Consider the following 55,511-nt stretch of genomic DNA (forward strand, 5'->3'; position numbering starts at 1 on the left):
GCGGCGAACGCGGTTGGCGACCTGGGCCACGTGCTGTACGACGCGGGCGCGAGTCTCATCAGCGGACTCATCGACGGAATCGAGTCCAAGGTGAGCTCCCTCAAGTCCACCCTTGGCGGCATCACCAAGCTCATTCCCAAGATCAAGGGCCCGGCGGAGGTGGATGCCCGGCTGCTGACCCCGAACGGGCAGCTGATCATGCAGAGCCTCATCGACGGGTTCCGCAGCGAGATGCCGAACGTGCGCGACGAGCTGACCCAGCTCACCCGGAACCTCCCCCGCTTCGCCAGTGCTGGCCTTCAGCTGGCCGGGGTCGCCGCCCCGGCCGCCCGCCCGGTGAATGTGCAGCTGTTCATCGGCGACGAGGAGTTCACCCCGCGCATGCGGGTGGTGGCCGACGGCCAGATCCAGCAGTACGCCCGCACCGCAGCCCAGGGGCTGAGGTTCTAGCGCGCGGCACAGACGGGGCCCCCACCCTCGCGGTGGGGGCCCTCGCGCGCGTTGACGCCCCTGCCCGGCCTACGCCTCGGGCGGGGGCGCCGTGACGAACGTGCCCTTGGCCGGCAGCGTGGCGACCAGGCCGCGGTCGCGCAGCTCCCGGACCGTGCGCCGAACGGTGCCGATGCTCACCTGGTAGATCTCCGTCATTGCGCGCTCGCCGGGCAGCGCGGCCCCGTCCGGCAGGGTGCCGGACCGGATGTCCGCCTCGATGCGGTCCGCCAGCTTCACGTACTCGTACTGCGGGAGCGCGCTCATACCCTCACGGTCCCGCTGCCTACTGCGGTCGGCATCGTGGGGACGCGTCCCGACGCAGGGGGACGCGGTGGGACGCAGTCGCGCTACGGTGGGAAGAGGAAACCCCCGCGACCGATGGCACGGTCCGGGGGTGTGGACGACGCGTGGAGGCGACGCCATGGCAGAGCGTACCGACCAGCAGCCGGTAGAGGCAGGGTCCATCTTCGGCTGGTGTCACTGGCACAAGGGCCCGTCCGAGACCGCGGTGCTGGTGCAGGTGATCGAGCAGGGGTCGGGGCCCGGGGGCAGCCTGTACGCGTGTGCCCCGTGCCGGGAGCAGCGCGGTCTCGCCCCGTACGGCGCCCCGCGGTGACGACCGCCCCGTCCCGCCCCGACGCGTCCGCCCCGGCGTGCCGGATCGGGGAGCATCGCGAGTGCCCGGGGCCGCACGTCGTGCGCCGGCCAGGCGCCCCGGAGTGGGAGCGCCCACTGGAGACCTACCGCTGCGGCTGCCTGTGTCACCGCCGCTGACCCCCGACACACCAGAGGGCCCCGCACGCAACCGCGTACGGGGCCCTCGCCGTTCCCCACCCTACTGCGAGGGTCTGACAGCAGGGGTAGATCGGCCGGTAGCCGACCCGGTAGTTCGGGGTAGCGCGGGTGGTAGATCCGCAGGTAGACGGGGGTGGTAGACCTCAGGCGGCCTGCTGCTCGCCCTCGGCCGGGGAAGGGGCCGGGAGGTCGTCGCGGTGGACCCCGGTGGCGACCTTCTTGCCGACCTTCACGGAGCGCCGTACGGGCACCCCGAGCCGGGGCAGGCGGGCCTTCAGATCGGACACCGTCCAGCCCTCCCCCTGGCCGTGCTTTTGGAGGTGGTCCAGGAGGGTGCTCAGGTGGACGCCGGGGCGGTCTCCGATGAGGTCGCGCACGAGGGCGTGCAGCTGCTCGCGCTGGGCGGCGGTGTCGGCGGCCGGGGCGTCGGTGGGGCCGTCGTCCTCGTCGTGGCCGAGGGCGCGGACGGCAGCCCACAGCCACAGCGGCACGACGGCCCAGAGAATGACGGGCCAGCGGCGGACTGCCCACCAGGCCCCGTACGCGGCGCCGCCGAGGATGACCATGCGGAGGATGCAGCCGAGGATCGCGGCGACGCCGTCGAGGTCATCTCGGCGGCCGGCGCGAATCCAGGCGGCGGCGCGGGTGGCGAGTTGGCGGACGAGGATGCGCTGTCCGGCGACGAGGGTGCGTGCGTGGCGCTGGGCCTTGGTGGGTTCGGTGGTCATCAGACGTGCCCCTCGATGGCGTTGCGGCCGGAGAGGCCCAAGCTGTTGACGAGGTCGGGAAGGCCGTCGAGCATCCCGGCGACGCCTGCGGTGACGCAGAGCACCATCCCGGCAAACACGAATGCGAGCAGTCGGCCCTTGTCCTCCTTGGAGGCGGCCTTGTAGGAGAAGAAGAGGACCACGAAGAGCAAGAAGACGACGGTGCCGCCTTCGGGTGTGAGCTGGCCCAGCGATGCGGTGGCCATGGGCGTGGCAGCGTCGGTGCCGGTCGTTCCGCTGATGACCTTGCCGCCTACGCCGCCTGCGGTTTGACGGGCGCATCCGGCGAGCCAGCCGCCGAGGCCACCGAAGCAGACTGTGGCGAGCGCTCCGTTGACGAAGCCCTGGATCATGCTCGCCAGGTCCTTCATTGCGCGGCCGCCGACCCACCATTTCCGCAGGTAGATGACCATGAAGGCGATCGCGAAGACGCAGGCGGCGAGGGTGGCGCCGGTGAGGGTGATCTTCATCGGTGGACTCCGGTGTACGCGGTGACGAGGTCGAAGGGGTCGAGGGCGCCCAGGACGCCGGCAGCGGCGACGACGATGACGCAGAGGCGCAGGACGGTGGCGCCGTGGCGGGCGGTGCGGGTGAGGGCCCAGGCGAGGGGGAGCAGGGCGAGGGCGTACCCGGTGGGGGCGCCCCACTCGGCCCGTGCCTCGCCGGTGGCGTAGGCCCAGGTCGCGGCGGCGCTGTAGCGGGTGCCAGGGAAGGGAAGAACGGTGAGGAGCAGGGCGCCGCTGATCTGCCACGGCCGGCCGAAGCAGTGCAGCCAGGCGGTGAGGCGCTGCCACCGGGTGGGCTCGGGCGCCGGCTCGTACGGCATGACGACGTGGACGTGGACCTGCGGGGGCAGCGGCGCGGGTGCGGCGGCCTGCACGGATACGGCGGGCGGGGCCGGTGGTGCGGGTGGTGCCGGGGGTGCGGGGGCCGGTGCGGGCTGCTCCCACCACGGGGGCAGCTCCCCCGGGCGGGGGCCGCGGTTCGGGAGCGGCGCCCCGGCGGGGATGATCCGCGTGGGCGTGATCGGGCGGTCGGTCATGGGGTGCCTCAGTGGAGGATGGCGACCGCGAGGGCCGCGATGGTGAGCACGAGGGCGACGGTTCCGCTGATGCGGGGGACGTCGTTGAGCGCCACGGCGCCGAGGCCCGCGAGGGCGACCAGGACGGAGACGGCGAAGAACACGCCGAACATCAGGTGGCGGCGAGGGCCGCGCGGCGTACGCGGCGCCCGTAGGCGTCGCTGGTTCCGAGCCGCTGACCGATGGCGGTTCCGGTCAGTTCCGGGTCCTCGGTGAGCCAGTCCCGGGCGTCGGCCACCTGCCGCTCGAAGGTGGTGTTGCCGCTGTCGGCGGACTCCAGATCGGCACCACCGGAACCGGGGTCCGGAACCGGCGGAACCGGGGCTGTGTCGACGGGTTCCGGTAGGGGCGCGGTCACGGCCAGCGCCTCTTCCCAGTGCTGGAACAGGTCCTGCTCAAGGCCGGTTCCGGCCGTGGTTCCGCCGGTTCCGGTGCCCAGTTCCGGCAGGGGCGACCACGGCCCGAGGACGGGCCCGGCCGGCGCGGTGTCGACGGGCTCCTGAACGCGCTCGACAGCGACCGGAACCGGGGCCGGTTCCGCCGGTTCCGCCAGGGCGGAGATCGGTTCCGCCTGCCCCTGCTGCGGGGCGTGGTGGCCCAGCTGGTGGACCCGCCACAGCACGAGCGGGGCGATCGAGGACACGGGCACGATGAGCCACGGCGTGACCGTGAGGACCCCGGCCGCGAGGAGGTGCGAAGCCGAGTTCACCGCGATGAGGGCGGCGACGACGACCAGGACGTCGCGCTTCGCTCGCAGGGCCCGTACGGCGTAGATGTCGAGCGCGGCCGGCACACCGGCGGCCACGAGTTCGCCGAATCCGCAGGCGCGGGCGAGGTCGTACTCCGCCGAGGCGAGGACGACGAGGACGGCACCGAGGGCGCCCCACAGGAGGTAGTCGCGCTTCACCGGGCCTCCCCGGCGTGGAGGGCGGACAGCTGGCGGGCGAGGCGGCGCAGCGTGCCCGCGTAGTCGACCAGCAGCCCGGCGAGCACGTCCAGTTCGGCGGGCGTGAGGCGGTTCGCGAGCGGCCCCAACTCCACGAGCACGCCGACGCTGCGGCGGCCGGACGGGGCGAACGGGTCCTGGACCGGGACGCTGTAGGCGAGTTCCAGGCCCTCGTACATGAGGGGGTGGGGGGTGCCGGTGTGGCCGGTGTCGCAGCGGAGTTCGGTCGGTTCGTCGGCGTGGCCGGCGCACCAGGCCGGTTCGGTCATGACGACCGGTCCGTGGTCGAGGGTCGGCACCGTCACGGTGCGCGGGGCGGTCATCGGCCGGCCTCCTTGTCGAGGGCGGCGACGAGGGCGCGGAGGCGGGCCTCCAGGCTGACGGCGGCGCGAAGCATCTCGTCGTGATCGTGGATGTTCGCTGCCGCCTTCTCGGCGAGCGTCGCCCGGGCAAGGCGAAGCGCGTTGGCGAGCGGCGGGACGTAGGGGCTGCCGTCCCGCTCGGCGTCGTAAAGCGCGGTGTACGAGGTACGGGCGGGCTCGGGTACGTTCTGCATGGGTCAGGACTCCTTGTACCGAAGGGGTTCGGATCAAGGCGTCGTCCCGGTGTGCAACCACCGGGCGGCGCCGTTCTGCGTTGGAAGCAGGACGGCGCGGCGGCGCGCGTGCAGCGCCGTTGCAATTGCCGTTGCGGTTCGCCACGGGTCGGGGGCGGTCAGGTAGAGTCGAAACCGTCTCCGACCTGCGCATACGACTAGCTACGACCGGCCGTGACCAATCGGTCAGCAAACTCGTAATGCGTAGGTCTCGGGTTCGAATCCCGAAGGCGGCTCCGTTGAACCCCAGGTCACTTTCGTGGCCTGGGGTTCTTGGTTTGGGGCGTCAGGGCGTCAGGTGGTGGGCGAGGCGGAGGGACAGGGCCACTGCCGTCAGGGTGGGTGGGGCGTAGCCGCCGGTGGGGAAGACGGAGCCGCCCGCGATGTACAGGTTGCTCACGCCGTGGACGCGGCTGTCGGCGTTCACGACGCCGTTCGACGGGGAGTGGGCCATGCGGGTGGTGCCCAGGTGGTGGGGGCCGCCCACCGTGTCCAGGGACCAGGCGTCGGGGCGCACGCGGACGTCGGTGGCGCCCAGGGCGAGCAGGAGGTCGCGGGCGGCGGACGTCGCGACGTCCACCGTGCGGCGGTCCGTGTCCGTCAGTTCCCAGTGGACGACCGGCTTGGGTACGCCGTAGCGGTCGCGGTCCTCGCCGAGGACGACGCGGCTGTCGCGGTTGGGGACCTGTTCGGTCACCGCGACCAGGGCGAGTTCGTCGCTGGTGGCGGGCACGCTGTGGGCGAGGGGCCGGGCCCGGCCCCGGTGCTCCACGGCGACCCGGTGCTGGGTGTGCAGGCCCACGTCCTCCAGGAACAGCTGGGCCCGTCCGACGCCGGCCGAGCGGCACGCCTCGTCCGACAGCATGAGCGCGCCGATGACGGACATGGGGGCGCCGTCGCGGGAGGTGCCGGCCGGCTCGCCGTCGAAGAAGGACATGTCGAGCGCCGCGGAGTCGCCGCGGAGGCGGAGGGCGTCGAGGTGGGGGTGTTCCATGAAGTACCGGCCCACGACGTCGTGGCCGTTGCCCAGGCCCTCCGGCCAGTGCCGGTTCGGCGACGCGAGGAGCAGGCGCGGGGTCTCGAAGCCTCCCGTCGCCAGGACGAAGGTGTCGCCGGTGACGCGGTACTCGCCCTGCGGGGAGGCCACGACCAGGTGGTCGACGGACGCGCCGTCCCGCGAGGTGACGATGCGCGTCACCGTCGCCCGGAGCAGCAGGTCCGTCGTGCCCGTGGTGAAGACGTCCGCGTGCCGGTGACCGAGCTGAAGGGGGCCGAGCGCCGGAAAGGCCCGGGATTCCAGCGGTGCACCCGCCGCTCGCGCCTCGTCCTGCCGCTTCCACTCGCGTACGTCCACCTTCTCGGGCACGGCGCAGAAGGCGAGTGCCTCGGTGTAGTACGGGTCGAGGTCGGCGCGGGACAGGCACCAGCCGGTCGCGTCGGTGAGTTCGGGCCGGGTCTCGAAGTCGATGGCGTCGAGGGGTTCGATCCACCCGCCCCACAGGGTCGTACTCCCGCCGAGGCCGCGGGAACGGCATTCGGCCAGGTTGTAGTACGGGTTGCTTCCTTCGATCCGCCCGCTCCCCAGGTCGGGGTCGGGAGCGGGGTTGAACGTTCCGCTGTCCAGTACGAGGACACGGCGGCCGGTGTCGGAGAGGCCGGCCGCCACGGCGAGGCCGGCGGGGCCGGAGCCGACGACGACGACGTCCGCCTCAAGGGTGGGCTGCTGGTACGTGTCGATGGTGGAGATCACCGTACTGGTTCCTCGTGATCGGGGTCGGGTGCGCTGACGGCTGGGAAGGGCCCTCGGGGGCTGCCGGGGGAGCCCGGCCCGTGGTTACTCGGCCGGCATGGCGACGTCGGGGCGCCCACCGGCGTAGGGGCCCGTGAGCAGCCGGCGCTGGCGGGGGGTCCAGGGGTGGTCGTGGTTGACCCAGGGGGAGTTCTGCTCCCACTGGATGTGGCCCGGCGCGTACTTGCACAGGACGGCGCGCCGGTCGTGCCCGGCGCTCCACGGGATCGAGCCGTGGGTGACGGCCTCGGTGAAGACGACGGCGTCGCCCGCCTTCATGGGCACATGCACGACGGGCGGTTCCTCGCCGGTGATCGCGCGGATCTCGTCGGGTACCGGGAAGGACGACTTGTGGCTGCCGGGTATGACGCAGAAGCCGCCGTCGCCGGGGTTGACGTCGCTCAGCGCGAAGGAGACCACGATCAGGCCGTTGTGCATGCGGCCGTCGCGCACGAGGTAGTACTGCGACGGGTCGAAGGGGGTGCCGCCGTTGTGCAGGTGGTGCGGGGTGCTCTCCCCGGCGCCGGCGCGCATGAAGATGGCGTAGCTGTGGTCGAGGCGCAGCTGAGGGCCGAGCAGCTGCTCGAGTACGGGCAGGACACGCGGGTGGTCCACGAGGTCACGGAACGGCTTGCCCCAGTCGGTGAGCAGGCCGTTGGTCAGGTCCACCGGGCCCGCGGCCTGGTCGGAGTTGCCGTCGTCGGAGTCCGGGAAGCCCGTGTGGATGTAGTTCACCTCTTCCAGCAGCCCGGGCACTCCGGCTTCGTCCACACCCGTGTTGAGGGCGTCGAGTTCTTCCGGGCCGAGGACGTCGCGCAGGACGATGTAGCCGTTCAGGTCGAACAGATAGCGCTCGGTCTCGTTCACTTGCAATCCTCCAGGTAGTGCCCCGCGGGCACCGGAACGGAGCCGGCGCGCGGGATCGTGCGTGGGTGTGGGTGTGGGTGTGGGGGTGTGGGACGGCGGCGCGGGAGTGTCAGTCGCGGGCCGGGGCCGCTCTGAGGACCGTCTCGTCTCCCGCGCCGGCCTCCTTCTTGTAGGCCTCGTCACCACGGCCCATGCGGACGTACGCGCATCCCCGGGCGGCCAGTCGGCCCAGGGTCTCCTCCAGCAGGACCCGGCCCGGGCTGTACGTCCGCAGGTCGTGGGAGTAACTGCCCATGTAGATGAGGGGGGCCGACGGCGGGCCGATGTGCAGGTCCTCGGCCACCCGGTCGCCGTTCAGGCTGAGTGTCCACAGCCGGGCCCGGCCGCGCCGCGCGAGTCCGCTCACGGCCGCGCCCATGAAGTGGGGGAAGCCGGCGAGCCGTTCCACCGGGGGCAGCGTGTCGATGCGGCCCTGGCGCGTCCAGTCGTCCCACTTGGCGCGGATGAAGCGTTCCCCTTCGGCCGCGGTCAGTTCCGGGCCGTCGATGACGTCGAAGCGGAGCGAACCAAGCGCGCTCAGGTTCCGCAGCCTGCGGGCGTGGCCCTTCGCGCTGACGCGCATGTTCGCGAGTGCGATGACGGGGGCCGCCAGTGGTTCCAGGTCCCATCGCGGCGCGCGACTCAGCTCCCGGGCCAGATGGCCGTCCGTCGTCAGGCAGTCGAGCACGAGGTCCGCGCTCTTCGCGGCGGTCCGTTCGAGGAGGCGCCGGAGATCGGGAAGCAGGCGCACCGCGGACGGGGCGGAGAGGGCCGCGTCGTGCTCGTCACCCAGGGGCTGGCCGGCGAAGCCGAATACGGGTCCTTTCGGCGTCGTTTTCTCCGTCAGGGTCACTGCCGCCCATATGTCTCCGTCACGTACGACAGCGACGGCCGGGCTTCCGAGCTGGGTAAGGGTATCCCATGAGGAAAGGACCCATTCAGGGCTTATGAAATCCGTGCCGATGATTCCCGGATGCCAGCTCTCAACGAATTCTCTGGCGTCGGCTGCGCGGAGCAGCATTGCATCATGCAATTAATATGTTCCTCCCCCGTGTCTGGCTTGATACTACCCAGCGAGATTGCGTCGTCAAGCGTCTTCCGCGGCAGGGGCCCGGGGTCGTACCAGGCCCTGCCGCAGACGGCACGCGACGTCAACTACCCCCTGTAGGTGTGCATGTGAGGGCGTGTGTGACACGTGGGGGCACATGTCCCGGGCGCCTGTCCGCCAGCGATGGAGATGTCCGCGATGTCGCTCCGGACGGCCCCCATTTTCTCGGCACCGAGGTGGCTCGATGTGCTTCACTGATCGCCGACTGAAGATCTCGTCACCTTACGAGGGGGATGTAGTGACAGACGCAGCCGACACCATGCCCGGTCTTCCCGGCATAACCGATGAACTGGACCTCGCGGCCGAGCACCTCCGCACTTACGGGTGTGCGCGATTGGCGGGTGCCCTGTCCCGGGAAGAAGTCGGCGAGATCCGCGAATCCATTCATGCGGAGGCTGCCAAGGACTTGGCCGCGGACAATGATCACGTCTATTCCGGAGGGTCGAACCAGCGCGTCTGGGCGCTCTTCAACCGCGGTGAGCGGTTCCTGCGACTGGCGGAGCACCCCGCCGCTCTCGCGCTCATGGAGTCCTGCCTCGGCCCCGATGTGCGCATGTCGAACCTGAGCGCCAACATCACCGGGCCGGGGGGGGGCGGTGCCATGACCCCCCACTGGGACCAGGACTGGGCCGCGCGGCCCTGGCCGCTGGCACTGGCGGCCCATGTCATCTGGATGATCGACGACTTCACGGAAGAGAACGGCGCCACCCTGGTCGCTCCCGGCAGCCATCTCCTCGACGGGCCACCGCCCAAGGGCTCACTCGTGCCCGCCACCGGCCCCGCCGGCACCGCCCTCGTCATCGACGGCCGGATCTGGCACGGTACCGGCGCCAACCGCTCGGCCGGCGCCCAGCGCACCGGCGTGCTCGCGTACTACTGCCGTCCGTACATCCGCCAGCAGGAGAACTTCCAGCTGAGCATGGACCCTTCGGTGCTGGAGTCGCTGTCGCCGGAGCGCCGCGAGTTCTACGGCTTCGGCTTCTACGAGTACCTCAACATGATCAGCGGACCACCGCGCGACCTCGACCGCTATTGAGCAGAGGAGGAACGGAGTGAAGGTCAGTATCGGCATATTCGCCCACAACGAGGAACGCACCGTGGGCCGGGCGATCGAGGCCGTGCTCGCGCAGGAACCGGAGCAGGCGAAGATACTCGAGATATTCGTGATGTCCTGTGCGAGCACGGACGGCACCGTGCGGACCGCCGAGGAGTACGCGCGCCGCGACGCGCGCCTGACCGTGGTGGACAGACCGAAGCGCGAGGGCAAGCTGGCCGCCATCAACGACTTCCTCTCCCGCGCCACGGGCGATGTCCTGGTGATCGCCGGGGCGGACCTCGTGGTCACGCCCGGACTGGTCGAGCGCCTGGTGGAGCCCATGCGGCGCGATGCCCGGTGCGGGATGACCGGGCCCCGGGTCGCCGCCTACGGCACCCCGGGGCTGACCGGGCGGATGCACGATCTGCTCTGGCGCATGCACCACGAGATCGCCGCCGTCCAGCCCAAGCTCGGTGAAGTCGTCGCCCTGCGCGCGGAGTTCGTGCCGCACGGGCTGCCCACGGGCATCCACTGCGACGAGGTCGTGATGGAGGCCGAGGTGATCCGGCGGGGCGGGCTGCTGGCGTACGTCTCCGAGGCGGAGGTGCGGAACTTCCCGCCGAGCGACGTCCGCGAGTTCTACGGCCAGCGTCGCCGCATCGCGTGCCAGCACCGGGCGGCCGGCCGCCGGCTGTCCTACCGGCCGGCCACGCTGCGGAAGCGGAACGTCGTACGCGCCGCCCTCAACGTGGTGCGTGAGGAACCGGGCCGGGTGCTCACCCTCGCCACGCTCTGCGGAGTCGAGCTGGCCGCCCGGGTGCAGGGGGCCATCGACGAGCGGCGCGGGCGTACGTACCAGGTCTGGAGCCCGGTGCTGCGCGAAGTCCGGGTCAACGCCACCCAGCCCAACTGAACCGCCCGCAACGTGAGGTGAAGAGAGAGATGGCCGAATACGCGGCACAGCAGTACTGGGACGAGGTGGCCGGCCACCTCGGTGACCGCTCGGACGGCGGCGGCGTGGTCGCCGGGGACGACACGGAGTTCTACCGGCTGAAGCGCTCCATGTTCATGCGGCGGTTCCTGGGCCCGGCCCTCCGGGACGCGTCCACGGTCCTGGAGGTCGGCTGCGGGCCCGGCGGCAACGTCCGGTGGCTGACGGAGCAGGGCAAGGAGGTCGTCGGCGCGGACCTCTCGGAGACCATGCTGCGGCACGCCCGGCGCACGGTCGACGCCGGGTTCGTCCGCATCGACGGACGGACCCTGCCGTTCGAGGACCGCCGTTTCGAGGCGGTGTTCGTCGCCACGGTCCTCCAGCACAACCCGCCCGAGGACGCCCGTTCGCTGCTCCTGGAGATGGCCAGGGTCGCCGAGCGCGAGGTGCACCTCTTCGAGGACACCGCCGTGCTGCCCGTGCGCGACCGGTCCTCGCACTGGCTGCGGCGGCCCTCGTGGTACGCGGCGACGCTCCGCGACGCCGGTTTCACCCCGGTCGTCTCCGAGCGGCTGAGGCTGAGCGCCCAGGAGGTGTCCGCCGCGCTGGTCCGGGCCGCCGCGTCGGGCGGGCGGCACGAAGGGGCGCGGGCGAGCCGGCGGCACGTCCGGGCCGAGGCCGCCGTGCTTCCGGTGGCGCGCGTGGTGGACGCGGTCGTGCCGCCAGCGGTGGGACTGACCCGGATGTCGTTCCGGCGCGTGCGGTAGGGGGTGGGCGCGAGCGACGGCGCGTGTGCCCGACGGCCCTTCCGTCCGCCCGTCCGACGGCCCGTCCGCCCGCCAGCCCGTCCGTCCCGGCGTCAGCGCGAGAAGCGGTTCAGCGAGCGGCGGTAGGTGCCCATTCCGATGAGCAGGGGCTTGGCGGGAGTCCTGGGCGCCCGGCGCCGCCCGTCGCCCTGCGGCTGCTCGGGAGCCTGCGGCGGCTCGGGGGCCTGCGGCTCCCGGGACTTCGCCGGCTCCCGGGCCGGCTCCGCGCCGGACCACCGGTCGCCGATGAAGACCGTGGCCGGGTGGCCGTTGACCAGGATCTCGTGCGTCGCGCGGACCGCGAGGCCGGCGTCCGTGAGCGCCGCCTCGAACGCGGGCGCGCCCCGGCGGGCGCAGAGCAGCACGTACCGGCCCCGCGCCGGGTGCAGCACCCGGGCCAGCGAGAGGGCGGTGGTCCGGGCGAACTCCTCGTACGGCACGGTCAGTTCCTCGTGCTCGCCCCACGGGGGGTCCGTCACGACGGCGTCCACCGAGCCGTCCGGGACCGACGGGAGCACCATCGCGTCCTCGTCCAGCAGGCGCACCCGCCGGTCGCGCAGCGCCTCGCCGGGCAGCTGGTCGCGGTGCTCCGCGAGGTCCAGGTCGGAGTAGACGACCTCCCGGGCCGGCAGGGCGAGCCGGGCGACCACGAACGAGCCGCTGCCGGCGAAGGGGTCGAGGAAGGTGTCCCCGGGCTGCGGCTCGGACGCCAGGACCAGCATGGACGACAGCTCGTGGGACAGGGCGCCGCGCGCCTTCTTGGGCCGGGCGGGCTTGGGCAGCCGGGCGCAGAACATGAGGTCCCGCATGTCCAGGCGGCCGATGACCCAGTACTCCTGGCCCCGGCCGCTCGGTTCGAGCCGCATGCCCGTGCAGGCGGACACCGTGCGCTCGATCTCCCGCTTCGGGGCGCCCGCGACGGAGGCCAGTTCGCCGTCGACGTGGACCATCACGCGGAAACCCCGGGCACGGGGACCGGGGAGCGGCGGGAATTGCGATTTCTTCAGCGAGCCGGCCAGCTGCGCCACATTCGCATTGATGTCGCCGCGCCGGATTTCGGTGATCACCGCAAAGGCGTTCTTCGCGAAGGGAATGTCCGCGACGCGTTCCATCGGTGAACTGGAGGAGAAGAGCATCGCGCTGTCGTCCTGGTACTCCGCACGGAAGTCGTCGACGAAGTGCGACATGGCATCCGCGACGAGTTCGCTGGTCCCGGCGGGGTACTGGATGAAATAGCGCATCCGGGCAGCGTACCGGAACCGGGGCCGCCGGGGACGGCCGTGTTCGGGGCGCGGAGGGCGCCGCACGCCGGGTCCGGGGCGGGGGCGCACACGGACCGCCCGCCCCGGACCCGGCGCCCCCGGCGGTCAGCGGGAATGCGAGGCGGCGAAAGGCCAGGTGGCCGACGTCGCCCGGGCGTATACCTCGCTGATTTCCGCCCACATGCGGGCGACACCGAAATTCTCCATGGCGCGGAGGCGGCCCGCCGCACCCATTTCCCTCGCCTTCTCGGGCGCCTCCAGAAGGCTCCGCACAGCATCGGTGAGCTGGGATTCGGAGCCCGCGTCCGTCAGCAGGCCCGTGGTGCCGTCGTCCACCAGGTCGGGGAGGCCGCCGACCCGGGTCGCCACCACGGGGAGTCCGGCTGCCATCCCCTCCACGACGGCCCGGGGGGTGCCCTCGGTGTCCGAGCAGCACACGAGGACGTCCGCGCCGGCCAGCAGGGCCGGGACGTCGCGGCGCAGCCCCGTGAAGTGGACGCGGGTGGCCAGTCCGAGGTCCGCGGAGCGCTTCTCGTACTCCGTGAGCAGCGGGCCCGCCCCGATGACGGCGAAGGAGACGTCGGCGCGCTCCCGCGTCAGGGTCCGCGCCGCGCCGAGGAAGAGATCGGGACGCTTCTCGGGGGAGAGGCGGCCGACGTACACGACCTTGGGGCCCTCCGGGGGCAGCGGGAGCTCGTCCGTGAGGTGGGAACTCGCGCTGTCCGGCGCGGGCCGGACGCCGTTGGCCACGTACTGCACGTCGGCGTGGCCGAGCGACCGCAGCCGGGCCGCCTCCGCCGCGCCGGCGGTGATGATGGCGTCGGCGAAGCGGAGGCAGCGTTCGTTCAGCAAGGTCATCGCGCGCAGTCTGACCCCGGTCCGTATGAAGCCGTGGCCGGAGATGACGTAGGGCGGGAACGCGCCGGCCCTCGGGCCCGCCGTCAGCTTCACGGCGGTCGCGACGTAGTCGGCGTCGTAGCCGTGCGAGTGCACGAGAGTCGGGCCGATGTCGTGCACGTACGCCCGGAGGCGGCGCGTCCACCGGCGCAGTCCGTCGGCCGGCACGCCGAGGTTCTCGATGCCCCGGGCGTCCAGGAGGGCGCCGTACTCGGGATTTCCGTAATGGCAGACGACCGCTCGCGCGCCGCTTCGGTTCTGTTCCTCGGCGAGGTCGGCGATGTGCAGGTCCGCGCCGCCGACCTCCCCGGGGGGCTGCGGGCGGATGACGTGGAGGACGCACGGCAGGGTCACGGCCGCCACCAGTACCGCTCGGCCGGGCTTCCGCCGCCCAGGGCGGCGGCGTGCGCGGTGATCTCCTCGCGGCGGGACTCCGGCTCGAACCAGAGGATGGGGTGCTGGGAGGCGTAGCAGTCGATCGCGTCGAGCTTGCGCTCCCAGTGTTCGCGGGGATACCGGCTGATCAGCGGGGTGCCCGGGGCGAGATCGGCCTCCCAGCCCGCGCAGTGGTCGTAGAGGATGTACGGCAGTTCCTCGTACCAGAGGACGGAGTCCCGGGGGCGGTCGAGCAGCCGGGCCGCCGCCGCCACCAGGACGTGGTCGGCGTGGCGGCCGACGCCGAGCGGGGCCAGGACCAGATCGGCCTCCTGGACGGCGGGCAGGGCGCGGAGGGCGGCGGCCAGCCGGGTGGTCAGCCCGGGCTCCAGGTCCCGGGCCGGCCCGGAGACGAAGATGTCCTGGTCATGGGGGTAGAGATGGTGTCCGGTCGCGTCGCACCGGTACAGCGCCTCCGGCATGCCCAGCCGTGTGCCGGTGACGCCGAGCAGCCCGTGGGCCCGGTCGTCCTCGGCCTCGCGCGGGCCCATGGGGTCGTCCACCAGGCCGATCGACTCGTGGAAGCTCACCGCGGCCTCCGACAGCGGGCCCTCGGGCCTTCCGTTGAACACGGTGACGGTCGTGACCCGGGAACCCCAGCCGGGGCAGGCCGACAGGAGCGCGCCGCACGACAGGACAGCGTCGTCCAGGTGGGGCGAGAGCACCACGAGGGAACGGCCCCTGAATATGTCGGGGACTTCCCCGGCGCCGGGAATCGGCTGAATGGTTGCGGACGTCATGCTTTCCCCTTGTGCATGTGTGTGAACTGCCCTGCGAATAAGATTGGTTGAGTCGTCGGCGGCGGAAGCAAGGGTTGTGAGTTGACGGAATTCGACCGGATCGAGGTCGCCTGCTTCAACCTTCACTGGGGATGCGGCGGTGATGGAATTCCCTTCGACGTGACGGCCGCCTGCGCGGCCCTCGGAGCGGATGTGATCGGCCTCCAGGAGGTGTGGACGCCCGGGGGCGGACCGAGCGCCGCCGCGCGGGCGGCCTCGGAGCTGGGCTACGGGATCAGGGAGCTTCCGCTGACCCGCATGGCCGACATCGACGGCTTCCGGGTCGTGGAGCGCGAGCCGGAGGCGACGGGGTCCTGGGGCCTCGCCGTCCTCACCCGCTTCCCGGTCGTCGGCCACCGCGTCCTGGACCTCGGCCGGGCGGCGGGGGACACGGTGCGCCGGGCGGCGCTGTCCGTCGTGCTGGAGCTCCCCTCGGGGGGCACGCTGCACGTGGTCAACACCCACCTGACGCACCGGCTGCACGCGGGCCCCCGTCAGCTGCGCCGGCTCGTCCGCCGGCTCGGCCCGGTCAGCGACGCCGTGGTGATGGGCGACCTGAACATGGTCGGCCCGGCCGCCGCCGTCCTGGCCCGGCGGCGGCGCGCGGTAACGGGCCGGACCTGGCCCGCCGGCCGGCCGGTCGCCCAGCTCGACCACATCCTCGTACCGCGCCGGTACGCGGTCGCCGAGGGGGAGGTGCTTCCCGGTCTCGGCTCCGACCACCGGCCGGTCCGGGCGGCGCTGCTGCCGCGCGCACAGTGATCACTCGTCCTCCACGGGCAGCGGCTGCGGTGCCCAGGTGCCGTCCACGTCCCGCACCAGCAGGACCGTCGCCGGGCGGCGGTCCTCGCGTTCGCCCTCCGGGCTCGTACCGGCCCACACCAGGTGGATGAGGGCCGCGTCCGAGCGGTTGTCGTAGCGCTCCCCGACCCCCGCGCGGATGCGGCAGTCGCGCCAGCGGTCCGTGGCCGACGCGCCCTTGAAGTAGTCCGGGAACGCCTTGCGGCCCGTGCCGGTGAGGTCGGCGAGCAGGACCTTTCCGCCGAGGGCGACCAGGCGCTCCTCCAGCGTGGGCGGGATGTCGGCCTGGCGGCTCAGCCGCAGCGAGTGCAGCAGGGCCGCGTCGCTGACCGTCCCCGCCAGGTCGTCGCCGTCCCGGGAAGCGGAGGCGGACGGGGACGGCGAGGGCTTCTCCGTGGTGCGGGAGGGACTGGGCTCCGGCTCCACCGTGGGGGTGACCGCGGGCGACGGCGGGGCCGTCGTGGGCGACGGGGCCGGTGAGGTGGCAGGGGGCCGGGCCACCGGGGCCCGGCCGCCGCTCATGTCGGGCCAGAGCAGCGCGACGCCGACCACGGACAGCACCGCCGCCATGGCGAGCATCACGATGCCGGAGCGCTCCGCGCCGGTCACTTCAGGTGTCCGATGCTGTCGAGCGAACCCATCCGGACGTCGGACTCCGTGACGACCTTGTTCGGCCTCGGCGCCTCTATCTGCCGGTTGCCGCCCAGATAGATGGACACGTGGAAGATCCCCTTCCCGCTCCCCGGGTTGTCCGAGAAGAACAGGAGGTCGCCCGGCTGCGCGCCCTTCAGGTTCCGCTGGTGGGTGACCCGCACCTTCCCGCTGTCGTGCTGCGCCTGCGCGGTGCTTCCGATCATGATGCCCACCCTCCCGTAGGCGTACTCGGTCAGGCCCGAGCAGTCGAAGCCCTTGATGTGCCGGCCGGAGTAGCCGCCCGGGGAGCAGCAGATGCCGTACGAGGGGCCCAGGGTGTCCCCGCCGCCCCAGGAATAGGGCTGGCCCTTCTGCGACTTGGCGGCCTGGATGATCTGCTTCGCCTTTCCGGAGGCGTTGACGGGCCCGGAGATGTCGCCCAGGGCGTCGTATTCCGCCTTGGCGTTCAGCACGTCGGTGACGTACTGCTCCGAGTGGTTGTAACGGAAGATCGCGTCGTGCTCGGTCTTCGGGTCGGACATGTCGACGGCGCCCTTGCCGCAGAGGAGCGCCGCTGTGCTCAGCGCCGAGTCGAAGACGTTCTGCGGGTCGGTGTCACCGTCGTCGTCACCGTCCTGGGCGACGCTCTCCCAGGTCTGCGGGATGAACTGGGTGGGCCCGACGGCCCGGTCGTACACGGTGTCGTTGTCGTACTTGCCGTTGTCGGTGTCGTAGATCCGCTGGGTGTTGTTGGTGCCGTCCAGGACCGGGCCGATCACCGGCGGTTCGACGTTGCCGTACTTGTCGCCGTACTTGTCGATGACCTTGCGGCCCATGAACGTGCCGTGGTGGGACTCGATCTTGCCGATGCCCGCCAGCAGCGTCCAGCTGAGGTTCTTGCACTTGGGGCGGACCTCCTTGATCTTCTCCTCCGCCGACAGATACGCCTCGCAGGTGGGCTTGGGGATGCCGGACACCTTGACGCAGCTGACCTCGACCGGAACGTGCTCCTCGCTCGTCTGGCCCCCCGGCAGCATGCTCGCCGCGATGAAGGTGGCGATGATGAAGAAGATCCACGGGGCGAAGGCGGTGACGGCCAAGCCGATGGCCCATTTCTTGCCGCTGCTCATCGGCTCGGCCTTGGCGGCTGGGCTCACCTGCCGTTACCTCCGCCGCCGCCTCCTCCGCGTGGGGTGCGCCGGCCGCCCCGGCCGGAGGAGCGCCGCGCGTTGCGCTGCTGGTTGCGCCGGCCGTTGACCGTACGGTTCAGCCGCTGGCTGTCGCTGCGCTGCCGGCTCCTGGCCTGGCGCATCCGGCGGGCGGCGTCCCGCTGCGAGTCGCGGCGGCGCTCATCCTCGCTCGGCGGGACGCTGTCGGCGAGGTTGCGCCGCTCGGCCGCCGCCGCGTTCCGGAACCTGCTCCGGGTGATGGGCGCGTCGTTCTTCAGGTACCGGCCGGTGCGGGCGGCCGTGAGGGTGGCCCGGCCGACGCGGTTCTTCTGGAGCCGGTTCTTCGCCGCCTTCTTGAGGCGGGCCTTGAGGGCGGCCTTCGCCGTGGCCTGGACCGCGGCGCTCGTGCCGCCGGAGCCGACGGCCGCCGCGACGGTGGTGCCCAGCTTGACGGCGCCCTGGACCCGGTCCTTGAGGTTCTTCTTCGGCTTGCCGGAGCCGGTACCGCCGCCTCCGCCTCCGCCGCCCGATCCGCCTCCGCCGCCCGGCGCCTTGCCCTTCCAGAGGTCGCGGGCGCGGCCGCCGACCTTGCTGAGGGTGGCGCCGTCGTCCTTGAGCTGTTCGAGGCCGGACTTGCCGTTCTCGGTGGCGCCCTGGAAGGAGTTGGGGGGCGCGTCGTCCGGGTCGACGCCGCCTCCGGTCCTGGAGGCCATCCGCTGGCCGAAGTTGCTGGAGATGTTCTTGGCCGCCGCGGTGATCTTCTTCCGGAAGACCAGGAACGCCACGGCCAGGAAGTCGATGGTCAGGAACTTGACCGTCATGACCTCGCCGGTGTCGGCGTTCAGCAGGGCGATGACCATGACGAGGAAGAACGCCAGGAACATCACCGACAGGAAGATGGCCAGGATGACGCGTACGACCCCCGACACCCAGTTCCACATGGCGGTGCGTCCGCCACCCGGCAGGATGCCCGCCACCAGCGCCGGCTGGGCGCGGATGACCTCGAGCGCCATCCAGACCTGGGAGATCAGGAAGGTGCAGGAGACCGCGACCACCAGCACCACGACGATGAGGGCCGCGAGGGCGATGAACCAGATTGAGAGGAGGTTGTCGAGCGAGGCGGAGATCTGCTGGTCGTCCATGGGGACGTCGCCGCCGCACGCCTGCTGGACCTTCGGGTCGGCCGCCAGGTCGGAGCCGTCCTTGCCGCTGATGTAGGTCTTCCAGGCGTCGGTGCCCTCCGCCTTCTTCTTGAACTCCTCCACGGCCTCCTTCTGCTCGTCCTTCACCACGGTGTAGATGGCCCAGGGGTTGCCGGTGGCGATCAGCAGGCTGTCCTTGAGGCCGTCGAGGGAGAACACCTCGCTGAACGCGTTGCCCAGCTTCTCCATCCAGCCCTTGTTGTTCTCCTCCTCGATGAGCCGGGGCAGGACGAGCCGGTTGAAGTTGTACCGGGCGAGCGTCGCCTTGCCGTACGCGGCACTGCACGCACCGTCGATCGGCTTGTTGGTGTACAGCACCCACACCGGGCGCTGGATGAACGCGTCCACGAGCCCGTCCGTGATGGGCCTGGCGACCGAATCGCTCTTGGACCTGCCCTGGCCCTGGCCGTTGCAGGTGCTGGCCGGGCCGTCCTGCTCGGCCGGGGACACGCCGTCCGCCGCGCACCGGTCTTCGAGGATCACGTCGGCGATGTCCAGGGAGAACTGCTTGGTCTTGCCCAGCACGCCGGTGTCGTCGGCGTTGCCGATCAGGAACGTTCCCGGACTGGCCAGGGTCACCGTGGCGATCGAGGCGATCACGAGGGAGGTGCAGATCTCGATCCAGCCCTTGGACCGCTGCTTGAAGAGGATGAGGTAGCCGGCGTACACGGCGACGAGCGTCAGGAAGAGGACTTTCAGGCCGAGGTTGTCGATCACCTGGGCCTTGATCGTGGCGGCGACGTCGGAGACCGGGTCGAGCAGCTGCTTGGCCAGACCGAAGTCCAGGGCCCAGTCGACCAGCCAGCAGGCGAAGCCGATGACGGTCCGCAGGACGTTGAAGCCGACGCCGATCAGGAAGGCGATGATCTTGCTGATGACGTCGAGCGTGCCGCCCTGGTCGACGTTGAGGCCGTAGGCGCTGATCGGGACGCCGTTCTTGTCGACGACGTCGAAGATGCCGAGGACCTTGCCGCTGTCCTTCGGTTTCGGCGGCTCGCAGAAGAGATTGGGAACCTTGTCCTTCGGGCTGCAGCCGTCCGCCCAGGCGTGGTGCGAGAACACCACCATGAGCACGATCGGCACGCCGACCAGCACCAGCAGCCGCAGCCAGGTGCGGCGCTGCTGGATCACCCCCGTGAGTGCGGTCATATGCGCTGCGCCTCCACCGCTTCCATGGCGTCGGCCGCCTCGACGGCTTCGGCGGGCTCGTCCAGCGTGGCGCGGCCCGGGGTCGTGTGGATGGCCTCGGCCGCGTGCTCGTCCGCCGGGATCAGGACCTTCATGCCGCCGATCCGCTTCCTCAGGTCGTAGTAGAGGCACTCGCCGGAGCGCAGCAGCCGTTCGTCGTCGGAGACGTTGATCGGCGACAGGTTCTCGGTGACCAGCTTCAGCAGCTCCGGATCGGTGCCGTCCAGGCCGAGGAACTCCAGCCCGCGCGCGGCCAGCTGGCGGTTGCGGTGGCGGAAGAGGAACCGGTGCGAGACCAGGCCCCGGATCTTCTCGCCGTACTCCGAGTTGGCCGGGCCGACGTCGTACGGGTCGTGGGAGCCGGCGAAGGCGCCGCAGCCGTGCTTGCGGCCGTCGTTGATGATCTCCAGGAGCAGTTCCGTGCCCTCGGCGGACGAGGTGAGCCACCAGCACTCGTCCAGGAAGACGCCGACGAACTCCTCCGGGTCGGCGAAGGCGATCTCGCGGCAGAGGGCGGCCACCAGATACATCAGGCGCCAGCCGAACTTCTTCTCGACCTCCAGGCTGGACAGCCGGTGGCCCTCCAGCTCGGTCTTCTTCGGCAGTCCGATGTTGGCGGCCGAGAAGATGATCGTGTCGGCGTCGGTGATCTCCACGATCGGCAGGCTCGGGTCGAAGATCACCCGGCCCAGGTCCTTCTTGGCCAGCGACCGCAGCTTCCGGGCCAGTTCGCTCGCCGCCGCCCGGACGTTGTGGTCGTCCGGGTCCTGCGGATCGGGCGTCTGCGCGCGCTCGGTCAGGGTCTCCAGCAGCAGCCGCATGCTGGGCCGGGGCGCCTTGTGCGTGGCGTCGATGGCGTCCGCGAGCGTCACGCCCTCGGTGGACATGGAGGCGATGTCCAGCAGCGGGGTCAGGAAGGACTCGGTGTAACGGGCGGCGCGCGGGCCCTTGAAGACGCGCAGCGGGTCCAGCGAGACCGAGGCGTCCTCGTCGACGGTGATCACCTGGGTCTCGCCCGGGCAGGCGCGGGCGAAGCGGGCCCATTCCTGCTGGGGCGTACGGTCGATGGCCAGCGCCCGGCCGCGGCTGCGGGAGCGCCCGACGCGCCGGCCGGTCGTCAGGATCGAGTACATCGCGGTCTTCATGGCGACCGACTTGCCCGAGCCCAGCTCGCCGATGAACACGGCGGACGCCGAGGCGTTCATGCGCGGGCCCAGACTGAAGTCGACCAGGACCGGGCGGGCGCCGCCGCCGTTGAGCTGGAGGCCGAAGAGCGAACCGCCGTCGTCGCCGAGCGACTGTCCGCAGAACGGCAGCGACATCGCGAAGTCCCTGGCCAGCAGGAACTGCGCGTAGTCGTTCATCACCCGGGGCGTGGGCGTGCCCGGGAGCATGCTGTGGAAGAGGGCCGTCTGCTCACCGATCGGGCGCACGAGCGTGTAGTCGTTGCCGCCGAAGTGGTTGATCAGCGCGGCGGCCTTCTCCTCGGTCTCCTCCGGGGTGCCGCCCCACACACAGGTGACGACGCTCGCCCTGATCTCGACCTCCGTCGAGGAGGAGGTGAGCCGGGAGCGGTACTCGTTGAGCGCGGTGCTCGCCTTGTCCAGGCTGGCCGGGACGCCCGCCGTCTCCCCGTCGTACTCGCCGCGCTGGTGGGCGAGTTCGCGGGCCTGCCGGCGGGACTTCGGTTCGGCCTTGGCGCCCTGCTCGATGTGCAGCCGGACCGCCCAGTCCACCGGGAATCCGAAGTCGTCCAGGGCGGCCAGGTACTCGCTGCCGGGGAAGGCGAAGGAGTCCGGCATCTCGGCCAGGACCGAGAAGGACTGGTAGCTGTCGCCGAACTCGGTGCTCGACTTCACATAGCGGTGCCGGAAGGGGTTGAGCGGGACGCCGCGCCGCTCCTGGATGCCGTCGCCGCGCCCGCCCTCGTCGAGGATGACCTCGCTGTACGCGGCCACGGGGCGCCCGCGCCCCACCACCGAGCGCGGCTCGTCGTGCTCCGGGAGCAGCGGCTCCGCCAGGCCCCGGCGCGCGCAGTGGCCGTAGATCCAGAGGATCTCGCCCTCGGTGGCGGGCCGGAGCCGGATGGCGGTCGGCCAGGTCGCGGCGAGGTGCCGGGCCTGTTCGAGCCGGCGCTCCTCCTCGGACCTGCTGACCGGGGTGGTGGGCAGCCCGAGGGTGTTCATGACCTCGTAGTGGGCGGAGGACAGGACCGCGAACGCGCCCTGCTTGAAGTCGGTGTGCTTCATCGGGACGGCCAGGAAGTCGACCCGCCCGGAGAGCTCCATCTCCTCCAGCTCGTCCAGGACCCGCAGCGACAGGTCCACGTACTCCGGGGACGCGTCCAGGTCGATGCCCGCCGTCATGCGGGTGACCACGCTGGCCGCGTCCACCTGCGGGCAGAGGCTGAGCAGCAGGGCCTCGCCCTTGATCGCCTTGAACAGGGACTCCAGGGCGTTGAGGCGTTCGTGCTTGGCCGCCTTGGAGGCGTGGCTGTAGTTGTCGGAATCGACCCGCCACACGGCCCACACCGTCGCGTTGGTGGTCCAGATCAGATGGCCGCTGATGTGGCGCACGGGAAGACGCATGGCAGTTCATCCATCCTTCGGGTCAGTGCTGCCGCTCTGCTTCGTCGAGCAGTTCCTGGAGGCGGGTACGGGGCCGGGCGGGCGCGGTGCCGGCCACGGGCGGTGCCGTCTCGGCAGGGGACCCGCCGGTACGGCCCGTCGTGGTGACGAGCCGCACCGGGCGGGCCTCGGGGGCGGGGGACGGTGCGGGCTCGGCGGGGAGCCGCACGTGGACGGTCACCCGCCCCGTCACCAGCCGGGTCTTGAAGGTGCGTTGCGGGCGGCCGGCCAGCCGGCCCCCCGGTGGCGAGGTGCCGTAGGCCAGCAATCCGAGCAGGGCCCGCGCGGGGTCGCGGCCGTCCATCCGGGCGTACCGCATCAGCCACGCGAGTCCCCACGGGACCGCGACCAGCACCAGGGCGTTCCCGAGCCCGAAGAACGCCCACAGATCCCGCAGGCCCAGCAGGAGTACGAAGACCCCCACCATGGTCACGATCTGGGTGATCGTGTACGGGCCGCCGGGTATCCGTCCGCCGCCGGGGAGCTTGCCGATGACGAGAGGGTGCTTGCGTGCCCGGGTGTACGAACGCCCGATCAGCGGCTTCCCGTCGGACGGCTGCCCGCCGCTCACAGCAGGTCGGCCGGGCTCACCGGGGCGGCCGGCGGCTCATAGGGCTGGACCACGGAGACCGCGCTCTGGGCGGGCGCGTCGGGGACCTCGCTGTCGACCATGTTGCTCAGCGCGTCCATGTTGCCGACGGCGAAGACGACGACGGCGCCCAGGATGGCCGCGGTCAGGGTGCCCGCCCACGACTTCGTCTTCACGTAGGCGAGGACGGTGCCGACGATCGCCATGGCCAGGGCCGCCGAGACGGCGAGGGTCTGGACGTTGGCGATCGTGTCCGAGACCCAGTCGAAGATCTGGCCGTTGGCCGCAAGTTGCACCATGTCGGTGTTCGCGTAACTCACTTGTGCTTCCCCTCGTGTGATCAGCTGGGTGGTGCGTCACTCCCCGGCGGTTTCCGCCGAGGCGTCTGAGGACTCGTCCGACGGGGCGTCCGGTGTGGGCGCGGTGTCGTCGGCGACCGGTCCGGTCTGGTCCGGGGACAGCACCGGGGCGGGGTCGAACGACGCCACCTCCCAGCGCCCGTCCCGGGTGGTCAGGGTGAGTGCGTAGCTGAGCAGGTAGTCCTGGCCGCCGGTCGTCGCGCTCACGGAGACCAGGACGTGCCGCTGCGTGCCGTCCTGCGGGACGGTGTCGTCCGCGTCCTGCGGCGCGTCGTCCCGGACGCCGGTGACGAGCGTGGACTCGTACGGGGCCGGGGAGATCGCCGTGACCTGGAGGCCGGGGGAGACATAGCGGTTCAGCTCCCCCTGGCCCGTCAGGTAGGCGGCGAGGAAGCGGCTCACGGTGTCGGAGACCGGGTCCTCGGAGCTGGGGCCCCGGCCCGTGCCGTAGACGAGCCCGCCGTGCTGCGCGGAGGCGGGCGCGTTGACCTCGGCGGGCAGCGAGGTCGCGGCGTAGAGCGTGGCCGGGCCCCGGGGCGCGGGAGCCGACGCGGAGCCGGTCGGCGTCGGTGACGCCGGGGCGGCGGGCGAGGACCGCACCGCGGACGGGGCCGGGTCCGGGGCGGCCGGCGACGGGGCGATCGTGCCGCCCGCGTCCGGCGTACCCGAGACCTGGACGCCGACCCGGTAGTAGTGCATGCCCCGGTCCCTCATCTTGCCGGCCTTGTCCTTCGCCGAGACCCGGGCCGCGACCGTCACCGACCAGTAGCCCTCCTCGGCCTGCCGGGCCGCCACGGTGACGACGTCCGAGGCGGTGCGCGAGCCGGGCTCGTTGGCGAGGGTCACGGGCTCGGAGTAGTACGGAAGCAGGTCGTCCTCCGTGCCCTCGCCCGCCGCCAGGTACGCCGCGACGTACAGCTCGGCGAACCCGGAGGGCCCGGTGGCCGACGGGGCGGACTCGGTCCGGCTCCGCTCGGCGGCCGAGGTCGCCCCCTTCGAGGAGCCGGCCAGCGCGACCGCGAAGAACCCCAGCAGCGGTCCGGCGACGACCAGCATCCAGACGACGGCGGTGACCAGCTTGGTGAGCCCCGCCATCTTGACGGTGGTCTGCTGCCAGCCGGTGGCCGCCTCGTCCAGCTCGTCGGTCTCCTCCTCGCCGGACGCCTCGGCGGGCACCGCCCGGGGGGCCGGGGCATAACGCGAGGTGCGCGTGGCCTTCGGCCCCGGCGGTGCCTGTTCGGTGGTCTTCTGCTTCTTGTTCGTCAGCCTGAGGCCGCGCTTCATCGCATGTCTCCCTGAGCGGTCCGCAGCATCGGGTGTGCACGGGGCAGGTGGTTCCGGCCGTACGGGTGTGACGTCGACGAGCCACCATCCTGGGTGACGTGTGTCACTGGATCGTCACTTCGCTGTCGCGAACCTGTCAGAGGCTGCGGGCCGGTCCGGGGCGGCGGCCCCGTCCGGGTCCGCGAGCCTGCCGGAGGCGGCGACGGCGAGCCGGCGGACGGCCCTGCTGCGCCGCTGCCGCTGCCGGGCGCCGTCCCGCGCGGAGGGGCGCGGGGTGACGGGGTGGCCGGCCGGCCGGTCCCGGTAGTAGCCGGTGATCAGGCGCGCTTCCTCCACGTCGAGGGCGCCCGACTCCAGGGCCCAGACGAGGAGTTCGACCAGCTCCGCGCGGGCGTCCCAGCCGGCCGCGCGCCCCGGCTCGTCCTCGGCGAGCAGCCGGTAGTCGGCGGCCCTCGCGAGGAGCAGGGTCAGTTCGGCCTGGGACGCGGGGCAGGGGCCGGCGGCGAAGAGCCCGGCCGCGCTGTCCGGGTCCAGGGGCACGGCGGACGCGTCGTCCCCGATCAGACGGCGCGTCAGGCGCAGGGTCTCCAGGGAGAGGTTGGCCGCGATGCGCCGGGGGCGGCGGTGGACGGGGTAGGTCCGCACGACCTCGTAGAGCGCGCCGACCGTGAGGGAGACCGTCTCCTCCCAGTCGTACTGCGGGCGCAGCTGGCTGCGGGCGATGCGCACCGCCTTCGGGAGCATCGTCTGCACCACGGTGCGGGCGGCGAGCTGGGCGCCGGGCCCGCCCGTGACGGCCGCCCTGAGCAGCGGCAGCAGGAGGCGGTCCTGGGCGCCGGTGGTCCGGCAGGCGCGCAGGGCGTCGAGCACGGACTGCGGTCCGGTGAGCGCCGGGTCGCCGTACCAGCGGCGCAGGTGGGCCCGGGCCGACTCGTCCCGGATCAGGTCCGCCCACTCGGTGTTGAGGCGGCCCACGAGCCCTTCGCTTCGGGTACGCGGTGGTGCGTCGGTGCGCATTGGATCTTCTCCCCCTGGACGTGCTGTGGAACACGGCTGATGGTGCGCCTCGCCCCTTGTCCGCCCCGTTGTCCGCGCGGAACAGCCCCCTGGACAAGGGGGGTTCGGCGTCGCGGACAAGGTCTTGACCGGCCAACTCGTCTTCACTGCCGGTCTGTCGGCAGGGAAGTGATCGCTGTGGCGGGTGAGGCGATCAGATTCTGCTCACACGCAGGTCATCAACAGGCCCTTCTGTCACCGCAGTCGGACATAGTTGTGACAGAACGGCGCCCGTTCGGCGTCGGCCCGTCATGCAGAATGACGGCACATCACTTTCCGGACGCAGACGACGATGCACACCACGGCGCATGACCAGGGGGGTCCGATGGCACGCGGGAAGAAGACCGGCCTGATGGCCTGTTCGGGGGTGGCGGCCTGCCTCCTCGTACTGGCCGCGGGCTGCGGCGCGGAGGACGACGGGAAGCCGTCCGGGCCGACGGCGAGCGCCACCCGGGACGACGGCGCGGAGAAGAAGCGCGCGGCGGCCGAGCGGGACGCCCTGGCGGCGTACCGCGGGATGTGGAAGGCGCAGACCAAGGCGTACTCCACGGGCAGCATGAAGGGCGTGGAGCTCGGCGACTACACGACCGGCGACGCCGCGGCGCACATCGTCGAAGCCTTCACGTACTACCAGAAGACGGACATCGCCTTCACGGGCCCGCCGGTCATCTCGCCGAAGGTCACGGCCGTCGACGTGGACTCCTCGGTCCACACCGCGACGATCACCGACTGCGTCGACGTGACGGGCATCGTGGTGCGCCGTGCGACGGGCAAACCGATTGCGGGTGCGAAGGAGGACGACCGCCGTCCCTGGACCGCGAAGGCCACCACCGCCAAGGACGGCAAGGGCGGCTGGCGGATCGTCGACTACACGATCGACAAGGACCGGACGTGCTGACCGCGGGGCGGTACGCGCGCGGCGCGCTCGTCGCCCTGGCCGCCGGCGCGCTGGCGGTCACCGGAACGCGGACGGCCGCGGCCGGAAGCGGCGTGAAGTGCCCGCCCGGTGTCCAGGTCTGCGACATCACCGCCGAGGACCCGGGCGAGCCCGGGGACGACGGCGGCTCCGGCGGGGGCACGGGCGGCGGTTCGGGCGGTGGCCGCACGTGCCACCGGGAGAACGGCCAGGAGATCCCCTGCTACGTGCCGGGGCTCGGCTTCTGGAACGTGTCCTGCTACTGGGTCCTGCTCGACCCGCAGCCGCCGGCCGACGACTACATGATGTGGGGCAACCACAAGCCGGACGAGGGCGACATCTACCACCCCACGAACTGCCCCGACTTCCCGTACGAGGGCGCCGGGACCTTCGTGCCGCGTGACACGTTCTTCCCCAACGGCTCGATCGGCGAGGACGCCGGGCCGACCCCCGCCGAGGTGGCCGAGCGCGCCGTCGCGCAGATGACGCTCAAGGGCGCCGACATCGGCATCGCGCCGGAGCCGGGCCGCACCGGGCTGGTCGGCCTGCCGGTCTGGATGTGGAACAAGCAGCACCCGAACACCACCGGACCGCAGACCAGGACCGTCACCGCCGGGTCCGTCACGGTCACCGCCACCGCCAAGGTGTCGAAGGTCGTGTGGAACATGGGCGACGGCTCCTCCGTCACCTGCACGAAGCCCGGCGAGCCCTACCGGGCGTCCTACGGGAAGCGGGAGTCCCCCGACTGCGGGCACGTCTACCGCCACACCTCGCGCGGCGAGGCCGGAAACACGTTCAAGGTCACCGCCACGTCCACGTGGACCATCCACTGGGAGGGCGGCGGTGAGAGCGGCGACCTGACCGAGACCCGGGAGTCCGCCACCACCGTGGCCGTCGGCGAACTCCAGGTCGTCGGCTGACGACCGGGACGCACCACCGCCCGATGACGAGCGCGCGCAGCCAAAGCACTGCTGGAGGCACCCATTGAGCAGGACCAAGACCGCCGCCCCGCCCTACCAGGGCGGCGCGCCCGGCACCCCGGGACCCGCCCCGGTGGCACCCCCGCGGGCACTGAAGCAGCGACGGCGCCGCCCGGCGCTCATCGCGCTGTCCCTCGCGCTGACCGCGGTCGGCGGCCTCTCCGGCGCCCTGCTGTTCACGGCGACCGGCGAACGCACCGACGTGCTCGCCGTCCGCCACGAGGTGGCGGCCGGCGAGGTCATCGAGGACGGCGACCTCACCGAGGTCTCCATCTCCCTCGACCCGGCCCTCAAGCCCGTGAAGGCGGCGAACCGGGGCGCCGTCGTCGGCAAGCGGGCCGCGGTCGCGCTCACCCCGGGCGCCCTGCTCGCCCGCGACCAGTACACCGGCGCCAGCCTCCTCAAGCAGGGGGACACCCTCGTCGGTGTCGCCACGAAGCCCTCCCAGCGGCCCACCTCCGGGCTGTTCCCCGGGCGCAAGGTGCTCATCGTCAGCACCCCGGGCGAGAACGACGAGATGTCCGACGCCCCGCCGCAGACCATCGCGGCCACCGTCGTCGCGGTCGGCGACCCGGCCGACGCCACCGGGGTCGCCACCGTCGACGTGGCCGTCCCGGCGACCGACGGACCGGCCCTCGCGGCGCGGGCCGCCACCGGCCGGGTGGCGATCGTCGTGAAGAGCGGGAGCGGTTCCTGATGTCCGTGATCGCGCTGGCCGGCGGGACCGGGGCCCCGGGGGTGACCAGCACGGCGCTCGCCCTGCTGCTCGCCTGGCCCCTGGACCCCGGGCGCCGGCTGATCCTCGCCGAGTGCGACCCCGACGGCGGGGCCGTCCTCGCGGGCGCGCTCCAGGGCCGGATGGACGCCCGCTACGGGCTGCGCAACCTCGCCGTCGCCCAGCGGAAGGACGAACTGGTCGAGGCGTTCTGGCGGCAGCTGGTCGACATCTCCGAGGACAACAGCAGCAGCCGGCTCCTGCTGCCCGGGATCACCGACCCCGCGCAGGCCGCCGGGCTCGACCCGGCCTGGGGGAGCCTCGCCGAACTCTTCGCCCGCATCGAGGACCACCAGCACGACGTCCTGGTCGACCTCGGCCGGCGCGGCGCGTTCGGCGCCTCCGCGGTGCTCGCCAAGCGGGCGGACGTCGTGGTGATGGTGGTCCGCAACACCCTGCGCGGGGTCCAGAGCGCCCAGGTCCGCGTCGAGGCGCTGCGCAAGTCGCTGGCCGGGCCCGGCGGCACCGGCGCCGACGCGCTCGCCGTCCTGCTGGTCGAGGGCGGGCCCTACAAGTCCGGCGAGGTCGAGAAGGCGCTCGGGGTGCCGGTGCTCGCCACGATCCCCTGGCGGCCCAAGCAGGCCGAGGTGCTGTCCGACGGGGTGGACGGCGGCAGCCGCTTCGACCGCTCCGACCTGATGCGCGCCGCCCGCGCGGCCACCGGACCGCTGCGCGAGCGGGTCGCCCTGCGCCGCGACCGCCTCGCACCCCGCGCCCCGGGACCGCACGGCCAGGGCCCGTACACCCAGCAGGGCCCTTACGGGGAAGGGGACATGGCCCATGCGCGCTAACCCGCTGCACCCCGACCCCGTGATGCGCCCCGGCCCGGCCACCGGGCCCACCGTCGCGTTCGAGCGCGGCGAGCCCGGCCCGCCCGTCCCGCCCCGGACCGGCCCGCGCGCCGCGCAGCGGCCCGCCGCCGGGGTCTCCTCGATCAGGGCGGTCGGCGAGGAACACCTTCCGCGGGCCACCGTGGACCACCGGGTCGCCGGCGAGATCAAGAAGCGGGTCGCGGACCGGCTCGCCCAGGAGATCAAGGCGTCGGCCCGGATGAGCCCGGAGTCCCAGGCCCAGCGCGGCCGGGCGCTGATCAACGAGGCCGTCGCCGTCTGGTCCGACGCCATCGCCGTCGAGCGCGGGGCCAGCACCACCCAGGCCGAGGACGTCGCCCTCGCCTCCGCCGTCTACGACATGCTCTTCCGGGCCGGCCGGCTCCAGCCCTATCTGGACGACGAGCGCGTCGAGAACATCCTCATCAACGGCTACGACGAGGTCTGGCTCGACTACGGGGACAGCGGGCGGGTCCGGGTCCCGCCCGTCGCGGACTCCGACGAGGAACTCCAGGAGATGCTGCGGGACCTGGCGCGCCGCACCGGGCAGAGCGAGCGGACCCTGTCCACCGCCGACCCGTTCCTCGCGCTGCGCCTCGCCGACGGCTCCCGGCTCCAGGCCGTCACCGGGGTCACCCCGAAGACCTTCGTCACCATCCGCAGGCACCGCGTCAAGGACGTGGACCTCGACGGCATGGTCCGGCTCGGCGCCATCGACGAGACCCTGGCGGCCTTCCTCGCCGCCGCCGTGCGCGCCGAGAAGAACATCATGATCACGGGCGAGCAGGCGGTCGGGAAGACCTCGCTGCTGCGCGCCCTGCTCAAGGAGATCGACCCGGACGAGCGCTTCGCCACCATCGAGACCGAGTTCGAACTCTTCGCGCACACCAACGGCTTCCACCGCCAGGTCGTGCCGATGGAGTCCCGCGAGTCCAACGGCGAACGCGCCGCCGACGGCCGGGGCGCGGGCGAGATCACCCTGCTCGACCTCATCCACCGCGCGCTGCGCATGTCGCTGTCCCGGGTCGTCGTCGGCGAGGTCCGGGGCCAGGAGATCGTCGCCATGATGCAGGCGATGACCAACGGCAAGGGCGGCAACCTCTGCACGATCCACGCCCGCCGCCCCGAGATCGTCTTCGACCGCATCGCCGAGCTGTATCTGCTGGCCCAGGACAACATGACCGAACAGCTGGCCTACCGTCAGGCGGCCAACGGGCTCGACTTCATCGTGTTCGTCTCCATGCGCGACGAGACCCGCATCGGGGGCAGGCGCCACCGGTTCGTCTCGCACGTCCTGGAGGTCACCGGCATGGGCGAGAACGGCCGGCCCGCCACCAACCGGATCTTCGCGCCGCGCCCCGGCGAGCCGAGGGCCGTCCCGCACATGCACCCCTCCTGCCTGGAGGACCTGGTCCGGGTCGGCTTCCCCGTACACCTGCTGGACAATCCGCGCGGCTCCTGGCCGCGCCCGCTGGATCTCCAGGTGAGGGCCGGATGAATCTGATGCTGATGTGGGTGCTCGCCGGACTCGCCGTCGCCGGCGGCCTGGTGGGCCTGGTCGCGGGGCTCGTCGGTACGACGGCACCCCGCCCGGTCCGCCGCTCGCGCAAGGGTCCGGGCGGCAGCGTGGAGCACGACGCGGCCCTGCGGCGCCGGACCCGCTGGGCGGCGGGCGGTGCCGTCGGCCTGGCCGTCTGGGTGATCACCGGCGTCTTCACCGGCGGGCTGCTCGTCGGCGCCGCCGTGGTCGGGGTGCCCTGGCTGCTCTCGCCCACGAAGAACGCCGCCGTGCGCATCGACAAGCTGGAGGCGCTCGGCGAGTGGACCCAGCGCCTGTCCGACGTGCTGCGGCTCGGGATGGGCCTGGAACAGGCGATGATCGCCAGCCGCCGCGGCGCGCCCGCCGAGCTGGAGCACGAGATCGCCGACCTCGCCGACCGCCTCCAGGTCGGCTGGCGCCCCGCCGAGGCGCTGGAGTCGTTCGCCGACGCGCTGGACGACGTCACCGCCGACAAGGTCCTCGCCGCACTGATGCTCTGTGCCTCGGACCGGGGCCCCGGTCTCGCGCAGGCGCTGGAGGACCTGTCCGAAGCGGTACGCGAAGAGGTCGGCAAGCGCCGCCAGATCGAGGCCGACCGGGCCAAGCCGCGCACCACCGTGCGGTGGATGACCATCATCACGCTCTGCGTGGTCGGGGCCGGATTCCTCGTCCCCAGCTACACCGCGCCCTACGGCACGCTCCTCGGGCAGCTGGTCCTCGCCCTGCTGACGGCGGCGTTCGCCGGGGTGCTGATCTGGATGCGCTCGCTGGCCGACCACCGCCCGGTGGCCCGGTTCCTGATCGCCGATCCGCGCAGCCGGGTCAAGCTGCCGCAAGCTCCCGAACCGCTCCAGGAGGCCCAGTCGTGATACCCCCGGCCGCGATCTTCGCGGGTCTCGCCGTGGGCGGCGGTCTCGCCCTGCTCATCCGGGAACTGGTGGGCCCGCAGCCCGATCTGGCGTCCAGCCTGCGCCGCCTGAACGCCACCGCGCCGGAACCGGACCAGGAGACGGGCCCGGCCAGCCGGGACGACGAGTGGGGCGCCTGGCTGCTGGAACACCTCCAGGGGCTGCCCGGGGTCACCGTCCCGCGCAAGGACCTGGCGCTGGTCGGGCAGACCCCCGAGCGGTTCCTGCTGCTCAAGGCGGCGCTGGCGGGCGGCGGTCTGCTGATTCCGCCGGTCGTCGTCGGTGCCTGGACGCTGATGGGGCTCGGCGTGCCGTTCTACCTGCCGGTCGTGGTGGGTCTGGTGCTCGGCGCGCTGCTCTGGTTCGTCCCCGATCTGTCCGTACGGGACCAGGCGGCGCGGGCGCGCGAGGAGTTCTCGCACGCGATCGCCGCCTATCTGGACCTCGTCGCGCTCAAGCGGGCCGCCGACGCCGGGCCGACCGAGGCCCTGGAGCGGGCCGCCGCCGTCGGCCGGGGCTGGGCCTTCACCCGGCTCCAGGAGGCGATGATGCGGGCCCGCGTGGACAAGGTCCCGCCGTGGGAGGCGCTGGGCCGGCTGACCCAGGAGCTGGACCTGCCGGTCCTGGAGGACGTCGCCGAGATCATGCGGATGTCGGCGCACGACGGCGCCGCCGTCTACACGACGCTGCGGGCCCGGTCCAAGTCCCTGCGGACCGAACTGCTCGCCAGGCAGGCCGCCGAGGCGAACGAGGACAGCGAGAAGATGACCGCCCCCGGCGCGCTCCTCGCCGTGCTCGTGATGCTGATGGTCGCCTTCCCGGCGGTGATCAACATCATGGCGACGTAACAGCGGTAACAACCGGCTACGGGCCGAACCGCCGTCACACCCGACCGCGTCCCCTCACCAGGGAGTCGACGCACACAAGAGAAGGAACGAGGAGGCTCGCAGCATGAACGCGATCAGCAAGCTCACGAACCGGGCCGCTGTATCCCTGACCATGGTCCTGGCGGTGCTGGCCGACCGCGTGGAGCAGGGCGCCAAGGACCCCGACCGCGGTGACGTCTCCATCACCACGGTGATCATCTGGGTCGCCGCCGTGACGGGCGCGCTGCTCATCGCAGGCACCATCGCCACGGTCATCTCCAGGTACAACGGCAAGCTGGCGGGCATCTGATGAAGCCCGCGGTCGTCGCGCGCCGCCCGCTGGACGACCGCGGCGACACCTCGGTCCAGATGGCGATCGTCTTCCCCTTCGTCATCCTGCTGACGATCGCCGTGGTGCAGGTGTCGCTCTGGTACTACGCGCGCAACGTGGCCCTGACCGCCGCGCGCGAGGGCGTCGCGGCGGCACGGGTCTACGAATCGGGCCGGGGGGCCGGCGCGGAGCGCGCGCAGGCCGTGCTCGGCCGGATCGCGGGCAACACGCTGCTCGGCCCGTCCGTCTCCACGGGCGGCAGTACGGCGGAGCGCGTCCGCGTCCAGGTCACCGGGCGCGCCCCGTCGCTGCTGCCCGGGGTGCCGGGGCTGACGATCACACAGAGCGCGTCCGGGCCGGTGGAGCGCTGGACGACCGGGGGATGAGATGAAGTGGGACGACCGGGGGAGCGAGGCGGTCCAGGCCGCGATCGTCACGCCGCTGATGATCATTTTCCTCTGTCTGGCCCTCGCGGGCGGCCGGGTGGTGACCGCCGGGAACAAGGTGGACGCCGCCGCCGAGGACGCGGCGCGCGAGGCGTCCATCTCGCGCACCGCCGGGGCCGCCCGGAGCAACGCCCTCGCCGCCGCCCGGGAGACCCTGGCCGACCAGGGCCTCACCTGCTCCGGCACGCGCGTCAGCGTGGACGCGTCGGGGCTCAACGCCCCCCTGGGCACCGTCGGAACGGTCCGCGTGACCGTCGCGTGCACCGTCCCGCTGTCCGACCTGATGCTGCCGGGCGCCCCCGGCAGCCACACCCTCACGTCGACGTTCACCTCGGCGGTGGACGCGTACCGGGAGCGCGACTGATGCGTACGTACGACGACCGGGGCGGCATCGCCGTCTACAGCGCCATCATCACCGTGGCGCTCCTCGCCGTCATCGGGATCACCGTGGACGGCGGCGGCAAGCTGCGCGCCACGGAGCGGGCCGACGCCATCGCGATGGAGGCCGCCCGGGCCGGCGGCCAGGCCATCGATCCCGCCCAGGCCATCCCGGGCAAGGCCGTCGTCGCCCAGCCCGCCGCCGCGCGCGCCGCCGCCGCGGCGTACCTCTCGGCGGCCGGGGCGCACGGCAGCGCGACGGTGTCGGCCGACGGGAAGCGGGTGACGGTCACCGTGACCGACACGTACGAGACCCGCTTCCTCACGGTCGTCGGCATTTCCTCCATGTCCGTCCACGGGGAGGGGCACGCCACGCTCATCCACGGTGTCGTCGCCCCCGAAGGGTCGTGATCGCGGTGCGTACGGTCGGCAGTCTGATACGGGCCCTGCTGAGCCTCGTCGTCCTGGCGGCGCTGCTCGCCGGGCTGCCGGTGCTCCTCTGGTGGGCGACCGGCGTCGTCCTCGACAACGGGATCGAGGACCTGACCCACCTGTTCTCCCGGCAGGACACCGGGGGCGCCTTCCTGCTCCTGCTCGCCGCCGCCGGCTGGGTGGGCTGGGCGGGCTTCGCCTTCTCCGTCCTGCTGGAGATCCCCGCCCAGCTGCGTGGCCGCACGGTCCGCCGGCTGAGCGGCCTCGGGGCGAGCCAGCGGGCCGCCGCGACGCTGATCGGCTCCATCCTGGGGCTCCTGCCGCCGGCCGGGGCGGCCCGCGCCGCCCCGGCCGCCGCGCCGGTCTCCGTCACCCAGTCGTACGCCCCCGCCGGCGCCACGGACACCGCGCACGCCCCGGACGCCCGCACCACGCGGCAGGCCGCCCCGGCCGACTCCTACACCGTGCGGGACATCCGTCCGGCCGAGAGCCTGTGGAGCATCGCGGAGGACCGGCTGGGCGACGGCAACCGCTGGCACGAGATCGCCACGCTCAACGAGGGCCGGGTGATGACGGACGGCACGGTCTTCCACGCCCAGGGCTTCCTCCAGCCCGGCTGGCAGCTGCGGATGCCGGCCGGCACGGGGGCCGCCCCCGAGGCGGCGGCGCCCTCGGGCGGGACGGCGACGGTCCGCCCCGGCGACTCGCTGGGTGCCATCGCGGACCGCGAACTCGGTGATCCGGCGCGCTACGGGGAGATCTTCGATCTCAACCGGGGTGCGGAGCTGCCGGGCGGCGGCACGTTCACCAACCCGGACCTGATCATCCCGGGCCAGCACCTGAAGCTCCCGGCACCGGCCCCGGCGAACCCGGCCCCGGCGAACCCCGGTCCGGGGAAGCCCGGTCCGGCGAATCCCGGTCCGGCGGAGACCGGTAAGCCGGACCCGGCGGAGACGGCCCGGCCCGCGCCCGCGAAGCCCGCGGAGACGGCGAAGCCCAAGCCGGCCGAGACGGCGCCCGCCAAGCCGGCCGAGTCGGCGAAGCCGAAGCCCGCGGAGACGGGGCCCGCCAAGCCGGCAGAGTCGGCGAAGCCGAAGCCTGCGGAGACGGGGCCCGCCAAGCCGGCAGAGTCGGCGAAGCCGAAGCCCGCGGAGACGGGGCCCGCCAAGCCGGCCGAGACGGCGAAGCCGAAGCCGGCCGAGACGGCGCCCGCCAAGCCGGCCGAGTCCGCCAAGCCCGGGCCCGCCGAGTCCGCCGAGTCGGCGCAGCCGACCCCCGCCGCCGACGAGGACGCCGGGTTCTCCGCCCGTACCGGCGCCGGGATCGGCGCCCTGCTGGCCGCCGGGGTCCTCGGCGTCCTCGGCACCCGCCGCATCGTGCAGCAGCGTCGCCGGCGCCCCCGGCGCCGCATCGCGTTGCCCGAGGGCGATGCCGCCGCGCTGGAAAGGGGGATGCGGGCGGCCTCGGCGGACGTGCCGGAGGGGCTCGACCTGCTGGACCGCGCCCTGCGCACCCTCTCCGCCGAGCTGGCGCGCGAGGGCACCGCGCTGCCGCGGCTCGACGCCGTCGTCGTCACCCCGGACGGGGCCGCGCTCCACCTCTGCGAACCGGCCGCCCCCGTAACCCCGTTCGTGCCCGTGGTGAGCGGGGACGAGATCTGGTGGTGCCCGAAGGACTCGGGGGCGCTGCTGCCCGCCGAGGGGGCGTCGGCGACCGCGCTGCCGTATCCGGCGCTGATCAGCCTGGGCACCAGCTTCGAGGGGTTCCCGGTCCTGGTCGACCTGGAGCGCATCGGGATGCTCCGGCTCGACGGCGAGACGGAGGACGTACGGTCCGTACTGCTGGCGCTGGCCGTGGAGCTGGCGTCCGACTCGCTGCACGCCGAGCACACGGTCCGGCTCGTCGGTTTCGGCGAGGAGCTGAAGACCGCGTTCCCGGGCCGGGTCGTGCACCACGCGACCCTGGCCTCCGCCGTCGCCGGCCTCAGGAGCCACGACGAGGCGCAGCGGCGGGCGCTGGCGGAGAGCGGTGCGGAGAGCCTGTGCGAGGCGCGGCTGCTGGGGACCGGGGCGGACGCCTGGGCACCGCAGATCGTGCTGTGCGCCCTGCCGCTCACCGGCTCGGACCCGAGCGCGCTCGACCTGCTCGAACTGACGGCGGCCCAGCCGCGCACCTCGCTGGCCGCCGTGACGAGCGCCGACGACGGGCTCGGCCTGCCGGAGACCTGGAGCGTCGACACCGCGCCCGGCGTCGTCGTCACGATTCCGGAGACGGACCTCGAAGTGATGCTGCAACGCCTCGAACCGGCCCAGTACGCGGCCCTGCTGGAACTGATGGCGGTCACCGAGCGGCCCACGGACGAGCCGACGCCCGACTGGGCCCGGCCGCACGACCCGCGACTCACGCTCGCCGTCATGGCCGCCCCGGAACCGGAGGCCGCCGGGGACGACGGGAACCCGGTGCGCACCGCTTCCGTGGAGGAAACGATCACCGCTCCGGCACCGGTGCCCGCCCACCCGTACATCCGGGTGCTCGGGCCGGTCGGGATGGAGTCGGCCGAGGGCCCCGTCGAGTCCAACCGGCGTGGCCGGCTGACCGAGATGGCCGCCTGGCTCGTCCTGCACCCGGGCCAGGAGCACCGGGCCCTGGACGAGGCGATCTGGCCGGGCCGCGAGGTCGGGCACTCGCTGCGCAACTCCAACGTGAGCAAGCTGCGCGCCTGGACGGGCGGCCAGTCCTACCTGCCGTTCGTGACGGACGGGCGGTACGCCTTCGCCCCGTACGTGCGGTGCGACTGGCTGGACTTCCAGGAGCTGTACCAGGAGGGCATGCACGCCCGGGGCGCCGCCGCCGACACCGCGCTGGCGCGGGCGCTCTCGCTGGTCCGGGGCACCCCGTTCGAAGGGACCAACCCGCGCAACTACCTCTGGGCGGACGCCCTGTTCCACGACATCGTGTCGTCGGTCGTGGACGTCGCCCACGAGCTGGCGGAGCGCTGCCTGGCGGCCGGCGACCTCACCGGCGCGGTCGCGGCGGCCACGCGCGGCCTGGTCGCGTCCCCGGAGAGCGAGCTGCTGACCCGGGACCTCTTCCGGGCGCACGCGGCACGCGGCGACCGGTCCGCCGTCATCGAGGCGGCGGACCGGCTCAACCGGCTCAACGAGGAGCTGGGGACCGACGCGGAGGACGAGACGATCGACCTGCTCCGGGACATCCTGAAGGCCCTGCCGGAAGCGGCCGCGCTGGGGAACTCAGCCGCCTAGCGGCTCGTACGCGAACCAGTCGAAGTGCACCGTGCCGCTCGCCGCGTACAGCCCGATCACCCGGCCGGTGAAGCCGCCGGTCACCTCCGTGGAGAGGTAGCGCCCGTCGAGGGAGCCGAGCACGGTGAACGTGCCGTCCGGCTCCTCGAAGCCCAGGGACACCGTGTCCGGTCCCGTGCACGGGTCGAGCGGGGCCCGGGTGGGCTCGATGTCGATGCCGAGCACCACCGGTCCGGCGGGCGCCGGGCGGGACGCGACCACCGTGCGGAGCGGGCCGATCCGGGCGATGAGCCGGACCTCGCCGCCGCCCGCCTCGACCGCGTAGTGATGCGCCTCGTCGAGCCGGACCGCGAGCCCGCCGTGGCCGTCCGCCGCGTCCGCCAGCGTGCGCGCCCGGCACGCCAGGTGCTGCTGCCGGCGGCCGGTGAACACCGCGTCCGGGTCGTCCAGCGTGGAGCCCCGCCCGTGCAGGGTCAGCCAGCCGGGCCGCTCCTTCGTCCCGGCCCGCCCGGCGGTCGAGCGGCGCGGCGAGATCCAGTACGGGCGCGGCTCGGCCTGGTCGAAGTCGTCCCGGGCCGGCGCGGCCGGCGCGGGCGCCAACGGCCACGGCGGCGCCGGGAGTTCGGTGGCGACCTCGCCGACGACGGGCCAGCCGTCCACCCAGGTCACCGGGGCGAGGAAGGTCTCCCGGCCGAGTACGTGCCAGCCGGGGGTGCCGCCGCCCGGCCGCACGCCGAGGAGCACCAGCCACCAGGAGCCGTCCGGCCCCTGCACCAGGTCGCCGTGGCCGGTGTTCTGGACGGGGTGCTCGCGGCCCCGGTGGGTGAGGACCGGGTTGTCCGGGCAGGGCTCGAACGGCCCGGCGGGCGAGGGACCGCGCGCGACGGAGACCGCGTGCCCGCGCTCGGTGCCGCCCTCCGCGATGACGAGGTACCAGTGGTCGCCGATCCGGTAGAGGTGCGGGGCCTCCGGCGCCTTCGCCCCTGGCGCCCCGGACCAGATGCGGCGGGGTTCGCCGATGGTCTCGCCGGTGTGCGGGTCGATGCGGACCTGGGAGACCCCGGCCACGGTGCACCAGCAGCTGCCGTCCTCGTCCCAGGCCAGGTCCGGGTCGATGCCGGGCACGCCGGGCAGCGGGACCGGGTCGGACCAGGGGCCGGCCGGGTCGGTGGTGGTGAACAGCAGGTTGCCCACCTCGACATTGGTGACGACGAGCCAGAACCGGCCGTCGTGGTGCCGGAGCGTCGGTGCGTAGATGCCGCCGGAGGCCCGGGTCCCCGGGGTCAGGTGCAGCTGCTCGGGCCGGTCGAGGACGTTGCCCAGCTGCGTCCAGTGGACCAGGTCGCGGCTGTGGAAGAGGGGGATGCCCGGGAAGTACTCGAAGCTGGAGCACACCAGGTAGTAGTCGTCGCCCACGCGGCAGACGCTGGGGTCGGGGTGGAACCCGGGGATCACCGGGTTGCTGACGGTCGTGCCCGTCTGGTCTCGGACTGGCATGGCATCCGTTCCTGTACGTCGCGCGAGTGCCGCCGTGTCTGTGGCGGGCGCCCCTGTCGAAGCGCTTCGATAACGGGGCGATCCTTGCCACCGCCGGGGCGCGCGTCAAGGGCTCCCCTTGCGCGGGCCCGCCGTTGCTCTTGAGCGGCCTCGTTGACCGGCCCGCCCCCGTCAGCCCCTGAGGTACGCCAGCACCGCGAGCACCCGGCGGTTGGTGGTGTCGTCCACGGACAGGCCGAGCTTGCCGAGGATCGAGCCGAAGTGCTTGCTGACCGTGCCCTCGCTCACCGAAAGGGCCTCCGCGACCGAGGCGTTGGACTTGCCCTCCGCCATCAGGGCCAGCACCGCCAGCTCGCGCTCGGTCAGCCGGGACAGCGGGTCCCGGCGGTGCCGGATCAGCTGGCGCACCACCTCCGGGTCGACCACGGTGTCCCCGGCGGCGACCCGGGTGAGGGCGTCCATGAACTCCTCGACGTGGCCGATGCGTTCCTTGAGGAGGTAACCGACGCCCCGCCCGTCCGCCGAGTCGAGCAGGTCCTCCGCGTAGGTGCGCTGCACGTACTGGCTGAGCACCAGCACCGGCAACCCGGGCTGCTTGGCGCGCAGTTCGAGCGCGGCGCGCAGGCCCTCGTCGGAGAATCCGGGCGGCATGCGGACATCGGTCACCACGACGTCCGGGTCGTGCTCGGTGACGGCCGCGATCAGCTCGTCCGCCGTCCCCGCGCCCGCCACCACCTGGTGGCCGAACCGTTCGAGGAGGCCGACGAGTCCTTCGCGCAGGAGCACGCTGTCCTCGGCCAGTACGATCCGCAACGCCTCAGGTCCTTCCGCCCGCACCCGGTACGGGGACTTCCAGCCGGAACACCGTGGGCCCGCCGGGGGGACTGGACAGTACCAAACGGCCGTCCAGCACCGAGAGACGGTCGGCCACCCCCTGGAGCCCCGTCCCGCCTCCGGCCGCCGCGCCGCCCCGCCCGTCGTCCGCCACCTCCACCACCAGCCGCCCGCGCACCACCTGCCCGGACACCCGGATCAGCGCGGCCCCGCTGTGCCTGGCCGCGTTCGCCAGCGCCTCGCACACCGCGAAGTACACCCCGCTCTCCACCGCCCCCGGAAGCCGCTCCGGCAGATGCAGGTCCACATCGACCGGCACCACCGAGCGGTCCGCGACGTCCTCCACGGCCGCCCCGAGCCCCCGGTCGGTGAGGACTCGGGGGTGGATGCCCCGGATCAGCTCCCGGATCTCCACCAGCGCGGTGTCCGCCTCGCCGTGCGCCTTCGCCAGCAGCCCGGCCAGCGGCTCGGCCGGGCCCTCCAGGCGGGCCAGTCCGAGCGTCATCGACAGGGCCACCAGCCGCTGCTGCGCCCCGTCGTGCAGATCGCGCTCTATGCGCCGCCGCTCCGCCTCGAAGGCGTCCACCAGCCGACTGCGCGACCGGTCCAGCTCCCGCAGCCGCTCCCCGGCCCCGGAGTCCGTGAGCAGCGCCCGGGTCAGCGCGGCCCGCCAGGCCGCCAGCACCCCCAGCGGATACGCGAACACCGGGAGCAGCAGCAGCCCGGCGAGCAGCGTCCCGAAGGCGGCCGGATAGGAGTGGACGAGCCACAGCTTCAGCACCCGGGCCTCCTCGCCGCCGTTCACGGCCAGCACCACGGGCACCGCGATCAGCCCGCCGCACACCGTCAGCGCCGCCCCCACGGTCACCGCTTCCACCGGCCACAGGACGAACGCGGTGAGCAGCGCGTACGCCAGCTCCCGCCAGGTCGCCCGCTCCCGCAGCCGGGTCCGCAGCCAGGCGGTGAGCCCGGTGCCGTCCGGTTCGCCGTGGACCGGGGCGAGCGGGCAGGGGTCCACCAGCCGCAGTCTGCGGCGCTCCAGGGCGGCGAGCGGGATGCCGGAGAGGGCCAGGGTGAGCAGGAGCGGAAGCCCGACGAGAAGCACGACGAGCGTGCCGCCCGCGACCGCGAGCAGGAGGAGGACCACGAACGTCAGGACTCCGACGAGCGAGCCGGTCAGCAGGTAGAGCGCCGCCCGCCACGGCCAGGGTCCGCGCAGGTAACTCCGCTGCCACAGGGCCTGTTGGAGGCCGGGGGAGGAGGACATGAGGGAACGGTAGACGGCGCGTGCTGACCCGGACCACCCAGCGGTTTCCACTCTTGGGGTGGAGCTGGCTCCACCTCAAGAGTGGAAACCGCTGCGATGTGCCGCGCGGCCCGCGGCGGTTGGCTGAGGGCATGAATCACGCAGCCGTACGACTCCGCTCGGTCACCCGGTCCTACGCCGGCAGATCCGGTGCCGTCACCGCGCTCGACGCGGTCAGCCTGGACATCCCCCGGGGCTCCTTCACCGCCGTCATGGGCCCCTCGGGCTCCGGCAAGTCCACCCTGCTCCAGTGCACCGCCGGCCTCGACCGCCCCACCGCGGGCCAGGTGTTCCTCGGCGACACGGAGTTGACCGGGCTGAGCGAGCGCCGGCTGACCCTGCTCCGGCGCAGCCGCATCGGCTTCGTCTTCCAGGCGTTCAACCTGCTCCCCGCCCTGACCGCCGAGCAGAACGTGGCCCTGCCGCTCAGACTGGCGGGCCGCCGCCCCAAGCGCGCCGACATACTCGACGTCCTGGACCGGGTGGGCCTCGCCGGACGCGCCGGGCACCGACCCGGGGAGCTGTCGGGCGGCCAGCAGCAGCGGGTGGCGCTGGCCCGCGCGCTGGTGACCCGGCCCGATGTGCTGTTCGGTGACGAGCCCACCGGCGCGCTGGACTCCACGACCGGCCGCGAGGTGCTGACGCTGCTCCGGACCATGGCGGACGACGGCCAGACCGTGATCATGGTGACGCACGACCCGGTCGCCGCCTCCTACGCGGACCGGGTGCTCTTCCTCGCGGACGGCCGGGTGCGTGACGAGCTGCACGCCCCGGCGGCCGAGGAGATCGCCGCCCGGATGACGCGGATGGGGGCGGTCCCGTGCTGAAGCTGGTCCTCCAGGGCATACGGACCCGCTGGGTCACCCTCGCCGGCTCCTTCCTCGCTCTCGCTCTCGGTGTGGGGATCGTCGCCACGACGGGCCTCGCCCTCGCCGCCACCTTCGGCGGCCCGGACCAGGCGCCGGAGCGGTTCGCCGCCGCGCCCGTGGTGGTGCGGGGTGCGGACCAGGTCCGCGTACGCACGCCGATCGGCGTCCGTACGCAGAAGCTCACCGATCCCCGGCCCGTCCCGGCGGAGGTCGCCGCCCGGCTCGCGGGGCTGGGGCGGACGGCGGTGGACCGCACGTTCCCGGTGTCGGTGGGGAGCGGGCCGGCCGGGGCGGTAGGCCATCCCTGGGCGGTCGCCGCCGCGACCCCGTACCGGCTGCTGTCCGGGCGTCCGCCCGCCACGTCCGGCGAGGTCGTGGTCCCGGCGGGGGAGGGGGCCGTGGGAGACAGGGTCGCCCTCACCACGCCTTCGGGCAAGGAGAAGTGGACGGTGACCGGGACCGTGCGCCCCGCCTCCTTCGAGCGCGCCGTGTTCTTCAGCGGGGCGGAGGCCGCCCGGCTCTCCCCGGGCATCGACGCGGGCGTCGTGCACGCCGACCCGGCCGCCGGGCGCGCGGCCGTGGGCTCCGGCTCGGGCCTGGACGTCCTCACGGGCGACGAGCGGCGCAGGGCCGACCCCGACCCGGACCGGGACGCCGAGGCCCTGGTCTCGGTCAACGCCCTGCTGGGCACCGCCGCCGGCATCACCGCCTTCGTCTCCGTGTTCGTCGTCGCCTCGACGTTCTCCTTCGCGGTGGCCCAGCGCCGCCGCGAGTTCGGCCTGCTGCGCATGGCGGGGGCGACGCCCGGCCAGGTGCGCCGCCTGGTGTACGCGGAGGCCGCACTCGTCGGCGCCCTCGCCTCGGCGGCGGGCTGTCGGCTGGGGCTCTTCGGGGCGCCCCGGCTCGCGTCCTGGATGGTCCGGAAGGGCCTCGCCCCGGCCTGGTTCGCCATCGGGGACCAGGACTGGCCGCTGCACACCGCCTTCTGGACCGGCCTCGCCATAGCCCTCGCCGGAGCGGTCGCCGCCGCCCACCGCGCCGGGCGCGTCCGCCCGGCCGAGGCCCTGCGCGACGCCGCCGTGGACAGCGGCACGATGCCGCCGGTACGGGTGGTGCTGGGCGCCGCCGTCCTGCTCACCGGGGCGGTGCTCGCGGTGCTCGGGCTCGTCCAGGACCCGGCCGGGCTCCTCAAGCGCAAGACGTACACCACGCAGCCGATGCTCCTGATCACCGGATGCGCCCTCTTCGCGCCCGTCCTGGTGCGCCCCGCGATCCGGCTCCTGGCCTGGCTGCCCGCCCGGCTGCCGGGCGCCACCGGGCTCCTGGTCCGGGAGAACGCCTCCGCCGGGCTGCGCCGGACGGCCGCCGTCGCCGCGCCGGTGCTGGTCACCGTCGCCCTGGCCGCCTCACTGATGGGGACCAAGGCCACCATCGACGCGGCCAAGGCGGCCGAGACGCGCGGCCAGGTCACGGCGGACTTCCTGGCCGTCGGCGAACACGCCGGTGTCGCGCAGGAGTTCGCGGACCGCGCCCGCCGCGTCCCGGGCGCCCGGGTCAGCGCCTCGCACGCCACCTCCGTCACCGTGCTCGAAGAGGGCACCGCCCTCATCCGCTCCGACGCCCGGGCGGTGGACCCGGCCGACTTCGCCGCCGTCTCCGCGTTGCCCGTGGTCTCCGGCCGGCTCGCCGACCTGGACGACCGCTCGATCGTCGTCAACGAGGAGTGGGAGACCCACCGGGTCGGCGCCCGCGTCCGCGTCCGGCTCGGCGACGGCCGCGAGGTCACCCTGCGCATCGCGGCCGTGCTCGCCGCCGGCACCGGCGACAACGGCGTCTACCTCACCCCGCGCAACGCGGCGGGCGCCCCCGTCGACCGCGTCGGGATCGCCGTACGCGCCGGGGCCGACCGGCAGGCCGTCGCGCGTGGGCTGCGCGCGGCCGGGCGGGCGACCGGCACCGAGGTGCTGCCCCGTGAGCAGTGGGCCCGGACCCTCGAGCGGGACGGCGGCTCCACACGGACCGGGCTGCTGATGATCCTCGCGATCGCCTTGGTCTACACGGGGATCGCCCTCGCCAACACCCAGGTCATGGCCACGGCTGACCGGGTCCGCGACTTCGCCGTGCTGCGCCTCGCCGGAGCGACCAAGCCCCAAGTGCTGCGGCTGGCCGGGGCGGAAGCGCTGGCCGTGGTCGCGGTGGGCGCGGTGCTCGGCGGGGCGGTGGCCGCGCTGAACCTGCTCGGCGTGCGGGCCGCGCTCGGCCGCCTCTCCGTGCCCTCGGCGGTCGTCGTGCCGTGGGTAGCGGTCGGGCAGGCGGTCGCGGTGAGCGCGGCGCTCGCGGTGGTCTTCGCCGTGCTGCCCGCCGCCCTCGCCCTGCGCACCCGGCCGGTGGAGCTCGCCGGGGCGCGGGAGTAGGGCCGTGCTACCGCCCCGCGAGCGCGGTGACCAGGGCCGTCGCCTCCCCGATCAGGGCCGTCTCGGCCGGGGACATCGTCGGGTTGCGGGTGCGCCGGGCCGCCGCGTCGGCGAGGTGGGAGGCGGGAATGCCGTCGTCGGCGGCCAGACGCGGCACCAGGGCCGTCACCAGCTCCCGCGCCCCGTCCGCCGCCGGGTGGCCGGGGTCCACCGCCACCTGCGCCAGGATCAGCGCCGACATGGCCCGGTCCAGGGCGGGCCGGCCCTCCTCGGTGTTGCTCCAGTCGATGACCGCGGGGCCGTCCGCCGTCAGCACCACGTTGTCCGGGTGCAGATCCAGGTGGAGCACCCGGTCCTCGGGGTCGGGCGAGAGCCGCGCCGGAATGGTGTGCAGATCGGCGAGGAGCCCGGCGAGCAGGCCGGAGCCCTCCTCGGCGCCCATCGCCCCGGACATCAGGGACTCCAGCATCGTCGGACCGTGCAGCCGCTGGAGGACCAGATCGCCGGGCCCGGCCGAAGGAGGCGGCGGACCCAGCCGGGGCACCGGGTAGCCGGAGGCGGACAGGTAGGACATGACCGGCAGTTCCCGGGAGGCGTCCATCCCGTGGCGGTAGCGCCGCAGCACCCACGCCTCGTCCAGTTCGTACACGTCCGCGTCGCGTCCACTGCCCAGCAGTCGGCCTATGCGCATGAGGGGAACCTACTCGGGGGCCGTATACAAAGGGAGTTCGGGGACCGGAACCGGCGCCCCATAACGCGGTGCGATGGGGCGGACGGGATCTCCTGAAGCTGACGTGTACGCGGCTACCTTGGCGGCGATTCCCCCGAAACGCTTCCCCCCAGCAATTCCCCGAAGCGATTCCTCCGAAGCGATTCCCCTGAAGTCAAGGAGAGTTCCGTGGAGAGATCCATGCTCCGCCGGCGGGCCCTGGCCGCGTGTACCGCCACCGTGGCCGTCGGCGCGCTCGCACTCGCCGGGCTGTCCGGCACCGCGTCCGCCGACCCCGCCGCCCCCGCCCCCCCCCCCGCGGCGGACTCCGCCCACCTCTCGCCCGGCCTGCTGAAGGCCATGCAGCGGGACCTCGGGCTCACCGCCACCGAGGCCCGCGGCCGCATCGCCAATGAGTCGCGCGCCGCCGCCCTCACCGCCGGGCTGCGGTACTCGCTCGGTGACCGGTTCGCCGGCGCCCGGGTCAGCGGCGACGACGCGGACCTGACCGTCGCCACCACCGACGCCTCGGACGCCGCCCGCATCACGAAGGCCGGCGCCCGCGCCGAGGTCGTCGACCACAGCCTCGCCGAACTCGACGCCGCCAAGGCCGCCCTGGACCGGGTCGCGCTGCGCACCGCGCCGAAGGACGTGCCCGCCTGGTACGTCGACGTACGCACCAACCGCGTCGTCGTCCAGGCCGGGAAGGCGTCCGCCGCCGACGCGTTCCTCGCGAAGGCCGGCGTCTCCCGCGACCTGGTGACCGTCGCCCGGTCCACCGAGCAGCCCCGGACCTTCGCGGACCTGCGCGGCGGCGACGCGTACTACATGAACGGCTCGGGCCGCTGCTCCATCGGCTTCCCCGTCAAGCGCGGCACCCAGAGCGGCTTCGTCAGCGCCGGGCACTGCGGCCGGCCGGGCACCACCACCAGCGGCTACAACCAGCAGGCCCAGGGCTCCTTCCAGGGCTCCACCTTCCCCGGCCGCGACTACTCCTGGGTCGCCACCAACGCCAACTGGACGCCGCGCCCGCTGGTCAACGGCTACGGCAACCCCGACATCACGGTCACCGGCTCCACCGAGGCGATCGAGGGCTCGTCGGTCTGCCGGTCCGGCTCCACGACCGGCTGGCACTGCGGCACCGTCCAGCAGCGCAACAGCAGCGTCACCTACCAGGAGGGCACCGTCTCCGGGGTGACCCGGACCAACGTCTGCGCCGAACCCGGCGACTCCGGGGGCTCGTTCATCTCGGGCAGCCAGGCCCAGGGCGTCACCTCCGGCGGCACCGGCAACTGCTCGCAGGGCGGTGTGACGTACTTCCAGCCGCTGAACCCGGCGCTCCAGGCGTACGGGGTGACCCTGGTCACCAACGGCTCCACCACCCCGCCGGACCCGACCGACCCGCCGACCAACCCGGGCGGCACCTGGGCGGCCGGCACCACCTACGCGGCCGGTGACGTGGTGACGTACGGCTCGGCGAGCTACCGCTGCCTCCAGGGCCACCTGGCCCAGCCCGGCTGGACCCCGCCGAACGTCCCGGCCCTGTGGCAGGCCCTGTAACCGCGGAACACCCCCGCCCCTCAGGCGATCGAGGAACGGGCCCGGGGCGACCGACACCGCCCCGGGCCCCCGCACCGCGCACGTGACCCTTCCCCCACCACCCCGAGGAGTCCGCCAGCCATGCCCCCCGTGACCCCCGAGAGCAACGAGCCCACCGCCGAAGCCGCAGGCGGTCCGGCGATCAGCCGCAAGTCCCTCCTCAAGGCGGCCCTCGTGGCCACCGCCGTGCCGCTGTTCGCGGGCGGCGGGGTGGCGCTGGCGCGCGACGCCGGGAACACCGGCCGGCCGCTCGCCCCGACCCCGGACTGCGACGACGGCGACGAGCCGACGCACGACCAGATCGAGGGCCCGTACTTCAAGCCCAACTCCCCGCTCCGCACCAGCCTGGTGACCTCGTCGACGCCCGGTGTCCCGCTCACCGTCAGCGGATACGTCTTCGGGCGCGAGTGCCGTCCGATCCCGGGCGTGCTGCTGGACTTCTGGCAGGCCGACACCAACGGCGCGTACGACATGAGCGGTTACGCCTTCCGCGGCCACCAGTTCACCGACCGGAACGGCGCGTTCACGCTCACCACGATCGTGCCCGGCCTCTACCCCGGCCGCACCCGGCACATCCATGTGAAGGCCCAGGCCCCCGGCTCGGGCATCCTCACCACCCAGCTGTACTTCCCCGGCGAGCCGCGCAACAGCACCGACATGCTGTACGACGCGGCGCTGCTGATGAACGTGCGGGCGGTCGGCTCCGGCAAGGAGGGCACCTTCGACTTCGTCCTCGACGTCGCCCAGGACCCCACGGACCCGACCGATCCGCCCACCGACCCGACCGACCCGCCGACCAACCCGGGCGGCACCTGGGCGGTCGGTACGTCCTACACCGCGGGAGACCGCGTCACATACGGCGGGGTCGCCTACCGCTGTCTGCAGGCTCACACCGCCCTGACCGGCTGGGAGCCGCCGAATGTCCCCGCGTTGTGGGAACGCGGGTAGACAGGCAGACGGCCGGGCGGCCGTAACCGCCGCGCCACGCGCCCCGGGCTCTCTCCCCGGGGCGCGTACGGCGCACGGCCCGGGCCGGAGGGGGTTCGGTCCCGGGCCGTTCCGGCTGTCATGCCGCGACTGTCACGTTCCGGCCGCCACGCCGCGGCTCTCACGGCCCGGCCGCCATGCCGCGGCTCTCACGTCCCGGCCGCCATGTCGCGGCTCTCACGGCCCGGCCGCCACGCCGCGGCCGGCCGTCGTGGCTCTCATTTCGCGTCCGAGTAGCGCTCCACCACCGCCGTGGTGAACGGGAAGCGCACCGGTGTGTCCCCGAAGGCCGTCCGGCCGGCCACCTCGGCGGCCTCCCGGAGCGCCGCCAGGACCGCGTCCGTCTCCGCGAGCGGGCAGTGCACGATCACCTCGTCGTGCTGGAAGAAGACCAGCTCGGCCCGGAGCCCGCCGGCGGCGACCGCCCGGCGCAGGGCCGCCAGGAGCAGCAGCGCCCACTCCGCCGCGCTGCCCTGGACCACGAAGTTCCGCGTGAACCGGCCGCGCGCCCTCGCGTCCGTCGAGGCGTAACCGGGGATGTACTCCGAGGGCCGCCCGGCCTCCTCCTGCGGGATGCCCGCCTCCCCGTCCTCCCCGTGCCCGGCCGCCGGCGGACTGGTCCGGCCGAGCCACGTACGTACGAGACGGCCCTCCTCGCCCGCCTTCGCCGCGTCGTCCACATACGCCACCGCGCGCGGGAACCTGCGGCGCAGCGCCGCCAGATTCTTCAGGCCGTCCCCGGAGGTCTGCCCGTAGACGGCGCCGAGCAGCGCGATCTTGGCGTGGTCGCGGTCGCCGTGGAAGGCGCGGTCGGACAGCGCGGTGTAGAGGTCGCCCTCATGGCCCGCGACCTCCATCAGCCCCGGGTCGCGGGAGATCGCGGCCAGCACCCTCGGCTCCATCTGGGCGGCGTCCGCGACGACGAGCCGCCACCCCTCGTCCGCGACGACGGCCCGCCGGATCACCTTGGGGATCTGGAGCGCGCCGCCGCCGTTGGTCGTCCAGCGCCCGGTGACCGTGCCGCCCGGCTGGTACTCGGGGCGGAAGCGGCCGTCGCGCACCCAGTCCTGGAGCCAGGCCCAGCCGTGCGCGGTCCAGATCCGGTACAGCTTCTTGTACTGGACGAGCGGCCGGACCGCCGGGTGGTCCAGGGTCTCCAGCTCCCAGCGGCGCGTCGAGCGGACCTTGATCCCGGCCTGCGCGAAGGCCCGCACCACATCGGCCGGCAGGTCCGGGCGCACCCGGCGGCCGAAGGCGGCGGACACCTCGTCGGCCAGCTCGGCCAGGCGCCGGGGCTCGCCGCCGCCCGCGTACCGCTCGCCGAGCAGCTCGTCCAGCACCTCGCGGTGGACGTCGGCCCGCCAGGGCAGGCCCGTCCGGCTCATCTCGGCGGCGACCAGCATCCCCGCCGACTCGGCGGCCGTCAGCAGCCGCATCCGCTCCGGCCGGTCCGTCGCCCCGTGGCGCGCGAGCTGCGCCGCGTACACCTCGGTCAGCGCGTCGAACGGCAGCTCCGGGCCCGAAGGCGGCTCGAACAGGGACGACTGGGAGCCGGGCTCCGCGGCCCTGGGCGGCGGATCGGGAGGCACCGGGCCGCCGCGCAGCCGGGCGAGCGCGGCGGCGGCCGAGCGGGGCTCACCGAGCCGGCCCTCGTGGCCGAGGAGCAGGGATTCCGCGGCCTCCACGTCGTAGGCCCGCTCGACCCGCACCCCGGCGGCCAGCAGCCGGGGATAGACCCCGGCGGTCGAGCGCCACACCCAGCGGGTCACGTCCGGCCGGGAGCGGACCGCCTCCGCGAGGTCCGGCTCGGTCAGGACCGGGCCCGCCGGCCGGCCGGAGCGGTCCAGCGGGGCGAGGCGCGCGCCCCCGCCCTCCGTGACGGCCAGCGCCCAGCGTTCGGTCATACGGCCGAGTCTGGCACCCGGCACTGACAACGGCCGGAAGCCCGCGTTTCGTGCGCACGTTCGATATCCACAGCCTGTGGACGGCGGACCGGCGACCGCGGGCGCCTACCCTGACCTCATGGAATCGGTGATCGACCAGGCGTTCGCGGCTGCCCTCTACACGGAGGGCGACGCCGGTCTCGACACCGGCGCCTCGCTGCTCGCCGCCGCCCCGCGGGCCGACGCGGAGCTGGTGCGCCGGGGTGAGGAGTTCGTCCGCCGGGCCTGGGAGCGCGGCTGGCTGCCCGCCGACGTCGTCCGCCTCGTCCGCCGCGATCTGGACGAGCACGCGGCGGGCCTGGCCGCCGGGCTCATCGCCGCCGAGGTCCGCCGCTACCAGGAGCTGCCGGCGCGCTGGCGGTCCCAGCTGGACGAGCTGCCCGCCGCCCCGCCCCCGGGCCGGCCCGACCGGTTCTCGTACGCCTCCGCCCTCCTCGCGCTCTACCGCCTGCTGCTCGCACTCCCGGCCATCGAGCCCGTCGGGCCGCCGCCGGGCGCGGCGCGCGAGGCCCTGACCCGGCCGCCCGCCGCAGGGGAGCCCCGCATGCTGACCCGCATCCGCGCCCTGCTCGCGAAGGCGGAGGCGACCGGCTACCCGGAGGAGGCGGAGGCGCTGACCACCAAGGCGCAGGAGCTGATGGCCCGGCACAGCATCGACGAGGCCCTGCTCGCGGCCCGTACGCACGGCGACCGCACCCCCGGTGCCTGCCGGATCGGGGTGGACGCCCCGTACGAGACGGCCAAGGCGATCCTGCTCGACGCGGTGGCCTCGGCGAACCGCTGCCGGGCCGTGTGGAACAGCGACCTGGGCTTCACCACGGTCGTCGGCTTCGAGGCGGACCTGGAGGCCGTCGAACTGCTCCACACCTCGCTGCTCGTCCAGGGCACGGCCGCGATGACCCGGGCGGAGGCGGGCCAGCGGGCCGGCGGGCGTAAACGGACCAAGACGTTCCGGCAGTCCTTCCTGATGGCCTACGCCCAGCGCCTGGGCAGCCGTCTCGCCGACGGCACCGCCCGCGCCACGGCCGAGGCGGAGAACGCCGCAGCCGAGGCGGAGGGCGACACGGCCGCCGACACCGCGCTGCTCCCGGTGCTCGCCGCCCGCGACCTGGCGGTCACCGAGACCGCCGAGCGGATGTTCCCCCGCACCACGACCACCCGGGTCAGAGGTGCGACGGACCTGGACGGCTGGACGCACGGCACCCGGGCGGCGGACCGGGCACGGATGGGCGGGGAGTCACGGGGCATCAGGGGCTGAGTGACCACCGGGCAGATCCTGATCCACCGCAACTCGGGCAAAACGGAAATTCCGGTTAGGCTCGGCACATGAGCTGGCTCCGGGCGCTGAAGGAGACCGCCCGCTCCGGCCTGAAGATCGAGCGGCGGCGCCTCGAACCGCTGATCGCGGTGCGCGGCGCGGTCGGGCTCGCGCTGGTCATCGGGGCCGGCCTCGCGCTGTTCGGTCCGGCGGTCGCCGCCAGCTCGGCGTTCGGCGCGTTCCAGGCGGCCATCGCCACCTTCCAGCGCAGCTGGCGCCCCCGCCCCGTCCTCGCCCTGGTCTCCGGCGTCAGCCTCGGCGTCTCCACCTTCCTGGGCTATGTGACCGGGCCCCATCTCCCGCTCTTCCTGCTCCTCCTGGTCGTCTGGACCTTCCTCGCCGGGCTCGCCTGGGCGGCGGGCCCGACCGGCGGCATCATCGCCGCCTCCAACGTCGCGATCATGCTCGTCACGATCACCCTGCCGACCTCCGCCGCGCAGGCGGCCCTGCACGGCGCGATGATCATGTTCGGCGGGGTCGTCCAGGCGGCGCTGATCGTGCTCTTCCCGATCCGCAGATGGGGCGCCCAGCGCGACGCGCTCGCCGACGCGCTGGCCGCCGAGGCCGACTACGCGCGACGGCTGCGCCACGACCCGGCCGCTCCCTTCGACCCGGTGCCGCTGATGCTCGCCCGCCGGGCCGCCGCCGTCACCGCCCGCGAGGCCCGCCGCCGCCCCGCCGAACTGCACGGCTCACGCGGGGCCGCCGAGCGCATCAGACCGGTGCTCGCCTCGCTCGCCGACCCGGCCATGGGCGTGCCCGCCGAGGGCCCCGAGCGCGACCGCGTCCGCGAGCTGCTGGCCGCCGCCGGATCGCTGCTGGACGCGGCGGCCCGGGCGATCCGCAAGGGCGCCCCGGTCCGGCTGCCCGCAGCGGCCGTCGCCGCGCTGCGGACCCCCGACACCGGGGCCCTGCTCACCGGCCCGCCGCTGCGCGCCGCCGACCGGCTCACCGCCCTCCTCTCCGACGTCATCGAGGCCGCCGAGGGCGACGGCACCAGGGAGGAGCGGGCCGGGGCCGAGCGGGCCGCCGACGCGCTCAAGGACAGCCGCCCGCCCGCCGAGCACCACCCGCGCCCCGGTCTGCTGCGTCTCGCCCCGGTCATCCTCAGGGCGATGCGCCGCGAGGTGCACCACGGCTCCCCGATCCTGCGGCACGCGATCCGGATCGCCTCCGTCGCCGCGGTCGGCTACCTCCTGGGCCGCCTGCTGCCGTTCGGCCACGGCTACTGGGCGCCCATGGCGGCGGTGATGGTGATGCGCCCGGAGTTCTCCCAGACGTACTCCCGCGCGGTCGCCCGGTTCGGCGGCACCCTCGTCGGCGTGTTCCTCGCCTCCGCGATCGTGGAGACCGCGCACCCGCGCACCGGACCGCTCGCCGCCCTCGCCGTGGTCTGCGCCCTGCTGATGTACCTGCTGATGCGGACCGGCTACGCGGTCGCCCAGGCGTGCGTCGGCGCCTACGTCGTCTTCCTGCTCGGCATGGCCGGTGACAACCTGGGCCAGACGGTGTTCGAGCGGGTGCTCCTCACGCTGGCCGGCGGGCTCCTGGCGATGATCTCGTACGCCGTCTACCCGGCCTGGGAGACGCCGCGCCTGCGCACCCGGCTCGGCGACTGGCTGAAGACGGACGGCCGGTACGCGGCGGCGGTCCTCGACCAGTACGCGGACCCGGCCGAACGCGGCCAGGACGATGTGCGCCGCGCCCTGCTCGCCACCCGCGAGGCCCGGGTCGCCTGGCAGGAGGCGGTGGCGACGGCCCGGCACGAACCGGTGCGCCACCGGGGCCTCTCGCACGCCGCCGCCGACGCCACCCAGCACTCCCTGGCCCAGTTCGGCCGGGTCGCGATGCTTCTGGAGGCCCATCTGCCCCGCGGCGGGGCCGCGCCCGTGCCCGGGGCCGCCGCGCTCGCCGACGCGCTGCGCCGGGCCACGGACCGGGGCGCCAAGGCGGTGCGGGAGCGGCGGGTGCCGGACTGGACGCCGGTGCGGGAGGCGCTGGAGCGCTGGGAGGCGGAGTGCCGGGCGCGCGAGGAGGAGGCGGAGGGCGGGGCGCCGCCCGCCGCCGGACTCGTACGCAACAACGCGGCCCTGCTCCTCGACGCGCTGGAGGACTTCTCGCGGGGGCTGGCCACATGACCCCGCGGCGTCACGAGGCCGCGGCCCGCGGCGTCACGGCGTCACGGCGTCGGCAGGTCGGGCAGGTCGGGGAGGTCGGAGAGGCCGGGGAGATCGGCGATGCCCTTCAGCGAGTCCGCGTCGGTCTTCGCCAGGGTGTCCTTCGCCCCCGCGTCCCACGAGATCACGACGGTCTCGCCGTCGTTGGACTCGACGGCCCCCATCGTCCGGGCGGTGTCGCCGTCGGCGCACTTCAGGTCCAGCATCAGCTTGCCCATGTCCGTCACGGTGCCCGTGCAGACGTGGGACTCGGCGACGACGACGGCCTTCCCGGCGGCGACGGACAGCACCACCGCCTTGCCGTCGGTCTTGCCCGCCCAGGCGCCCTCCAGCGCCTTCGCGTCGCCGGCGGAGCCGTCACCGGAACCGCCGTCCGCACCGGAGGGCGCCTCGCTGCTCGCGCCCGCCGTCGGGCTCGCGTCGGCCCCGGAGTCCTTGCCCGAGTCGCCCTTGTCGCCGTCGCTTCCGCAACCCGTGAGCGCCAGCGCGGTCAGCAGACCGGTGGCGAGGACTGCGCCGGTACGTGCGATCTTGTGCATCTGGAATTCCCCCTGGAAGACGAATGGCCATCCAAGCTACCAGTGGGTCGCGAGGGGCACCGAGAAGTCAACTCCCCGGAACGGGAGCCGGAAGGGCCGTTCACACGTCTTAGCCGGCAAGAGCTGTAATCGCGGCGACACCCCGCGTGCACGTGCATCTGCCCGTGCATCCGCTCATGCATCGAGAATTGAACACAGCTATGATCCGGGACAGTTGACACTTGCACCTTGCAACTCGGGGAGCGTCCTGTGCACCACGTGTACAACGGCATGGCGGCCACAGAGCTTCGCGGAGTCGTCTGGCAGAAGAGCAGACACAGCAACTCCCAGGGGTCTTGCGTGGAGTTCGCGAAACTGCCCGACGGAGGTGTGGCGATGCGCAATTCGCGCCACCCGGACGGGCCGGCGCTGGTCTACACACCGGCCGAGATAGAGGCGTTGCTGCTCGGTGTGAAGGACGGCGAGTTCGACCACCTCGTGGGCTGACGGCCGGGGCGTTCCCGTAAGCCGCGGCCCGCACACCCCGCCCCGTGCACCACAGAGGGCCGAACCCCGCAGGCGTGCGGCGGGATTCGGCCCTCGGGCGGTGTGCCACGCGGTGCGCCGACCGGCCGCACCGCCCCCGTCACACCGGGTCGGACAGTCTGAACAGCGCCCAGACGACCTTGCCCCGGGAAGCCGCCGCGCCCGGCGCGCCCCCGGTGGTCAGTACGGGCGAGGGGTGCCACCCCCAGCAGTCGCTGAAGGACTCCACCAGGAACAGCCCCCGCCCCGACTCGGCGGAGTCCGCCGCCTCGGAGGCGACCGGGCTCGCCTGGCTCGGATCGCGCACCGCGCACACCAGCCGCGAGGTCCAGCGCATCAGGTGCAGCCGTACCGGCGGCTCGTGGGGCTCGCGCGGGATGTCGTCCGGCAGGGCGTGCCGCAGGGCGTTGGTGACCAGTTCGGAGACGACGAGCGCGACGTCGTCGAAGCGCTCGCTCAGCCCCCATCCCCCCAGCGTGGCCCGGGTGAACCGCCGTGCTCCGCCGACCGCTTCGTAGTGCGGCGGCAGGGTGCAGGTGGCCGACCCGGAGACGGCCGAGGGGTCGATGGGAGGAAGCCCCTGCCGTAACGGCTCGAGCATCGTCGATCCATTCGTCCCCATGCGAGGCACTCCCGGGAATCGCGGCTGGACCGGTACTCCGTACCGGCGACAGCGGCACAACACGAACGAGAACGCAGGTGCGCGGGCTCCATGGTTCCGAATGCGCACAGCAGATGCAAGGGCAGATGCACGTGCACGCGCCGGACCTGTCCGACCCCGTCCGGTTCTTGGTCATTTCTTCCCGGCCCCGGTTTCGGCGTCTTCCCAAGCTCTTCCCATTTCCGTAATCGAATGAGTACGGGGAGAAGCGTTTTGGTGGCAGAATCCGGCACTTGGGGTTCAGGGGGAGCCTCGAAGCCAGGAAGCGATGGGGAGGGTTGGACCAGTGGCGGCAGGCGAGTCGAGTGGGTCCGTGGTGCGGCGCATCCTGCTGGGCTCTCAGCTCAGGAGACTGCGTGACTCGCGAGGCATCACGCGCGAGGCGGCCGGCTACTCGATCCGGGCCTCCGAATCGAAGATCAGCCGCATGGAGTTGGGACGGGTGAGCTTCAAGGCCAGGGACGTCGAGGATCTGCTCACGCTCTACGGCGTCACGGACGAGGCGGAGCGCGACTCCCTGCTCGCCCTGGCCCGTGAGGCCAATGTGGCGGGCTGGTGGCACAGTTACGGGGACGTGCTGCCCGGCTGGTTCCAGACGTACGTCGGTCTGGAGGGGGCGGCCTCGCTCATCCGCATCTACGAAGTCCAGTTCGTGCACGGGCTGTTGCAGACCGAGGACTACGCCCACGCGGTCGTCTCCCGGGGCATGCGCGGCGCGCCCCCCGCCGAGATCGAACGCCGCGTCGCCCTGCGCCTGGAGCGGCAGAAGGTCCTCGTCTCCGAGCGCGCCCCCCGCTTCCACGCCGTGCTGGACGAGGCGGCGCTGCGCCGCCCGTACGGCGGACGTGAAGTGATGCGGGCCCAATTGCGGCATCTGATCGACATGTCGGAGCAGCCGAACATCACGCTCCAGGTGATGCCGTTCAGTTTCGGCG

Annotated in this window: 54 protein-coding genes and 1 pseudogene (1 of these 55 running past the window's edge); 26 read left to right on the forward strand and 29 right to left on the reverse strand. The window is 73.3% G+C overall.

Features of this window, described 5'->3' with window-relative positions:
• Positions 1-450 (forward strand): annotated as a pseudogene (locus FKN01_RS32370) (hypothetical protein); the annotation flags it as partial.
• Positions 451-519: 69 nt separating this feature from the next.
• On the opposite strand, the gene FKN01_RS00005 reads toward FKN01_RS32370, so the two are convergent.
• Positions 520-756, reverse strand: coding sequence for a GntR family transcriptional regulator (locus tag FKN01_RS00005; protein ID WP_143615594.1), 237 nt, complete (start codon positions 754-756; stop codon positions 520-522).
• Positions 757-913: 157 nt separating this feature from the next.
• Between FKN01_RS00005 and FKN01_RS00010 the strand changes: the two genes are divergently transcribed.
• Complete coding sequence (locus tag FKN01_RS00010; RefSeq protein ID WP_143615595.1) at positions 914-1,108, forward strand: hypothetical protein; 195 nt, start codon at positions 914-916, stop codon at positions 1,106-1,108.
• Positions 1,109-1,430: 322 nt separating this feature from the next.
• On the opposite strand, the gene FKN01_RS00015 is transcribed toward FKN01_RS00010, so the two are convergent.
• The 10 genes from FKN01_RS00015 to FKN01_RS00060 form a co-directional block, all read right to left on the reverse strand.
• A complete protein-coding gene (locus FKN01_RS00015; protein ID WP_143615596.1) occupies positions 1,431-2,015 on the reverse strand; it encodes a hypothetical protein in 585 nt (194 codons plus the stop codon).
• Entirely contained in the window at positions 2,015-2,524 is a 510-nt protein-coding gene (locus tag FKN01_RS00020; protein WP_143615597.1) for a hypothetical protein, read from the reverse strand. The genes FKN01_RS00015 and FKN01_RS00020 overlap by 1 nt, the downstream gene beginning before the upstream one ends.
• Positions 2,521-3,096, reverse strand: a complete 576-nt coding sequence (locus FKN01_RS32375) for a hypothetical protein (RefSeq protein WP_185992681.1) — start codon at positions 3,094-3,096, stop codon at positions 2,521-2,523. The genes FKN01_RS00020 and FKN01_RS32375 overlap by 4 nt, the downstream gene beginning before the upstream one ends.
• 8 nt (positions 3,097-3,104) lie before the next feature.
• Positions 3,105-3,248: a hypothetical protein gene (locus FKN01_RS32380; protein WP_185992682.1), complete on the reverse strand. Its 144-nt coding sequence runs from the start codon at positions 3,246-3,248 to the stop codon at positions 3,105-3,107.
• Positions 3,248-4,042: a hypothetical protein gene (locus FKN01_RS00035; protein WP_143615600.1), complete on the reverse strand. Its 795-nt coding sequence runs from the start codon at positions 4,040-4,042 to the stop codon at positions 3,248-3,250. The genes FKN01_RS32380 and FKN01_RS00035 overlap by 1 nt, the downstream gene beginning before the upstream one ends.
• A complete protein-coding gene (locus tag FKN01_RS00040; protein WP_143615601.1) occupies positions 4,039-4,404 on the reverse strand; it encodes a DUF6907 domain-containing protein in 366 nt (121 codons plus the stop codon). The genes FKN01_RS00035 and FKN01_RS00040 overlap by 4 nt, the downstream gene beginning before the upstream one ends.
• Positions 4,401-4,637: a hypothetical protein gene (locus FKN01_RS00045; RefSeq protein ID WP_143615602.1), complete on the reverse strand. Its 237-nt coding sequence runs from the start codon at positions 4,635-4,637 to the stop codon at positions 4,401-4,403. The genes FKN01_RS00040 and FKN01_RS00045 overlap by 4 nt, the downstream gene beginning before the upstream one ends.
• Positions 4,638-4,962: 325 nt before the next feature.
• Positions 4,963-6,426 carry a GMC oxidoreductase gene (locus FKN01_RS00050; RefSeq protein WP_143615603.1) on the reverse strand — a complete coding sequence of 488 codons (1,464 nt, stop codon included), beginning with the start codon at positions 6,424-6,426 and terminating at the stop codon, positions 4,963-4,965.
• An 84-nt stretch (positions 6,427-6,510) separates the two neighbouring features.
• Positions 6,511-7,332, reverse strand: coding sequence for a phytanoyl-CoA dioxygenase family protein (locus FKN01_RS00055; RefSeq protein ID WP_143615604.1), 822 nt, complete (start codon positions 7,330-7,332; stop codon positions 6,511-6,513).
• Between the two features lie 109 nt (positions 7,333-7,441).
• Complete coding sequence (locus FKN01_RS00060) at positions 7,442-8,224, reverse strand: GNAT family N-acetyltransferase (protein WP_260696718.1); 783 nt, start codon at positions 8,222-8,224, stop codon at positions 7,442-7,444.
• 514 nt (positions 8,225-8,738) lie between these two features.
• Here FKN01_RS00060 and FKN01_RS00065 point away from each other — a divergent pair.
• The 3 genes from FKN01_RS00065 to FKN01_RS00075 are packed head-to-tail and all read left to right on the forward strand — an operon-like array spanning position 8,739 to position 11,213.
• Positions 8,739-9,515 carry a phytanoyl-CoA dioxygenase family protein gene (locus FKN01_RS00065; RefSeq protein WP_143615954.1) on the forward strand — a complete coding sequence of 259 codons (777 nt, stop codon included), beginning with the start codon at positions 8,739-8,741 and terminating at the stop codon, positions 9,513-9,515.
• A gap of 16 nt (positions 9,516-9,531) precedes the next feature.
• Positions 9,532-10,428: a glycosyltransferase family 2 protein gene (locus FKN01_RS00070; protein WP_143615606.1), complete on the forward strand. Its 897-nt coding sequence runs from the start codon at positions 9,532-9,534 to the stop codon at positions 10,426-10,428.
• A gap of 29 nt (positions 10,429-10,457) precedes the next feature.
• A complete protein-coding gene (locus tag FKN01_RS00075; protein ID WP_143615607.1) occupies positions 10,458-11,213 on the forward strand; it encodes a class I SAM-dependent methyltransferase in 756 nt (251 codons plus the stop codon).
• 92 nt (positions 11,214-11,305) lie between these two features.
• Here FKN01_RS00075 and FKN01_RS00080 read toward each other — a convergent pair whose 3' ends face one another.
• The 3 genes from FKN01_RS00080 to FKN01_RS00090 form a co-directional block, all read right to left on the reverse strand.
• Entirely contained in the window at positions 11,306-12,493 is a 1,188-nt protein-coding gene (locus FKN01_RS00080) for a TRM11 family methyltransferase (RefSeq protein WP_143615608.1), read from the reverse strand.
• A gap of 126 nt (positions 12,494-12,619) precedes the next feature.
• On the reverse strand, positions 12,620-13,765 hold the full coding sequence (locus FKN01_RS00085; RefSeq protein ID WP_260696719.1) for a glycosyltransferase family 4 protein: 1,146 nt from the start codon (positions 13,763-13,765) through the stop codon (positions 12,620-12,622).
• Entirely contained in the window at positions 13,762-14,586 is an 825-nt protein-coding gene (locus FKN01_RS00090) for a PIG-L deacetylase family protein (protein WP_260696720.1), read from the reverse strand. The genes FKN01_RS00085 and FKN01_RS00090 overlap by 4 nt, the downstream gene beginning before the upstream one ends.
• A gap of 81 nt (positions 14,587-14,667) precedes the next feature.
• Here FKN01_RS00090 and FKN01_RS00095 point away from each other — a divergent pair, with 81 nt between their 5' ends.
• Positions 14,668-15,387: an endonuclease/exonuclease/phosphatase family protein gene (locus FKN01_RS00095; RefSeq protein ID WP_143615610.1), complete on the forward strand. Its 720-nt coding sequence runs from the start codon at positions 14,668-14,670 to the stop codon at positions 15,385-15,387.
• Here FKN01_RS00095 and FKN01_RS00100 read toward each other — a convergent pair whose 3' ends face one another.
• The 8 genes from FKN01_RS00100 to FKN01_RS00135 form a co-directional block, all read right to left on the reverse strand.
• Positions 15,388-16,035, reverse strand: a complete 648-nt coding sequence (locus FKN01_RS00100) for a hypothetical protein (protein WP_143615611.1) — start codon at positions 16,033-16,035, stop codon at positions 15,388-15,390.
• Positions 16,032-17,216: a C40 family peptidase gene (locus tag FKN01_RS00105; protein WP_260696721.1), complete on the reverse strand. Its 1,185-nt coding sequence runs from the start codon at positions 17,214-17,216 to the stop codon at positions 16,032-16,034. Before FKN01_RS00105 ends, FKN01_RS00100 begins: the two co-directional genes overlap by 4 nt.
• Positions 17,213-19,579: a hypothetical protein gene (locus FKN01_RS00110; protein ID WP_143615612.1), complete on the reverse strand. Its 2,367-nt coding sequence runs from the start codon at positions 19,577-19,579 to the stop codon at positions 17,213-17,215. The genes FKN01_RS00105 and FKN01_RS00110 overlap by 4 nt, the downstream gene beginning before the upstream one ends.
• Positions 19,576-22,206, reverse strand: a complete 2,631-nt coding sequence (locus FKN01_RS00115) for an ATP-binding protein (protein WP_143615613.1) — start codon at positions 22,204-22,206, stop codon at positions 19,576-19,578. The genes FKN01_RS00110 and FKN01_RS00115 overlap by 4 nt, the downstream gene beginning before the upstream one ends.
• 22 nt (positions 22,207-22,228) lie before the next feature.
• Positions 22,229-22,816, reverse strand: a complete 588-nt coding sequence (locus tag FKN01_RS00120) for a hypothetical protein (RefSeq protein ID WP_143615614.1) — start codon at positions 22,814-22,816, stop codon at positions 22,229-22,231.
• Entirely contained in the window at positions 22,813-23,154 is a 342-nt protein-coding gene (locus FKN01_RS00125) for a hypothetical protein (protein WP_260696722.1), read from the reverse strand. Before FKN01_RS00125 ends, FKN01_RS00120 begins: the two co-directional genes overlap by 4 nt.
• A gap of 36 nt (positions 23,155-23,190) precedes the next feature.
• Positions 23,191-24,477, reverse strand: a complete 1,287-nt coding sequence (locus tag FKN01_RS00130; protein WP_143615615.1) for a conjugal transfer protein — start codon at positions 24,475-24,477, stop codon at positions 23,191-23,193.
• Positions 24,478-24,591: 114 nt separating this feature from the next.
• The gene (locus FKN01_RS00135) at positions 24,592-25,494 is read right to left on the reverse strand and encodes a hypothetical protein (protein WP_260696723.1); all 903 of its coding nucleotides are present in this window, start codon (positions 25,492-25,494) and stop codon (positions 24,592-24,594) included.
• 364 nt (positions 25,495-25,858) lie between these two features.
• On the opposite strand from FKN01_RS00135, the gene FKN01_RS00140 reads away from it, so the two are divergent.
• The 12 genes from FKN01_RS00140 (at position 25,859) to FKN01_RS00195 (ending at position 37,198) form a co-directional block, all read left to right on the forward strand.
• Positions 25,859-26,431, forward strand: a complete 573-nt coding sequence (locus FKN01_RS00140) for a hypothetical protein (RefSeq protein WP_260696724.1) — start codon at positions 25,859-25,861, stop codon at positions 26,429-26,431.
• Positions 26,425-27,369, forward strand: a complete 945-nt coding sequence (locus FKN01_RS00145) for a hypothetical protein (RefSeq protein WP_143615617.1) — start codon at positions 26,425-26,427, stop codon at positions 27,367-27,369. The genes FKN01_RS00140 and FKN01_RS00145 overlap by 7 nt, the downstream gene beginning before the upstream one ends.
• Before the next feature lie 64 nt (positions 27,370-27,433).
• Complete coding sequence (locus FKN01_RS00150) at positions 27,434-28,126, forward strand: SAF domain-containing protein (protein WP_143615618.1); 693 nt, start codon at positions 27,434-27,436, stop codon at positions 28,124-28,126.
• Positions 28,126-28,995, forward strand: coding sequence for a hypothetical protein (locus tag FKN01_RS00155; protein WP_143615619.1), 870 nt, complete (start codon positions 28,126-28,128; stop codon positions 28,993-28,995). The genes FKN01_RS00150 and FKN01_RS00155 overlap by 1 nt, the downstream gene beginning before the upstream one ends.
• A complete protein-coding gene (locus FKN01_RS00160) occupies positions 28,985-30,532 on the forward strand; it encodes a CpaF family protein (protein WP_143615620.1) in 1,548 nt (515 codons plus the stop codon). Before FKN01_RS00155 ends, FKN01_RS00160 begins: the two co-directional genes overlap by 11 nt.
• Positions 30,529-31,443, forward strand: coding sequence for a type II secretion system F family protein (locus FKN01_RS00165; RefSeq protein WP_143615621.1), 915 nt, complete (start codon positions 30,529-30,531; stop codon positions 31,441-31,443). The genes FKN01_RS00160 and FKN01_RS00165 overlap by 4 nt, the downstream gene beginning before the upstream one ends.
• Complete coding sequence (locus tag FKN01_RS00170) at positions 31,440-32,330, forward strand: hypothetical protein (protein ID WP_143615622.1); 891 nt, start codon at positions 31,440-31,442, stop codon at positions 32,328-32,330. Before FKN01_RS00165 ends, FKN01_RS00170 begins: the two co-directional genes overlap by 4 nt.
• A 103-nt stretch (positions 32,331-32,433) precedes the next feature.
• Entirely contained in the window at positions 32,434-32,658 is a 225-nt protein-coding gene (locus FKN01_RS00175) for a hypothetical protein (RefSeq protein WP_143615623.1), read from the forward strand.
• Positions 32,658-33,065, forward strand: coding sequence for a TadE family protein (locus FKN01_RS00180; RefSeq protein WP_143615624.1), 408 nt, complete (start codon positions 32,658-32,660; stop codon positions 33,063-33,065). Before FKN01_RS00175 ends, FKN01_RS00180 begins: the two co-directional genes overlap by 1 nt.
• Before the next feature lies 1 nt (position 33,066).
• A complete protein-coding gene (locus FKN01_RS00185; RefSeq protein ID WP_143615625.1) occupies positions 33,067-33,489 on the forward strand; it encodes a TadE/TadG family type IV pilus assembly protein in 423 nt (140 codons plus the stop codon).
• The gene (locus tag FKN01_RS00190) at positions 33,489-33,914 is read left to right on the forward strand and encodes a hypothetical protein (RefSeq protein WP_143615626.1); all 426 of its coding nucleotides are present in this window, start codon (positions 33,489-33,491) and stop codon (positions 33,912-33,914) included. The genes FKN01_RS00185 and FKN01_RS00190 overlap by 1 nt, the downstream gene beginning before the upstream one ends.
• On the forward strand, positions 33,911-37,198 hold the full coding sequence (locus FKN01_RS00195; RefSeq protein WP_143615627.1) for a BTAD domain-containing putative transcriptional regulator: 3,288 nt from the start codon (positions 33,911-33,913) through the stop codon (positions 37,196-37,198). The genes FKN01_RS00190 and FKN01_RS00195 overlap by 4 nt, the downstream gene beginning before the upstream one ends.
• On the opposite strand, the gene FKN01_RS00200 is transcribed toward FKN01_RS00195, so the two are convergent.
• From FKN01_RS00200 to FKN01_RS00210, 3 genes are all read right to left on the reverse strand, one after another.
• Positions 37,187-38,695, reverse strand: coding sequence for a glycoside hydrolase family 43 protein (locus FKN01_RS00200; RefSeq protein WP_143615628.1), 1,509 nt, complete (start codon positions 38,693-38,695; stop codon positions 37,187-37,189). The two genes, FKN01_RS00195 and FKN01_RS00200, sit on opposite strands and share 12 nt — an antisense overlap.
• Before the next feature lie 171 nt (positions 38,696-38,866).
• Complete coding sequence (locus FKN01_RS00205; RefSeq protein ID WP_143615629.1) at positions 38,867-39,508, reverse strand: response regulator transcription factor; 642 nt, start codon at positions 39,506-39,508, stop codon at positions 38,867-38,869.
• A gap of 4 nt (positions 39,509-39,512) precedes the next feature.
• The gene (locus FKN01_RS00210; RefSeq protein WP_143615630.1) at positions 39,513-40,796 is read right to left on the reverse strand and encodes a sensor histidine kinase; all 1,284 of its coding nucleotides are present in this window, start codon (positions 40,794-40,796) and stop codon (positions 39,513-39,515) included.
• A 131-nt stretch (positions 40,797-40,927) separates the two neighbouring features.
• Between FKN01_RS00210 and FKN01_RS00215 the strand changes: the two genes are divergently transcribed.
• Together FKN01_RS00215 and FKN01_RS00220 are read left to right on the forward strand one after the other, a co-directional pair.
• Positions 40,928-41,662 carry an ABC transporter ATP-binding protein gene (locus FKN01_RS00215; protein ID WP_143615631.1) on the forward strand — a complete coding sequence of 245 codons (735 nt, stop codon included), beginning with the start codon at positions 40,928-40,930 and terminating at the stop codon, positions 41,660-41,662.
• Positions 41,656-44,118 carry an ABC transporter permease gene (locus tag FKN01_RS00220; protein WP_143615632.1) on the forward strand — a complete coding sequence of 821 codons (2,463 nt, stop codon included), beginning with the start codon at positions 41,656-41,658 and terminating at the stop codon, positions 44,116-44,118. The genes FKN01_RS00215 and FKN01_RS00220 overlap by 7 nt, the downstream gene beginning before the upstream one ends.
• Positions 44,119-44,125: 7 nt before the next feature.
• Here the strand turns inward: FKN01_RS00220 and FKN01_RS00225 are convergent, their stop codons facing one another.
• Entirely contained in the window at positions 44,126-44,809 is a 684-nt protein-coding gene (locus FKN01_RS00225) for a phosphotransferase (protein WP_143615633.1), read from the reverse strand.
• Between the two features lie 219 nt (positions 44,810-45,028).
• Here FKN01_RS00225 and FKN01_RS00230 point away from each other — a divergent pair, with 219 nt between their 5' ends.
• Positions 45,029-46,387 carry an alpha-lytic protease prodomain-containing protein gene (locus FKN01_RS00230; RefSeq protein WP_143615958.1) on the forward strand — a complete coding sequence of 453 codons (1,359 nt, stop codon included), beginning with the start codon at positions 45,029-45,031 and terminating at the stop codon, positions 46,385-46,387.
• A 120-nt stretch (positions 46,388-46,507) separates the two neighbouring features.
• The gene (locus FKN01_RS00235; RefSeq protein WP_143615634.1) at positions 46,508-47,374 is read left to right on the forward strand and encodes a carbohydrate-binding protein; all 867 of its coding nucleotides are present in this window, start codon (positions 46,508-46,510) and stop codon (positions 47,372-47,374) included.
• Positions 47,375-47,631: 257 nt separating this feature from the next.
• Here the strand turns inward: FKN01_RS00235 and FKN01_RS00240 are convergent, their stop codons facing one another.
• Positions 47,632-49,317 (reverse strand): bifunctional 3'-5' exonuclease/DNA polymerase, encoded by a 1,686-nt coding sequence (locus tag FKN01_RS00240; RefSeq protein ID WP_143615635.1) that lies wholly within the window; start codon positions 49,315-49,317, stop codon positions 47,632-47,634.
• A gap of 118 nt (positions 49,318-49,435) precedes the next feature.
• Here FKN01_RS00240 and FKN01_RS00245 point away from each other — a divergent pair, with 118 nt between their 5' ends.
• A complete protein-coding gene (locus tag FKN01_RS00245; RefSeq protein ID WP_143615636.1) occupies positions 49,436-50,614 on the forward strand; it encodes a DUF2786 domain-containing protein in 1,179 nt (392 codons plus the stop codon).
• Between the two features lie 68 nt (positions 50,615-50,682).
• Entirely contained in the window at positions 50,683-52,812 is a 2,130-nt protein-coding gene (locus FKN01_RS00250) for an FUSC family protein (protein WP_143615637.1), read from the forward strand.
• Positions 52,813-52,853: 41 nt separating this feature from the next.
• On the opposite strand, the gene FKN01_RS00255 is transcribed toward FKN01_RS00250, so the two are convergent.
• Positions 52,854-53,390 carry a hypothetical protein gene (locus FKN01_RS00255; protein WP_143615638.1) on the reverse strand — a complete coding sequence of 179 codons (537 nt, stop codon included), beginning with the start codon at positions 53,388-53,390 and terminating at the stop codon, positions 52,854-52,856.
• Between the two features lie 249 nt (positions 53,391-53,639).
• Between FKN01_RS00255 and FKN01_RS00260 the strand changes: the two genes are divergently transcribed.
• Positions 53,640-53,876 carry a DUF397 domain-containing protein gene (locus tag FKN01_RS00260; protein WP_111330080.1) on the forward strand — a complete coding sequence of 79 codons (237 nt, stop codon included), beginning with the start codon at positions 53,640-53,642 and terminating at the stop codon, positions 53,874-53,876.
• Positions 53,877-54,015: 139 nt separating this feature from the next.
• On the opposite strand, the gene FKN01_RS00265 is transcribed toward FKN01_RS00260, so the two are convergent.
• On the reverse strand, positions 54,016-54,516 hold the full coding sequence (locus tag FKN01_RS00265; RefSeq protein ID WP_143615959.1) for an ATP-binding protein: 501 nt from the start codon (positions 54,514-54,516) through the stop codon (positions 54,016-54,018).
• A gap of 328 nt (positions 54,517-54,844) precedes the next feature.
• Here FKN01_RS00265 and FKN01_RS00270 point away from each other — a divergent pair, with 328 nt between their 5' ends.
• Positions 54,845-55,511: the 5' portion of a helix-turn-helix transcriptional regulator gene (locus tag FKN01_RS00270; RefSeq protein WP_143615639.1), read on the forward strand. 215 nt of this gene lie beyond the right edge of the window; 667 of the gene's 882 nt are visible here — the first part of the coding sequence; it begins with the start codon at positions 54,845-54,847; its stop codon lies beyond the right edge, outside the window.

This window comes from Streptomyces sp. 130 (assembly GCF_007096885.1).
Lineage (GTDB): Bacteria > Actinomycetota > Actinomycetes > Streptomycetales > Streptomycetaceae > Streptomyces.

What these genes read in the sequence shown, in the direction of transcription:
- FKN01_RS00255 (WP_143615638.1), bottom strand. Translation starts at nt 53,390, where the DNA reads ATGCACAAGATCGCACGTACCGGCGCAGTCCTCGCCACCGGTCTGCTG.
- FKN01_RS32380 (WP_185992682.1), bottom strand. Translation starts at nt 3,248, where the DNA reads ATGTTCGGCGTGTTCTTCGCCGTCTCCGTCCTGGTCGCCCTCGCGGGC.
- FKN01_RS00075 (WP_143615607.1), top strand. Translation starts at nt 10,458, where the DNA reads ATGGCCGAATACGCGGCACAGCAGTACTGGGACGAGGTGGCCGGCCAC.
- FKN01_RS00040 (WP_143615601.1), bottom strand. Translation starts at nt 4,404, where the DNA reads ATGACCGCCCCGCGCACCGTGACGGTGCCGACCCTCGACCACGGACCG.
- FKN01_RS00015 (WP_143615596.1), bottom strand. Translation starts at nt 2,015, where the DNA reads ATGACCACCGAACCCACCAAGGCCCAGCGCCACGCACGCACCCTCGTC.
- FKN01_RS00250 (WP_143615637.1), top strand. Translation starts at nt 50,683, where the DNA reads ATGAGCTGGCTCCGGGCGCTGAAGGAGACCGCCCGCTCCGGCCTGAAG.
- FKN01_RS00175 (WP_143615623.1), top strand. Translation starts at nt 32,434, where the DNA reads ATGAACGCGATCAGCAAGCTCACGAACCGGGCCGCTGTATCCCTGACC.
- FKN01_RS00225 (WP_143615633.1), bottom strand. Translation starts at nt 44,809, where the DNA reads ATGCGCATAGGCCGACTGCTGGGCAGTGGACGCGACGCGGACGTGTAC.
- FKN01_RS32375 (WP_185992681.1), bottom strand. Translation starts at nt 3,096, where the DNA reads ATGACCGACCGCCCGATCACGCCCACGCGGATCATCCCCGCCGGGGCG.
- FKN01_RS00010 (WP_143615595.1), top strand. Translation starts at nt 914, where the DNA reads ATGGCAGAGCGTACCGACCAGCAGCCGGTAGAGGCAGGGTCCATCTTC.
- FKN01_RS00240 (WP_143615635.1), bottom strand. Translation starts at nt 49,317, where the DNA reads ATGACCGAACGCTGGGCGCTGGCCGTCACGGAGGGCGGGGGCGCGCGC.
- FKN01_RS00135 (WP_260696723.1), bottom strand. Translation starts at nt 25,494, where the DNA reads ATGCGCACCGACGCACCACCGCGTACCCGAAGCGAAGGGCTCGTGGGC.
- FKN01_RS00200 (WP_143615628.1), bottom strand. Translation starts at nt 38,695, where the DNA reads ATGCCAGTCCGAGACCAGACGGGCACGACCGTCAGCAACCCGGTGATC.
- FKN01_RS00045 (WP_143615602.1), bottom strand. Translation starts at nt 4,637, where the DNA reads ATGCAGAACGTACCCGAGCCCGCCCGTACCTCGTACACCGCGCTTTAC.
- FKN01_RS00190 (WP_143615626.1), top strand. Translation starts at nt 33,489, where the DNA reads ATGCGTACGTACGACGACCGGGGCGGCATCGCCGTCTACAGCGCCATC.
- FKN01_RS00160 (WP_143615620.1), top strand. Translation starts at nt 28,985, where the DNA reads ATGCGCGCTAACCCGCTGCACCCCGACCCCGTGATGCGCCCCGGCCCG.
- FKN01_RS00265 (WP_143615959.1), bottom strand. Translation starts at nt 54,516, where the DNA reads ATGCTCGAGCCGTTACGGCAGGGGCTTCCTCCCATCGACCCCTCGGCC.
- FKN01_RS00140 (WP_260696724.1), top strand. Translation starts at nt 25,859, where the DNA reads ATGGCACGCGGGAAGAAGACCGGCCTGATGGCCTGTTCGGGGGTGGCG.
- FKN01_RS00110 (WP_143615612.1), bottom strand. Translation starts at nt 19,579, where the DNA reads ATGACCGCACTCACGGGGGTGATCCAGCAGCGCCGCACCTGGCTGCGG.
- FKN01_RS00080 (WP_143615608.1), bottom strand. Translation starts at nt 12,493, where the DNA reads ATGCGCTATTTCATCCAGTACCCCGCCGGGACCAGCGAACTCGTCGCG.
- FKN01_RS00090 (WP_260696720.1), bottom strand. Translation starts at nt 14,586, where the DNA reads ATGACGTCCGCAACCATTCAGCCGATTCCCGGCGCCGGGGAAGTCCCC.
- FKN01_RS00005 (WP_143615594.1), bottom strand. Translation starts at nt 756, where the DNA reads ATGAGCGCGCTCCCGCAGTACGAGTACGTGAAGCTGGCGGACCGCATC.
- FKN01_RS00130 (WP_143615615.1), bottom strand. Translation starts at nt 24,477, where the DNA reads ATGAAGCGCGGCCTCAGGCTGACGAACAAGAAGCAGAAGACCACCGAA.
- FKN01_RS00245 (WP_143615636.1), top strand. Translation starts at nt 49,436, where the DNA reads ATGGAATCGGTGATCGACCAGGCGTTCGCGGCTGCCCTCTACACGGAG.
- FKN01_RS00155 (WP_143615619.1), top strand. Translation starts at nt 28,126, where the DNA reads ATGTCCGTGATCGCGCTGGCCGGCGGGACCGGGGCCCCGGGGGTGACC.
- FKN01_RS00235 (WP_143615634.1), top strand. Translation starts at nt 46,508, where the DNA reads ATGCCCCCCGTGACCCCCGAGAGCAACGAGCCCACCGCCGAAGCCGCA.
- FKN01_RS00180 (WP_143615624.1), top strand. Translation starts at nt 32,658, where the DNA reads ATGAAGCCCGCGGTCGTCGCGCGCCGCCCGCTGGACGACCGCGGCGAC.
- FKN01_RS00165 (WP_143615621.1), top strand. Translation starts at nt 30,529, where the DNA reads ATGAATCTGATGCTGATGTGGGTGCTCGCCGGACTCGCCGTCGCCGGC.
- FKN01_RS00065 (WP_143615954.1), top strand. Translation starts at nt 8,739, where the DNA reads ATGCCCGGTCTTCCCGGCATAACCGATGAACTGGACCTCGCGGCCGAG.
- FKN01_RS00210 (WP_143615630.1), bottom strand. Translation starts at nt 40,796, where the DNA reads ATGTCCTCCTCCCCCGGCCTCCAACAGGCCCTGTGGCAGCGGAGTTAC.
- FKN01_RS00230 (WP_143615958.1), top strand. Translation starts at nt 45,029, where the DNA reads ATGCTCCGCCGGCGGGCCCTGGCCGCGTGTACCGCCACCGTGGCCGTC.
- FKN01_RS00115 (WP_143615613.1), bottom strand. Translation starts at nt 22,206, where the DNA reads ATGCGTCTTCCCGTGCGCCACATCAGCGGCCATCTGATCTGGACCACC.
- FKN01_RS00215 (WP_143615631.1), top strand. Translation starts at nt 40,928, where the DNA reads ATGAATCACGCAGCCGTACGACTCCGCTCGGTCACCCGGTCCTACGCC.
- FKN01_RS00185 (WP_143615625.1), top strand. Translation starts at nt 33,067, where the DNA reads ATGAAGTGGGACGACCGGGGGAGCGAGGCGGTCCAGGCCGCGATCGTC.
- FKN01_RS00020 (WP_143615597.1), bottom strand. Translation starts at nt 2,524, where the DNA reads ATGAAGATCACCCTCACCGGCGCCACCCTCGCCGCCTGCGTCTTCGCG.